The 57,671-nt window shown below is 38.9% G+C and carries 51 protein-coding genes (2 of these 51 cut by a window edge); 18 read left to right on the plus strand and 33 right to left on the minus strand.

Translation table 11 applies throughout. The annotated features are described in order from the left end of the window. On the minus strand, positions 1 to 896 hold the start of the coding sequence (locus tag MKY07_RS17530; protein ID WP_339263264.1) for a S9 family peptidase. The gene continues 1,363 nt to the left of window position 1, outside the view; only the first 896 of its 2,259 coding nucleotides appear in the window; the start codon lies at positions 894 to 896; its stop codon lies beyond the left edge, outside the window. Between the two features lie 348 nt (positions 897 to 1,244). Further along, positions 1,245 to 1,604, minus strand: a complete 360-nt coding sequence (locus tag MKY07_RS17535; RefSeq protein WP_014822627.1) for a MerR family transcriptional regulator — start codon at positions 1,602 to 1,604, stop codon at positions 1,245 to 1,247. Between the two features lie 74 nt (positions 1,605 to 1,678). On the opposite strand from MKY07_RS17535, the gene MKY07_RS17540 reads away from it, so the two are divergent. Next, positions 1,679 to 2,365, plus strand: a complete 687-nt coding sequence (locus MKY07_RS17540; protein WP_065217627.1) for a type 1 glutamine amidotransferase domain-containing protein — start codon at positions 1,679 to 1,681, stop codon at positions 2,363 to 2,365. Between the two features lie 97 nt (positions 2,366 to 2,462). Here MKY07_RS17540 and rlmD read toward each other — a convergent pair whose 3' ends face one another. Further along, the gene (gene rlmD / locus MKY07_RS17545) at positions 2,463 to 3,827 is read right to left on the minus strand and encodes a 23S rRNA (uracil(1939)-C(5))-methyltransferase RlmD (RefSeq protein WP_014822625.1); all 1,365 of its coding nucleotides are present in this window, start codon (positions 3,825 to 3,827) and stop codon (positions 2,463 to 2,465) included. Positions 3,828 to 4,014: 187 nt separating this feature from the next. On the opposite strand from rlmD, the gene MKY07_RS17550 reads away from it, so the two are divergent. Beyond that, the gene (locus MKY07_RS17550; protein ID WP_339263265.1) at positions 4,015 to 5,700 is read left to right on the plus strand and encodes a methyl-accepting chemotaxis protein; all 1,686 of its coding nucleotides are present in this window, start codon (positions 4,015 to 4,017) and stop codon (positions 5,698 to 5,700) included. A gap of 406 nt (positions 5,701 to 6,106) precedes the next feature. Here MKY07_RS17550 and MKY07_RS17555 read toward each other — a convergent pair whose 3' ends face one another. Together MKY07_RS17555 and MKY07_RS17560 are read right to left on the minus strand one after the other, a co-directional pair. Further along, positions 6,107 to 7,033, minus strand: coding sequence for a diacylglycerol kinase (locus MKY07_RS17555; RefSeq protein WP_014822623.1), 927 nt, complete (start codon positions 7,031 to 7,033; stop codon positions 6,107 to 6,109). Positions 7,034 to 7,208: 175 nt separating this feature from the next. Beyond that, positions 7,209 to 7,766, minus strand: coding sequence for a thioredoxin family protein (locus MKY07_RS17560; protein WP_339263266.1), 558 nt, complete (start codon positions 7,764 to 7,766; stop codon positions 7,209 to 7,211). A 354-nt stretch (positions 7,767 to 8,120) separates the two neighbouring features. On the opposite strand from MKY07_RS17560, the gene MKY07_RS17565 reads away from it, so the two are divergent. From MKY07_RS17565 to MKY07_RS17585, 5 genes are all read left to right on the plus strand, one after another. Further along, the gene (locus MKY07_RS17565) at positions 8,121 to 9,737 is read left to right on the plus strand and encodes a peptide ABC transporter substrate-binding protein (RefSeq protein ID WP_339263267.1); all 1,617 of its coding nucleotides are present in this window, start codon (positions 8,121 to 8,123) and stop codon (positions 9,735 to 9,737) included. Positions 9,738 to 9,883: 146 nt separating this feature from the next. After that, a complete protein-coding gene (locus MKY07_RS17570; protein ID WP_008405519.1) occupies positions 9,884 to 10,813 on the plus strand; it encodes an ABC transporter permease in 930 nt (309 codons plus the stop codon). Further along, positions 10,813 to 11,745, plus strand: a complete 933-nt coding sequence (locus MKY07_RS17575; RefSeq protein ID WP_008405516.1) for an ABC transporter permease — start codon at positions 10,813 to 10,815, stop codon at positions 11,743 to 11,745. The genes MKY07_RS17570 and MKY07_RS17575 overlap by 1 nt, the downstream gene beginning before the upstream one ends. Before the next feature lie 14 nt (positions 11,746 to 11,759). Continuing rightward, complete coding sequence (locus MKY07_RS17580) at positions 11,760 to 12,806, plus strand: ABC transporter ATP-binding protein (RefSeq protein WP_339263268.1); 1,047 nt, start codon at positions 11,760 to 11,762, stop codon at positions 12,804 to 12,806. A 2-nt stretch (positions 12,807 to 12,808) separates the two neighbouring features. Beyond that, a complete protein-coding gene (locus MKY07_RS17585) occupies positions 12,809 to 13,717 on the plus strand; it encodes an ATP-binding cassette domain-containing protein (protein ID WP_339263269.1) in 909 nt (302 codons plus the stop codon). 88 nt (positions 13,718 to 13,805) lie between these two features. Here the strand turns inward: MKY07_RS17585 and pruA are convergent, their stop codons facing one another. After that, the gene (gene pruA / locus MKY07_RS17590) at positions 13,806 to 15,350 is read right to left on the minus strand and encodes an L-glutamate gamma-semialdehyde dehydrogenase (protein ID WP_339263270.1); all 1,545 of its coding nucleotides are present in this window, start codon (positions 15,348 to 15,350) and stop codon (positions 13,806 to 13,808) included. Between the two features lie 168 nt (positions 15,351 to 15,518). Here pruA and MKY07_RS17595 point away from each other — a divergent pair, with 168 nt between their 5' ends. The 5 genes from MKY07_RS17595 to ugpC all read left to right on the plus strand — a co-directional run bounded on the left by MKY07_RS17595 (position 15,519) and on the right by ugpC (position 21,755). Then, on the plus strand, positions 15,519 to 16,814 hold the full coding sequence (locus tag MKY07_RS17595; RefSeq protein WP_339263271.1) for a sigma 54-interacting transcriptional regulator: 1,296 nt from the start codon (positions 15,519 to 15,521) through the stop codon (positions 16,812 to 16,814). Positions 16,815 to 17,115: 301 nt separating this feature from the next. Beyond that, positions 17,116 to 18,090 (plus strand): proline dehydrogenase family protein, encoded by a 975-nt coding sequence (locus MKY07_RS17600; RefSeq protein WP_339263272.1) that lies wholly within the window; start codon positions 17,116 to 17,118, stop codon positions 18,088 to 18,090. Positions 18,091 to 18,180: 90 nt separating this feature from the next. After that, complete coding sequence (gene putP / locus MKY07_RS17605) at positions 18,181 to 19,668, plus strand: sodium/proline symporter PutP (RefSeq protein ID WP_339263273.1); 1,488 nt, start codon at positions 18,181 to 18,183, stop codon at positions 19,666 to 19,668. 77 nt (positions 19,669 to 19,745) lie between these two features. Next, a complete protein-coding gene (locus MKY07_RS17610; RefSeq protein ID WP_339263274.1) occupies positions 19,746 to 20,597 on the plus strand; it encodes a helix-turn-helix domain-containing protein in 852 nt (283 codons plus the stop codon). A 75-nt stretch (positions 20,598 to 20,672) separates the two neighbouring features. Then, the gene (gene ugpC, locus MKY07_RS17615) at positions 20,673 to 21,755 is read left to right on the plus strand and encodes a sn-glycerol-3-phosphate ABC transporter ATP-binding protein UgpC (RefSeq protein ID WP_339263275.1); all 1,083 of its coding nucleotides are present in this window, start codon (positions 20,673 to 20,675) and stop codon (positions 21,753 to 21,755) included. A 57-nt stretch (positions 21,756 to 21,812) separates the two neighbouring features. Here ugpC and MKY07_RS17620 read toward each other — a convergent pair whose 3' ends face one another. The 10 genes from MKY07_RS17620 to MKY07_RS17665 all read right to left on the minus strand — a co-directional run bounded on the left by MKY07_RS17620 (position 21,813) and on the right by MKY07_RS17665 (position 32,532). Further along, positions 21,813 to 22,673: an ROK family protein gene (locus MKY07_RS17620; RefSeq protein WP_339263276.1), complete on the minus strand. Its 861-nt coding sequence runs from the start codon at positions 22,671 to 22,673 to the stop codon at positions 21,813 to 21,815. Next, a complete protein-coding gene (locus tag MKY07_RS17625; protein WP_008405502.1) occupies positions 22,674 to 23,612 on the minus strand; it encodes a GNAT family N-acetyltransferase in 939 nt (312 codons plus the stop codon). It lies immediately after the preceding gene. Between the two features lies 1 nt (position 23,613). Next, positions 23,614 to 25,188: an FAD-dependent oxidoreductase gene (locus MKY07_RS17630; RefSeq protein ID WP_008405501.1), complete on the minus strand. Its 1,575-nt coding sequence runs from the start codon at positions 25,186 to 25,188 to the stop codon at positions 23,614 to 23,616. Beyond that, positions 25,189 to 26,712, minus strand: coding sequence for a hypothetical protein (locus MKY07_RS17635; RefSeq protein ID WP_339263277.1), 1,524 nt, complete (start codon positions 26,710 to 26,712; stop codon positions 25,189 to 25,191). Positions 26,713 to 26,788: 76 nt separating this feature from the next. After that, positions 26,789 to 27,763: a Gfo/Idh/MocA family oxidoreductase gene (locus MKY07_RS17640; protein WP_339263278.1), complete on the minus strand. Its 975-nt coding sequence runs from the start codon at positions 27,761 to 27,763 to the stop codon at positions 26,789 to 26,791. Beyond that, positions 27,760 to 28,389 (minus strand): peptide ABC transporter substrate-binding protein, encoded by a 630-nt coding sequence (locus tag MKY07_RS17645; RefSeq protein ID WP_339263279.1) that lies wholly within the window; start codon positions 28,387 to 28,389, stop codon positions 27,760 to 27,762. Before MKY07_RS17645 ends, MKY07_RS17640 begins: the two co-directional genes overlap by 4 nt. Before the next feature lie 10 nt (positions 28,390 to 28,399). Then, entirely contained in the window at positions 28,400 to 29,452 is a 1,053-nt protein-coding gene (locus MKY07_RS17650; protein WP_014822606.1) for a Gfo/Idh/MocA family oxidoreductase, read from the minus strand. A gap of 1 nt (position 29,453) precedes the next feature. Further along, positions 29,454 to 30,458: a zinc-binding alcohol dehydrogenase gene (locus MKY07_RS17655; RefSeq protein ID WP_339263280.1), complete on the minus strand. Its 1,005-nt coding sequence runs from the start codon at positions 30,456 to 30,458 to the stop codon at positions 29,454 to 29,456. Then, entirely contained in the window at positions 30,436 to 31,515 is a 1,080-nt protein-coding gene (locus MKY07_RS17660) for a dihydrodipicolinate synthase family protein (RefSeq protein WP_014822604.1), read from the minus strand. The genes MKY07_RS17655 and MKY07_RS17660 overlap by 23 nt, the downstream gene beginning before the upstream one ends. Next, positions 31,516 to 32,532 carry an NAD-dependent epimerase/dehydratase family protein gene (locus MKY07_RS17665; RefSeq protein WP_339263281.1) on the minus strand — a complete coding sequence of 339 codons (1,017 nt, stop codon included), beginning with the start codon at positions 32,530 to 32,532 and terminating at the stop codon, positions 31,516 to 31,518. Between the two features lie 84 nt (positions 32,533 to 32,616). Here MKY07_RS17665 and MKY07_RS17670 point away from each other — a divergent pair, with 84 nt between their 5' ends. Next, positions 32,617 to 33,909, plus strand: coding sequence for a hypothetical protein (locus MKY07_RS17670; protein ID WP_014822602.1), 1,293 nt, complete (start codon positions 32,617 to 32,619; stop codon positions 33,907 to 33,909). Here MKY07_RS17670 and MKY07_RS17675 read toward each other — a convergent pair. From MKY07_RS17675 to MKY07_RS17690, 4 genes are all read right to left on the minus strand, one after another. Then, complete coding sequence (locus MKY07_RS17675) at positions 33,903 to 34,742, minus strand: Gfo/Idh/MocA family oxidoreductase (RefSeq protein ID WP_014822601.1); 840 nt, start codon at positions 34,740 to 34,742, stop codon at positions 33,903 to 33,905. The two genes, MKY07_RS17670 and MKY07_RS17675, sit on opposite strands and share 7 nt — an antisense overlap. Before the next feature lie 9 nt (positions 34,743 to 34,751). After that, positions 34,752 to 35,555, minus strand: coding sequence for a carbohydrate ABC transporter permease (locus tag MKY07_RS17680; protein WP_014822600.1), 804 nt, complete (start codon positions 35,553 to 35,555; stop codon positions 34,752 to 34,754). Positions 35,556 to 35,579: 24 nt separating this feature from the next. Continuing rightward, positions 35,580 to 36,497, minus strand: coding sequence for a sugar ABC transporter permease (locus MKY07_RS17685; protein ID WP_008409006.1), 918 nt, complete (start codon positions 36,495 to 36,497; stop codon positions 35,580 to 35,582). A 69-nt stretch (positions 36,498 to 36,566) separates the two neighbouring features. After that, positions 36,567 to 37,874 carry a sugar ABC transporter substrate-binding protein gene (locus MKY07_RS17690; RefSeq protein ID WP_008409008.1) on the minus strand — a complete coding sequence of 436 codons (1,308 nt, stop codon included), beginning with the start codon at positions 37,872 to 37,874 and terminating at the stop codon, positions 36,567 to 36,569. Between the two features lie 168 nt (positions 37,875 to 38,042). Between MKY07_RS17690 and MKY07_RS17695 the strand changes: the two genes are divergently transcribed. After that, positions 38,043 to 38,660 (plus strand): DUF624 domain-containing protein, encoded by a 618-nt coding sequence (locus tag MKY07_RS17695; protein ID WP_339263282.1) that lies wholly within the window; start codon positions 38,043 to 38,045, stop codon positions 38,658 to 38,660. Then, positions 38,657 to 39,553 (plus strand): alpha/beta hydrolase, encoded by an 897-nt coding sequence (locus MKY07_RS17700; protein WP_339263283.1) that lies wholly within the window; start codon positions 38,657 to 38,659, stop codon positions 39,551 to 39,553. Before MKY07_RS17695 ends, MKY07_RS17700 begins: the two co-directional genes overlap by 4 nt. 44 nt (positions 39,554 to 39,597) lie before the next feature. Here the strand turns inward: MKY07_RS17700 and MKY07_RS17705 are convergent, their stop codons facing one another. The 12 genes from MKY07_RS17705 to MKY07_RS17760 form a co-directional block, all read right to left on the minus strand. Continuing rightward, entirely contained in the window at positions 39,598 to 40,470 is an 873-nt protein-coding gene (locus tag MKY07_RS17705; RefSeq protein WP_339263284.1) for a GNAT family N-acetyltransferase, read from the minus strand. A 1-nt stretch (position 40,471) separates the two neighbouring features. Continuing rightward, positions 40,472 to 41,656, minus strand: coding sequence for an N-acetylglucosamine-6-phosphate deacetylase (nagA, locus tag MKY07_RS17710; RefSeq protein WP_339263285.1), 1,185 nt, complete (start codon positions 41,654 to 41,656; stop codon positions 40,472 to 40,474). Positions 41,657 to 41,886: 230 nt separating this feature from the next. Continuing rightward, positions 41,887 to 43,332, minus strand: coding sequence for an Asp-tRNA(Asn)/Glu-tRNA(Gln) amidotransferase subunit GatB (gene gatB, locus MKY07_RS17715; protein ID WP_008409014.1), 1,446 nt, complete (start codon positions 43,330 to 43,332; stop codon positions 41,887 to 41,889). Position 43,333: 1 nt separating this feature from the next. Further along, entirely contained in the window at positions 43,334 to 44,797 is a 1,464-nt protein-coding gene (gene gatA / locus MKY07_RS17720; protein WP_339263286.1) for an Asp-tRNA(Asn)/Glu-tRNA(Gln) amidotransferase subunit GatA, read from the minus strand. 17 nt (positions 44,798 to 44,814) lie between these two features. Then, on the minus strand, positions 44,815 to 45,105 hold the full coding sequence (gatC, locus tag MKY07_RS17725; RefSeq protein ID WP_008408705.1) for an Asp-tRNA(Asn)/Glu-tRNA(Gln) amidotransferase subunit GatC: 291 nt from the start codon (positions 45,103 to 45,105) through the stop codon (positions 44,815 to 44,817). 293 nt (positions 45,106 to 45,398) lie between these two features. Further along, entirely contained in the window at positions 45,399 to 46,574 is a 1,176-nt protein-coding gene (locus MKY07_RS17730) for a CamS family sex pheromone protein (RefSeq protein WP_008408707.1), read from the minus strand. An 18-nt stretch (positions 46,575 to 46,592) separates the two neighbouring features. Further along, positions 46,593 to 48,590 (minus strand): NAD-dependent DNA ligase LigA, encoded by a 1,998-nt coding sequence (ligA, locus tag MKY07_RS17735; protein ID WP_339263287.1) that lies wholly within the window; start codon positions 48,588 to 48,590, stop codon positions 46,593 to 46,595. 12 nt (positions 48,591 to 48,602) lie between these two features. Beyond that, a complete protein-coding gene (gene pcrA / locus MKY07_RS17740) occupies positions 48,603 to 50,861 on the minus strand; it encodes a DNA helicase PcrA (RefSeq protein ID WP_339263288.1) in 2,259 nt (752 codons plus the stop codon). 35 nt (positions 50,862 to 50,896) lie between these two features. After that, complete coding sequence (locus MKY07_RS17745) at positions 50,897 to 51,586, minus strand: heptaprenylglyceryl phosphate synthase (protein WP_087617509.1); 690 nt, start codon at positions 51,584 to 51,586, stop codon at positions 50,897 to 50,899. Between the two features lie 174 nt (positions 51,587 to 51,760). Then, complete coding sequence (locus tag MKY07_RS17750; RefSeq protein ID WP_008408714.1) at positions 51,761 to 52,075, minus strand: YerC/YecD family TrpR-related protein; 315 nt, start codon at positions 52,073 to 52,075, stop codon at positions 51,761 to 51,763. An 18-nt stretch (positions 52,076 to 52,093) separates the two neighbouring features. After that, the gene (locus MKY07_RS17755) at positions 52,094 to 53,152 is read right to left on the minus strand and encodes a DUF3048 domain-containing protein (RefSeq protein WP_014822590.1); all 1,059 of its coding nucleotides are present in this window, start codon (positions 53,150 to 53,152) and stop codon (positions 52,094 to 52,096) included. Positions 53,153 to 53,179: 27 nt separating this feature from the next. Beyond that, positions 53,180 to 54,913 carry an adenine deaminase C-terminal domain-containing protein gene (locus MKY07_RS17760; protein ID WP_339263289.1) on the minus strand — a complete coding sequence of 578 codons (1,734 nt, stop codon included), beginning with the start codon at positions 54,911 to 54,913 and terminating at the stop codon, positions 53,180 to 53,182. A 311-nt stretch (positions 54,914 to 55,224) separates the two neighbouring features. Here MKY07_RS17760 and MKY07_RS17765 point away from each other — a divergent pair, with 311 nt between their 5' ends. From MKY07_RS17765 to MKY07_RS17775, 3 genes are all read left to right on the plus strand, one after another. Beyond that, positions 55,225 to 55,455, plus strand: a complete 231-nt coding sequence (locus tag MKY07_RS17765) for a YgaP-like transmembrane domain (RefSeq protein ID WP_014822588.1) — start codon at positions 55,225 to 55,227, stop codon at positions 55,453 to 55,455. A 401-nt stretch (positions 55,456 to 55,856) separates the two neighbouring features. Further along, positions 55,857 to 56,213 (plus strand): hypothetical protein, encoded by a 357-nt coding sequence (locus tag MKY07_RS17770; RefSeq protein ID WP_065217649.1) that lies wholly within the window; start codon positions 55,857 to 55,859, stop codon positions 56,211 to 56,213. Positions 56,214 to 56,227: 14 nt separating this feature from the next. Next, positions 56,228 to 57,004 carry a multidrug ABC transporter ATPase gene (locus tag MKY07_RS17775; protein WP_014822586.1) on the plus strand — a complete coding sequence of 259 codons (777 nt, stop codon included), beginning with the start codon at positions 56,228 to 56,230 and terminating at the stop codon, positions 57,002 to 57,004. A gap of 53 nt (positions 57,005 to 57,057) precedes the next feature. Here the strand turns inward: MKY07_RS17775 and purD are convergent, their stop codons facing one another. Beyond that, a protein-coding gene (gene purD / locus MKY07_RS17780) for a phosphoribosylamine--glycine ligase (protein ID WP_339263290.1) crosses the window boundary here: on the minus strand, positions 57,058 to 57,671 show its end. It continues 637 nt past the right edge of the window; the window shows 614 of its 1,251 coding nt (coding positions 638-1,251); its start codon lies off the right edge, out of view; its stop codon occupies positions 57,058 to 57,060.

Below are 57,671 nucleotides of genomic sequence, written 5' to 3' on the forward strand. Positions count from 1 at the left end.
TTTTTTGCTACTAACTTCGTTGCACCCGTCTTTACGTTTAATTTATAAACATCAAATACCGTTGCATCTTCTTTATTCATCATGATTAAAATTTCATCTTCAACATCTTTCAAATAATCGATAGGAAGTACGACAACATTCGGGTACGGCGTTAAATCTTTTTCTTTTGCACCGTTAAATGAAGACGAGTAAATATGATAATTTTCATCTCCCCCATTATCCTTTAAATAATACATATTATTATCTTTCCAGAAAAGCCCCGCGATATCTCGATCAGTTGTACTTGTTACTCGCACAGGCTCGCTCTCATCATCCATATTCTTTATAAAAACATTTAGCCTGCTTTGCCATTCTGCAGCGTAAGCGATGTATTCGCCGTCTGGAGATAATTGATAACCTAAACTACCAGGATTTCGCATAAAATCTTCGACAGATATTTCCTGTACCCCTGTGTTATCAATATCTTTGTTTTGATAGTCTTTTACATTACTAAACATTTTGTAAACCTTTGCTTTTGTAATCGGCTGCAAATCGGAAACACCTTTAAAAAAGCCTAGCTTTTCTGCTGTTTTTCTATAATCATCCAGCGTTTCCTCATTTGTTTCTGCACCAAGGGCTTTTACTAAAATAAGTGCAGCCTGTTTTTCAGTAATATAGTTGCTTGTATTTTCGAACTCATAATCACCAAGCCAATTTTCAATGACTTCTGTTCTCATATAGTCCGAAGCATGTTGAAAAGTTAAAGCTGTGACAGCTTCTTCAAGAAAATCTTCAATAGTTACATTTGTTTCTTGACTGGCAGCTAACCCAGTTGTTGAATCGTTTGCAAAAGCAGAAAACGGTAACGAGACTAATAATGATATCGTTAACAAAACTGATAAAAAGATTTTTTTCACAATATTCCCTCCTTTATAATTACAAATTTAATAATAGCGCAAAAAAGTTGAATTATTAACATATATTACAAATTATTCATTATTTTTACATATATATAAAATTAAATTCCATTAATATGCATATTTATGAAACTCATTTATAGAACAAACGTATATATTAATTTACTTAAGTTAAGTAAATTAACAGGAGCATTCAAATATTTTCAAGAAGGTCACGCTCAAGGCAGCTTCTTTTCATCCCCATTTGTTATTATGCTTCCTGTGAATTAATGACAAGTTATATTTTCATTTTAAAACAACAAAAAAACCGAATGATGTAGTAGAATCACTCAGCTTAATATTTTAACGTTATTTTAAATCTGTATCTGATAATACAGGAATTATTTTCTGATCAATTTCACTAATAAAAGAATTTAAAATGCCAATTTGCTCTTCTAGTTTTTTCTTGTGCTGAATTAATATAGCTTGTGTATTAATCTCTTCCTGCTCTAAATTCAGCGTTGATATATTTTCTCTTATATCCTCAATTGACATGCCTAGACTTCGAAAACATTTAATTAATTTTAAAAGTTCAATGTCTTGTTCATCAAATATTCGATGCTTTTGTTCATTTCTTTTTATTGGTGGAATTAAATCTATTTTTTCATAGTATCGAATTGAACTTGCAGGTATTTCAATTAAGAGGCTCGCTTGTTGAATTGTATACACGAGGTGTCCTCCTTGACTTAAAGTATGGTTTAACCTATAAGCTTGATAGTATCAAACTTAAAGGAGATTGTATAATGAAAAAGATATTATTAGTAGTAACGAATACCTCTAAGTATCCCAATTTAGATCGTGCAACAGGATTATGGTTAGGAGAAGCTGTTCACTTTGCAGCTGAAATAGAAAAAGCAGGATATGAAATTGATTATGTGAGCCCTAAAGGTGGTTATACGCCACTCGACCCGCATAGTTTGCAACCGGATCAAATGACCGAATTAGATTGGAAGTATTACACAAATACTGATTTCTTAAATAAACTAAGCACTACTTTGCCCGCTGACTCTATTAACCCAAATGATTATGCTGCTATCTATTATGCAGGTGGCCATGGAGTTATGTGGGATTTCGCAGAAGATGAAAAGTTGCAAAACATTGCAAGTACTATTCACGCTAACGGTGGCGTTGTTTCTGCTGTTTGTCATGGAGTTGTAGGATTATTAAATATTAAAAATGGTGATGGTGAATATTTAATTAAAAATACTAAAGTGACCGGTTTTACTAACACAGAAGAAATTGCTGTTGGACTTGATAAAGTCGTTCCATTTTTAACTGAAGATGAACTTGTTCGTAAAGGTGCTAATTACGTAAAAGATGCTGATTGGTCAGTATTCACTGTAACTGATAATCGTATTGTTACAGGACAAAATCCTGCATCAGGTGGCGCAGTTGCCAAAGATGTAATTAAATTATTGAAATCACTTTAATACAAAATTAACTCAAAAAATTGTTTTTAACCTCAAAAAAGCTGTGCTAAAATCCCCATACAATGTGGATTTTTGACACAGCTTTTTTATTGTACTTCTATACTAACTCCAACCAAGCAACCGCTTCACAGTGTGTCGTGTGCGGGAACATATCGACCGGCTGTACTTCCTGCGTTTTATATCCGCCGTCTTCTAAAATACGGAGGTCGCGCGCAAGGGTTGCGGGATTGCACGATACGTAAACTACACGCTTCGGTTTTTGCTCGATGATTGTACTCAATAACGCTTCATCACAGCCTTTACGCGGCGGATCGACTACTAATACATCTGCTTCCTTACCTTCTTTGTACCAGCGGGGAATGACTTCCTCTGCCGGGCCAGCTTCGAAATATGTGTTTGTAAAACCGTTTAATGCGGCATTGCGTTTTGCGTCTTCGATTGCCTGCTCGACTATTTCAACACCCATTACATGACCCGCTTTTTGGGCTAAAAACAGTGAAATGGATCCGATACCGCAGTAGGCATCGATTACGCGTTCATTGCCTGTCAGTTGTGCATAATCGAGGGCCTGTTTATAAAGCACTTCTGTTTGAACCGGGTTGACTTGATAAAACGAGCGTGCCGAAATTTCAAAACGGACATTGCCGATTGTATCTTCAATTGTATCCTTGCCCCAAAGTGTGAATGTGTCATTGCCGAATATAACGTTTGTTTTCTCACCGTTTACATTTTGGACAATGGACGTGACATTCGGGATAAGTGCTCGGATTTTTTCGATTACCGCGCTCGCCTGCGGGAATTTCTTAGATTTTGTAACGAGTACGACCATTACTTCGCCTGTTGCGCGACCTTTACGAACGACAACATGACGCAGCATGCCTTGATGGGATTTTTCATCATACGGACGCAAACCTAAAATTTCCAACTCACGTTTCAAGTCTGCCATGACAACATCGGCTTCTCCTGTTTGAATTAAACAACGTTCCATATCAACAATTGAGTGTGACTTCGTTTTATAGAAGCCTGCCACCATCTGACCTGATTCGTTTTGCGCAAAAGGTATTTGTGATTTGTTGCGGTAATGCCAAGGCTCTTCCATCCCTTTTACCGGATGGACAGGTGCGTCGATTTTACCAAGACGCTTCATCACATTTGCGACCATATTTTGTTTCCATTTTAATTGTCCCTCATACGAAAGATGCTGTAATTGACATCCCCCACATTGCGAAAAATAGACACATGGCGCTTCTACACGATCAGGCGACTTTTCCAGTATATTCACTACTTTTGCAAACCCATAATTCTTTAATGTTTTCATTACATGAATCTCGGCAGTTTCTCCAGGAAGTGCCCCTTGTATGAATAATGGATAGCCATCGATCTTCGCGACGCCATTGCCATCATGTGTTAAATCTTCTATATAAACTGTTTGACGATCATTTTTTTTAATAGGTGCAGACATGTTCATTTCTTCCTCTCATTTCAATCACTTTATTGTACCATGCTCCATATAATTTGCACTTATTATACTTTCTACTAATGTTCTGACTAACCAATTATTACTTTTGTTCTAGTATTCAGTAAGTATTGCCTATATAATTTACCTTATAACTCTAATAATTCTATTAATTTCAAGGAGATTGAGGCATATGTCAGTTCGAAAAAAACTTAATATTGGCTTTATTTTAATCGGGATGGTGCTTTTATTTTCAATCGGATTTGCAACCGTTCAGTTTTCCCGGATTGGTGATGAAGTTTCCAAAGCAGTCGATGTACAAATGGCACAGGTTCAGCGGATTAATGCTATCCAGCAACATATACTGTCGCAAGGCATCTATGCTCGTGCCTATGCAGTAGATCCTTCTCAAAATAACTTGGATTCACTAAACAACCATACAACAAGCCTCGTCCAGCTCATCGAGGAAGTGCAGAGCAAAAATATATCAGCGGATGCTGCACCGATTATTAATAACTTAAAAGACCAATCAGAAATTATTGCCGAACAAATGGATAGAGTGATTTCATCTGTACAGACACGTGATATTTCAGCCGCGCTATCAGTGGTGAATGGTGACTATACATATACGAGCAATTTCACAAGCGAGCTTGCCGGGAAAGTGGAACAAATTGAAAACACCGAACTTGATAAAGTTGTGAATAATACGAAAAACATGATTTCACTATCGATGATTTTATCCGTTATATTCATTATTATTGCGCTCCTTGTTATAGCTTCCTACATGATTTATACGAAATACGGCATTACACTGCGCCTCCAGTCAATTACAAAAGATCTGGAACATATGGCTGGCGGGAATATTAAAGTTTCACACAAACCTGTTCGCACAAAAGATGAATTTGGTATGCTGTCGAATGCTTTTATTTCATTGCAGTGTAATTTCGAGGAATTGTTAGTAAGCATTCAGCATAACGCAAATCAGCTTAGCAATTCGGCGGATGCACTTATGAAAAACAGTGAGACGATTTCATCGGAAACAGCTCATATTAATGAACTGACTGAGCATACTGCACAGACCGCCACAACGATGACAATTGGGGCAAACGAAAGTGCCCTTGCTGTAGATGAGACGGCACAGGGAATTAATTCGATTGCCCGCTCAACACAAGAATTGCATAGTGGTGCTGTTACATTGACCCAGTTTGCTAATGACGGGGTAAAAATTATTGACGAAGCGATGCAGCAAATGGAAACAGTATATGCATCGACTCAATCGATTTCCAGCCTTTCAAACGTATTAATTGAACAGTCAGGACAAATTAGTACAATTACGAAAGCCATTACTGATATAGCGGATCAGACGAATCTGCTTGCCTTGAATGCTGCCATTGAAGCGGCTAGAGCTGGTGAACATGGGAAAGGCTTTGCTGTAGTCGCAGATGAAGTTCGCAAACTCGCAGAGCAATCCAAAAAGTCCGCAAATGAAATTGTCCATTTAACTGAAACTATTCAGTACAATTCCCAAAATGTTGGCGAAGCGGTGGAAAGCAGTCTCAAGTGTGCAAATGATGGTGTTGTTGTCATCGATCGTGCCGGTCAGTCATTTCACACGATTACCGAAAATATTTACAATATAACGGAGCGTGTAGAACATATTTCTGCTACATCACAGCAAATTTCAGCAAGCTCAGAAGAAGTTGCGGCTTCAGTCATCGAAATTTCGCAAGGTACAGAAAAAACGATGGCGGATGTAGCGCAAGTAGCAAATGCGACACAACTTCAAACTGAATTTGTCGATGAAATGGAAGAGCTTTCTAAACGTTTAGCGAATCAGGCAAAACAGCTGCAACAAAGTATGGATAAATTTACATTGTAAAAGGAATTGACTTAAAACGCCTTCACTTTAACGGTTTATAATTGTTGAAGTGGAGGTTTTTAGATTTTCATCGAGTATTTTGACCATATATATTAGAAAATTGGTATTGTATGCGCTGTTCTGGGTGTTCTTTCAAATGAAGCTAGCGGATATTAGAATATTGAGAGGCTTTATTAGAAAATGTTGAGAGGATATTAGTACATTCGGTGAGTTTATTTGAACATCTCGACCCGGTATTAGAAGATCAAAGCGCTATATTAGAACTTCCCGCTTTTATTAGAACTTAATTTATTTTATTAGAACACTTAAGCACTATATTAGAAAACCGCTCACTCCCCGTCCCCCGACTCTTCCCGATAAAAACAAAAAACTCACAAGGGCATTCCACTACCCTTGCAAGCTATAGTTAAATTACTTCTTCATCCGTTTCAATTTCACGAATTTTATCTTTCGGCACGAATACTTCAATATGCCTTTTTAAATTTTGGAAAACAGCTGGTGCATCGCCGCCATATTCACCGTCCAGATTTAAATGCACTTCCTGATCAGATGATACGACAACACGACTAGCTTTTCTGTAAATGAGACGTTCGTCGGATAAATGCTCGCCACGCAATGCCAATGAAGCAATACGTATGAAATCCGCAATATTGCATTCCTTTAAAATCATAACAGTGAACAGTCCGTCATTGATTGATGCATCGGGTGCGATTTTTTCGAAACCGCCTACGGAATTTGTTAAGCCACATAAAAACATCATCGCTTTACCATCAAACTCTTCTTCATCCATTTGGATTTTCATATGAGTTGCTTTAATAGAAGGAATCATTTCAATTGCCTTCAAATAATACGCCATTTGTCCAAGTACCGTTTTCATTCTGCTCGGTACTTCGTATGTCAGCTCGGTGATACGCCCGCCTGCAGCAATGTTAATGAAGTAGCGGTCTTCATTCAATATACCGACATCGACAGGTATTGTATCCCCTGCAAGAATGATGTTTAGTGCTTCTTCAACATTTCGGGGAATACGAACAGCCCGTGCAAAGTCATTTGTCGTCCCCATTGGAATTAAACCAAGCTTTGGCCGTTTTTCGCATTGGCTAACACCTGCCACTACTTCATTTAACGTACCGTCTCCACCTACCGCAATTACAACATCAAATTCTCGTCTTACAGCTTCAATTGCAGCTTTTGTTGCATCACCTTCACCAGTCGTTGCGTGACATGAAGTTTCATATCCTGCTATTTCGAGTTTCTCCAATACTTCCGGAAGATGTCTCTTAAATACTTCACGACCCGAAGTTGGGTTATATATAATTCTCGCTCTTTTCATATTGATCTCATCCTGATTAATTATATTTTTCATTCTGTCCAAAGTATACTGCTGTCTGTTTTAGAAAAGCAACAATAGTACCCGGGATATTCTCTTCAATAATACGCATAAAATAGAAAAAAGTTCCTACTATATTATATAGTAAGAACTCGTAAAAGTAACAGGTTAAGTTAAATTATATTGCTGCTGTTACCTTATTTTTAAAATCTTCATATACATAGCTCCACAGCTTTGAATCGTTTACATATTGTCCGCGCATATTTTCGTATACCGCTTTTTGTGCGTCTTCAAATGTTGGATCTTCTTTATCCGGTAATGTTGCACGTAAATCGGTTACTAGCTGCTGTAATTGCGGTGCACGTGGGCCCCATGTTGTAATTACTTCTCCTGCTTCATTTAAAATCAAGTACATTGGAATAGCACGTCCACCATTCGTTAAATAGCGATCAATCAAATCTGTATCCGCATCGCGTAATGCTGTACGAATTTCTACATCTGCTGCTTCTGCAACTTTGCGAATGATTGGATTGTTAATCATTGCATCCCCGCACCAGTCTTCAGTAATAGCTAAAATATGGACATTGGCATTTTTCAGCTTTTCAATAAAAGCTGTATCTTCCGGAAGCTCAAAGCTCTCATAAATAGCAAAGCTTTGTTCTTTTAATTGAGACATTGCATCCATATATTCATTCATGGATTTGCTCTCTTCAAAATATTGTTGTTCTGTTTTCATTTATATACCACCTTTCAAATGCTCTCTTCTATTTTGCATGTTTTCAAGAAAAAAAGAAAGTTTTATGTGTCAAAATTGTTACACAATAATACAATTCTAAATTTTCAAAACAAGGTACATAAAACAGCAGATTATTAATACTTTCGAGAATTTTATAACTATCTAATATTTTACCCAAATAATATTACCCTATAGTAAAATAATTAAAAATTTTCATAATTGTTTTACTTATTAGTATCTATAAAAAATTTCAAATGTAGTATATATTTCATACAAATATTCTGATATATTAAAATAACGCATCAAAAAATTATCAGAAAATTTAATTTACATGATTTTCTAGGAGGGGTATTTATGAAACGCAACAAAAAGGTCGCATTGACTGCTACAGCACTTTCATTATCTGCATTACTTGCAGCATGTGGAGGAGATGAAACTAAATCAACATCATCTGGAGATGGGGAAAAAGAATTAGATTTACTAATCACTTCTGAGCCACCTTCATTACATCCACAATTAGCTTCAGATACAACTTCTGGCGCAATTTTAGAAAATACTTTTGAAGGTTTAACAACATTGGTTGAAGGCGAGCCGGTTTTAGCTGCCGCTGAAGATTATAAAGTATCGGATGATCTTTTAACTTATACATTCACGTTACGTGACGCACAATGGTCAAATGGAGAAAAAGTTACAGCTGAAGATTTTGAATACGCATGGAAATGGGCATTAAACCCGGAAAATGCGTCTGAATATTCTACTATCCTTTACCCTATTAAAGGAGCAGAAGAATACAACAACGGTAAAGGTACTGCCGAAGATGTAGCGATTAAAGCTATCGATGAAAAAACATTGGAAGTAACGTTAAATGCTCCGACTCCATATTTCTTGGAATTAACAGCATTTAAAACGTTCTACCCAATCCATAAAGCAACAGCTGAAGCGGATCCAAAATGGTACACAGAAGCAGATACATATGTATCGAACGGTGCTTACAACTTATCTACTTGGAACCATTCAGGCGATATCGTTTTAGAGAAAAGCGATACTTACTGGGATACAGAAAATGTAGATATCGATACGGTAAACATTGCAATGGTTGAGTCTGAAACAACTCAAATGACAATGTTTGACGCTGGAGAAATTGATTTCTTAGGTGCTCCTTACGGGACAATTTCTCTTGATGCAATCGATCGCTTAAAATCTGAAGACAAATTAAACGTTTCTGATATGTCTTCTATTTACTGGTACAAGTTCAATACAGAAGATCCAGTAATGCAAAACGAAAACATTCGTAAAGCATTAGCATTGGCAATCGACCGTGAAGGCTTAATCAGTAATGTTGTAAAAGGCGAACAAGAACCTGCATTAGGTATCGTGCCAAACTCTGTAGAAGGCTTCGGCGAAGATGAAGGTTACTTCAAAGATGCTGATTTCGAAGAAGCGAAGAAATATTTAGAAGCTGGTCTGAAAGAATTAGGATTAGCAAATCCTGCTGATTTAGAAGTAAAAGTTTCATACAATACTTCTGAAGCACACTCTGCAATCGCACAATTCATCCAACAAGGATGGTCATCTAATTTAGGTATTACTGTTAAACTTGATAACTCAGAATGGCAAGTATACTTAGATAAAATTGGAAATGGCGATTACCAAATCGGTCGTCTTGGTTGGGGTGCTGACTACAATGATGCGTATACATTCCTAGAAATGTATAACTCTGCAGAGAACGGCAATAACCAAACTGGCTGGTCAAACGATGAATACACTGCATTATTAAATGAGTCGATCACTGAAACTGATCCGGACAAACGTACGGAAAAATTATTGGAAGCTGAAGCAGTAATTATGGAAGAAATGCCTGTAGCACCTATTTACTACAATACAAACTTAAATGTTGTATCTGACGAAGTAGAAAATATGGTTCCAGATGCTTTAGGTAACATTAATCTTAAATACGTTAAAATGAAGTAATTTTAACTATTTATTATTTACTCCAGCGATGGTCAAATTAATTGCAAAGTCATCGTAAACAGGGAGTGCCTCGAAATAAAATTTCGGGCACTCCCTTTCATAGTTTTATAGAATTTTCAAAATAGTATAAAAAGGAGGTACGGACATTGCTTAACTTTATCATTAAACGATTACTCTATATCGTACTTGCAATGTACTTAATTATTACAGCGACGTTCTTCCTAATGCAGCTTGCTCCAGGTAGCCCTTTCACGAGCGAACGTGAATTGCCGCCTGCCATCGAAGAACAGTTAAACGCGAAATATGGGTTGGATAATCCTTGGTATATCCAATATAAAGACTATTTAGTAGACACAATGACATTTGATTTTGGGGAGTCGATGAAATACAAAGGCCGTTCCACAAATGACATTATCGCAGAAAGCTTCCCTGTATCCCTTGCTTTAGGTCTTCAGGCGATGGTTTTAGCAATTGGTCTTGGTGTATTACTCGGCGTTGTATCGGCACTGTATCATAACCGCTTTGGAGATTATGCCGCGACAATTTTTGCAATTTTAGGGATTTCAGTTCCTTCCTTCATATTAGCCGGACTCTTGCAGTATTACCTGGCATTTGAAGCAGGCTGGTTCCCGGTAAGTGGCTGGAAAGGATTTGCCTATACAATATTACCTTCATTGGCAATTGCTGTTACCCATGCCGGATTTATTGCCAAACTTACTCGTTCTAGTATGTTGGAGCAAAACAATAGTGAGTATGTAAAGCTTGCTCGTGCAAAAGGTCTTGGAAAATGGACAATCGTGTTCAAGCACTCTTTACGTAATGCATTATTGCCGGTTGTAACGTATTTAGGTCCACTTTTTGCCGGTGTTATTACAGGTTCGTTCGTTATTGAACAGATTTTTGCGGTGCCAGGACTTGGCCGCCATTTCGTAACAAGTATTACAAATCGTGACTATACGGTAATTATGGGTACGACTGTGTTCTATTCATTAATTTTATTACTGGCTGTATTAATCGTAGACATTTTATACAGTGTCATCGATCCACGTATTAAATTGAAAGGAGCGAAAAAATAATGGCTCAAAACGAACAGCAAATACCAAAAGTATCAGCTGACATGTTCGATGTTGTCGGTCGTTCAGAAAATACAGATGCCCTTTCTAAAAAGCAAGTATCTTATTGGAAAGAAGTATTTTATCGCTTCTCTCATAACAAGTTAGCTGTACTCGGGTTAATCCTTCTTATTATAATTGCAGGATTTGCAATTTTTGCGCCGGTGTTCTCTTCTTATACATATGAACAGAATGTAGGTTTATATAATACCGCTCCTTCTGCAACACATTGGTTCGGTACGGATGACCTTGCGCGTGATATTTTCGTCCGTGCATGGGAAGGCGCTCGAATTTCATTATTCATCGGTATTACTGCCGCTGTAATTGATTTGATTATCGGTGTTTTATGGGGAAGTATCGCAGGTTTAGCAGGTGGTCGTGTCGATAATATTATGATGCGTATCGCAGACGTATTGACGGCAATCCCTTATCTATTAGTAGTAATTATTTTATTGGTAATTATGGAACCTGGTTTAATTCCTATGATTATCGCCCTTTCCATTACAGGTTGGGTAAACATGGCGCGTATTGTACGAAGTGAAGTACTGAAAATTAAAAATCAGGAATACGTACTTGCCGCTCGTACATTAGGCGCAAATCAATGGCACATCATTAAACGTCACTTAATCCCAAATGCAATGGGTGCTATTTTAGTAACAATGACAATGACTATTCCAAGTGCAATTTTCACAGAGAGTTTCTTAAGCTACTTAGGTTTAGGGGTTCAGGCTCCTTTAGCCAGCTGGGGTACGATGGCCTCTGAAGGTTTCAAAGCACTTCAATCTGCACCATGGCGATTATTGTTCCCTGCAGCTTTAATCTCAATTACAATATTCGCATTTAACGCAGTTGGGGACGGCTTACGTGACGCACTTGATCCGAAATTACGTAAATAAGGAGAGTGTACGCAATGAAGAAAAAAGTATTAGAAGTAAACGACTTACGTATTAATTTCAAAACGTACGCTGGTGTCGTACAAGCCGTACGCGGAGTAAGCTTTGAATTATACGAGGGCGAAACATTAGCAATCGTTGGGGAATCCGGTTCCGGAAAATCCGTAACGAGTAACGCACTGATGAAGTTAATTCCTCAGCCACCAGGTATTTATGCCGGTGGTGAGATTAACTTCAACGGTCGCAATATTATTCCTTTATCTGAGAAAGAAATGATGAAAGTTCGCGGAAATGATATTTCAATGATTTTCCAAGATCCAATGACTGCATTAAATCCAACAATGCGTATCGGCGCACAGATTACTGAAGTACTTCTAAAGCATAAAAAAGTTACAAATAAGGATGAAGCAAAAAAACGTGCGGTTGAGTTACTTGACCAAGTAGGGATCCCTTTCCCCGAAAAACGTTATAAAGCTTACCCTCACGAACTGTCGGGTGGGATGCGCCAACGTGTTGTTATTGCGATCGCTCTTGCAGCAGATCCAAAACTATTAATTGCCGACGAGCCGACAACAGCGCTTGATGTAACAATTCAGGCCCAAATTTTAGAGCTGATGAAAGAACTTCAAAAGAAATCAAATACGTCAATTATTTTCATTACACATGATCTAGGTGTTGTAGCAAATGTAGCAGACCGAGTTGCGGTCATGTATGCAGGTCAAATCGTTGAGTACGGTACAGTAGAAGATATTTTCTACAATCCACAGCACCCATATACTTGGGGTCTACTTGGCTCTATGCCGGACTTAAACAACTCTACAGATGAGCTGTTAATGGCGATTCCGGGTTCACCGCCAAACTTGATCGATCCACCTAAAGGCGATGCATTTGCCCCTCGTAATGAATTTGCAATGAAAATCGATTTTGAAATGGAACCGCCAATGTTTAAAGTATCGGATACACACTATGCAAAAACTTGGCTACTGCATCCTGATGCACCAAAAATGCCTGTTCCTGATGCGGTAGCACGCCGTATTAAAGGCTATCAACAGGAGGGCATGTAATTATGGCAAATAAAATATTAGAAGTACAAGGCTTAAAACAATATTTTGGCACTGCTAAACAGCCGATTAAAGCGATCGATGGCATCTCTTTTGATGTGTATGAAGGCGAAACATTAGGTTTAGTCGGGGAATCCGGCTGCGGTAAATCAACGACGGGCCGTTCAATTATCCGTCTTTACGATATTACAGAAGGTCAAATTACCTTTAAAGGCAAAAATATATCAGAAATGAAGTCTCGAAAAGAATTGATGCAATTCAACCGTGAAATGCAAATGATTTTCCAGGACCCTTATGCGAGTTTAAATCCTCGTATGACGGCCGGTGAATTAATTGCAGAAGGCTTTGATATCCATGGCCTGTATAAAAATAAAAAAGAACGCCAAGCTCGTATTGGTGAGTTGCTGGAAGCAGTTGGACTGACACGTGAGCATGCTAACCGTTATGCCCATGAGTTTTCTGGCGGGCAGCGTCAACGTATCGGCATTGCCCGTGCACTTAGTTTAGATCCAAGCTTCATCATTGCAGATGAGCCGATCTCTGCACTTGATGTATCAATTCAAGCACAGGTAGTAAACTTACTGAAGCAACTTCAAAAAGAACGTGGGCTAACTTATTTATTCATCGCCCATGATTTATCAATGGTAAAATATATATCAGACCGAATCGCGGTTATGTATCGCGGAAAAATATTAGAACTTGGTAGTGCGGATGAGATTTACAACAACCCAATCCATCCTTATACAAAGTCTCTATTATCTGCAGTTCCTCAGCCAGATCCGGCTTATGAACGTAACCGTACACGTATCCCGTACAAACATGTTGAACATGATCCGGCAGCTAAAGTAATCGAAGCCCGTCCTGGTCATTTCGTCTTTGGCACAGATGCACAAGTAAAAGAATGGGCTAAATAGAAGAACAAAATAAAAACTCCTTCACGAGGCAATGTGAAGGAGTTCTTTCTATTATATAAGGAAATTTCCAATGACTATTACTTAATAATTAAAATGCTTCTGATGTTGTTTTCGCTTGCATATGCAATGTTAAATAATCTGGTCCGCCTGCTTTAGAGTCAGTACCTGACATGTTGAAGCCGCCAAATGGTTGGTAACCAACGATTGCACCTGTACAGCCGCGGTTGAAATAAAGGTTTCCAACATGGAACTCTTCGCGAGCATACTCTAAGTTCATACGGTCGTTTGTAATAACAGCACCTGTTAATCCGTATTCAGTATTGTTTGCGATATCAATCGCTTCTTCAAATGAATCTGCTTTTGTAATCGCTACAACTGGACCGAAGATTTCTTCTTTCATAATACGCGCTTCCGGATCTACATCGGCAAATACTGTCGGGTGTACGAAGTAACCAACAGAATCATCTGCAGTACCACCAGCAACTAGACGGCCTTCTGTTTTACCGATTTCAATATACTCACTGATTTTTTTGAATGCTGCCGAATCGATTACTGTTGCCATAAAGTTGTTATTGTCTGAAGGGTCACCAATTGTTAATGATTTCGTTAACTCTTCCACACGGTTTACAACTTGATCATATACATCTTTTACGATTACTACACGTGAACATGCTGAACACTTTTGTCCTGAGAAACCGAAAGCTGATTTTACGATGGACTGTGCAGCTAACTCTAAATCTGCATCCTTATCAACAACGATTGTATCTTTACCGCCCATTTCAGCAATGACACGTTTAATCCAAATTTGACCTGGACTTAATTTTGATGCACGTTCGTTAATACGTAAGCCGACATCACGAGAACCTGTAAAACTGATGAAGCGTGTTTTCGGGTGGTCTACTAAGTAGTCCCCTACTTCTGCTCCACTACCAGGTACGAAGTTTACTACGCCTTTTGGTAAACCTGCTTCTTCAAGCACTTCAATAAATTTATAAGCGACAACCGGTGTAGTTGATGCTGGTTTTAATAATACTGTGTTACCAGTAACAACAGCTGCAACGGTTGTACCTGCCATAATGGCGAACGGGAAGTTCCAAGGAGAAATAACAATCCCTACCCCTAGTGGAATATAGTCATAACGGTTGTATTCATTCGGACGGCTTTCTACTTTACGACCATCTTTCATTTCCAGCATTTGACGGCCATAGTATTCTAAAAAGTCGATTGCTTCTGCAGTATCTGCATCCGCTTCATTCCATGGCTTACCTGCTTCTTTCGTCAACCATGCAGAAAACTCATGCTTGCGGCGGCGGATAATTGTCGCTGCTTTGAATAATACGTCTGCACGAATTTCAGGTTTAACTTTTTTCCATGACTTGAATGCTTTATCTGCTTCTTGCATCGCTTTTTCAGCCCAGTCTTTTGAAGCTTTTGAAACAGAGCCAATCACTTCTGTTTTCTTAGCCGGGTTATATGATACAATTTTTTCTTCTGTCGTAATACGTTCGCCACCGATAATTAGAGGATAATCGGCACCAAGCTGTGATTCTACTTTTTTAAGCGCTTCCAAATAAGCTTGCTTGTTTTCTTCTACCGAGAAATCTGTAAATGGTTCATGTTTATAGTTAATCATTTATCATTACCTCCGATATTAAGTGCAATATTATTTTGCATCATATTATGTTTCTTAATTTGAATTATGCAATATAATAATGCTTAAATCAATTATTTTTTCTAAATTACGCAAATTATCTCATTTTGATATTCCCATGCTAAAATAAAATGGAGGGGGTTACACCGTATGAATCAACTAGATCGCTCTAGTGTTTTTGAATTTATGATTGAAAAAATAGAAACCGGTCTTTGCGCTATTGACGAAAATGGACGAGTCATCGTATACAACAAAAAAATGCGCGAGCTTACCGGTGAATCACTTGAACAGATTACACAACGCTTTTTATCACAGTCACTCGACTTTAACTTGGAGCAAAATATGCTGCAAAAAGTTTTAGCTTCAGGTCAAAGCTTCAAACATATTAAGCAAACGTTCTGGAATGCCCGTGGTGAAGAAGTGACAATGATGAATGACTATTATCCATATACCCTAAATGACGGTACGAAAATCGCCATTCAATTTTCCCGCGATATTACTCAGCAGGAATTTTTGATGGACCGTCCTCTAAGTCGTTACGGTGCTCCATTAACTTTTGATATTATTACTGCTGTTTCAAAATCGATGAAGCAAGTAATTCAGCAAGCTAAAATTGCCGCACTCGGTCGAATTCCGGTTATGCTTGTCGGTGAATCCGGAACAGGGAAAGATATGATTGCAGAAGGTATTCATCATGAGCTTGCTGAAAAAAACGAACGCTTCATCACACTTATTTGCCGACGCAATGAAAAAACATTGCTCAATCAAATAGAAAAATATATTGCCGAGGAAAAAAACTATACGTTTTTTGCCGAGCGGATTGAATTTTTATCAGATGAAGCACAGAACCGCATCGTGGAGCTTCTGGAAAAACATACCGAACGTAACCATGTCTTCATTGCAAGTATTGGTGAAGATCCGATTGACTTAATCCAGAAAGGCCATCTGTCCAAAAACCTGTATTACTTATTTTCGAACTTAACAATACAAGTACCCGCACTCCGGGAGCGCCGTGAAGATATTAAGCCCTTCGTGGACGATTATTTTGCTCGCCGACGCATTGCTTATGGCAGCTCAGTTAAAGGATTAGCACCTGAAATCGAGGAAATTTTCCAGAACTACGACTGGCCTGGAAATTTAAAAGAACTTGAAGTTTTACTGGATGATATTAGTGCCTTACTAACAACAGAAGAATATGTGGAACTTATACATATCCCTGCATACTTCAAGTGGAAGCTCCAGCAAGCAGAGCCAACTGCCTCTGAACAGCAAAAATTATTCGATTTCTCCGAACAGACATTGCAGCCTCTTGATGAATATATGCGTAAAGTTGAGGACTATTATATTTCACACGCCTTACAGCTGAATGACGGAAATATTTCGCAGACAGCTAAAGCACTGGGCATTCATCGTCAAGGTTTGCAATATCGTCTAAAACGCAAATAAAATTGGTAATATTTTGTATTAATTACCATTTAAGAGACCCGCTACTAGTGGGTCTCTTTTCCATTTTTCTTAGTGCAATATTTTATTGCATGTTTTATAAATTATGTTTTTTAGAGCATGTAAACGTTTTAAGAAAGTATTTCAGCAAAATTTTTTTACAGCAAAAACCGTTGCCATTTCTCGCTTTTCCTTCTAGCAAACACTAAACTTTTCAAAATTTGTTTCCTTTTTTGAATTTTTTGTTTTATACTCACGTCAATAACAATAAAATACTTTTTTAATCGCAGGGGGATTGATTAAAATGTCATTAAAAGATTTTTTTATCGCACTTTCAGAGAATCAAACATTAAATTCTGCAGCCCAAAAATACGGATTTAAGCTAGGGGCGCAAAGTGTCGTTGCAGGTACAAATATTGATGAAGTTATAGAAAGCATCAAGCATTTAAATGCACAGGGTATTTCTTGTACTGTCGATAATCTAGGGGAATTTGTGTTTGAGAAGTCAGCTGCGCTTGCTGCAAAAGAGCAAATTTTGGCAGTAATCGAACGCATTCACAGTGAAAACCTTGATGCACATATTTCTTTAAAACCATCTCAGTTGGGGTTGGATATTGATTTCGAGTTTAGCTATGAAAATTTGAAAGAGATCGTTGCATTGGCAAATGAATATCAGATTTTTGTTAATTTTGATATGGAAAACTATGCTCGTCTACACCCTTCATTTGAGCTATTGGAAAAGATTCACGCAGATTACGATAATGTAGGTACAGTTATTCAAGCATACTTTTTCGAGTCAGATGAAAATGTAGAACGTTTTAAAGATTACCGTTTACGTATTGTAAAAGGCGCTTACAAAGAAGATGAGTCTGTCGCTTACCAAAATAAAGCCGATATCGACCGCAAGTTTATCGAGCAGATTGAATATCATTTACTACATGGCAAATTCACTTCGATTGCGACACATGATCACAATGTAATTAATCATGTAAAACAATTTGTCGATAAGCATAATATTCCTAATGATAAATTTGAGTTCCAAATGCTTTATGGCTTCCGGAAAGAAATGCAGTTGGGCCTCGCAAAGGAAGGGTATAACTTCTGTACGTATGTACCATTTGGTAATGATTGGTACGGCTATTTTATGCGTCGTTTGGCAGAACGTCCGCAAAATCTGACACTAGTTACAAAACAAGTATTTACGAAAAAGACAAATACAATTTTAGCTGTTGCAGCAGGTGCATTTTTAGCCGGACGTATGTCTAAAAAGTATAGATAAGTACAGAAGCGCTATATTTTATTGCGTTGACGACCATCTATTGCAACATGGTAAACTAGTCAAAAATTTATTATTAAGGGAGATGTATTTATGTCAGATTACAGTTATCAGTTGTTGGCCATTATTATTTATATGATTGTGATGCTCGGCATTGGCTGGTATGCGTTCCGGAAAACTAGCAACCTGACAGACTATATGTTGGGCGGACGTGGTCTCGGTGCTGCAGTAACAGCATTAAGTGCCGGTGCAGCGGATATGTCGGGCTGGCTATTAATGGGGCTTCCAGGTGCAATCTATTTATCGGGTCTCGTGGAAGCTTGGATTGCAATCGGTTTAACAGTCGGTGCATATTTAAACTGGTTACTTGTAGCACCTCGTTTACGTGTTTATACACAAGTAACAAAGGATTCCATCACGATTCCAAGTTATTTGGATAACCGTTTGCGTGACAACACGAAACTATTACGTATCGCATCGGGGATTATCATTTTAGTATTCTTTACATTCTATGTATCTTCTGGAATGGTATCAGGCGGTAAGTTTTTTGAGAGCTCATTCGGAATGGATTACCATACAGGTCTTTTATTCGTATCGGCAGTAGTTGTTGCCTACACATTATTCGGCGGGTTTTTAGCTGTTAGTTATACGGATGTAATTCAAGGTCTTATAATGCTTGTTACATTAATTGCAGTTCCTGTTTTTGGAATCTTCTTAACTGGCGGTATTGGAGAAACGGTTGATTCTATTAAAGCAGTCGATCCGGAAATGTTCAGCCTTCTTCCTTCTACTGTAACAGCAACAGCTATTATTTCTTCTCTTGCATGGGGGCTTGGCTACTTTGGTCAGCCACATATAATCGTACGCTTTATGGCGATTACATCAGTAAAAGAAACGAAAAATGCTCGTCGTATCGGTATTGGCTGGATGATTTTCAGTTTACTAGGTGCGCTCGCAACAGCATTAGTCGGTGTGGCTTACTTCCAGCAGCAAGGTACGGAATTGAAGGATGCGGAAACAGTATTTATCGTGTTAGGGCAGATTTTATTCCACCCGTTCATTGCAGGAATCGTACTTGCAGCAATTTTAGCAGCAGTTATGAGTACCATTTCATCACAATTAATCGTAACTTCTTCAGCACTGATTGAAGACATTTATAAAGCTTTATTCAACAAAACTGCGACAGATAAACATTACGTATTTTTAGGTCGTGTCGCTGTACTTTTCGTATCTATTTTTGCGGCAATTGTTGCATGGAATCCGGAAAGCACAATTTTAGGATTGGTCGCATTCGCATGGGCCGGTTTTGGTGCAGCATTCGGTCCAATCATTTTACTTTCTCTGTTCTGGCGTAAGCTTACAAACTACGGAGCACTTGCCGGAATGGTTGCCGGTGCCGCAGTTGCATTCGTTTGGGGACGTACGGAAAGTTTAACGAGCATGCTTTATGAGATTGTACCAGGCTTTATCGCATGTTTAGTCGTTGCAGTCGTAGTGAGTATGTTGACGTATAAACCAAATGCGGAAATCGAAGAAGAGTTCAATGAAACACAACGTATTTTAAAAGAAGAGCAAAAGTAATAATAAAAACGGTATGATCTTTTATAAGATATACCGTTTTTTCAATATCCAGAAAAACTTTTGATGGAGGTTATTTTATGCAACTTGCACAACTATTCCCTTCCCTTAAGCAACATAGTACATACCCGACAGCCCATAATTCTGCAACTACAATTTTTTATGATTCACCTAATGCATGCTGGTATGAAATCGCCAAAAGTGAAATAACCGAACGAGATGCTCTATTGTTAAAGCATTTTTATCATGAATGTAGTGAGCAAACGGATCCGTGGTTACTATTATTGACACAAGGAGTTGTACCAAAGCCAGCTACTTACTCTTCTATTCGAATTTTACAATATTATATTAATAATGATGCCGCGCAATTAAAGTACGCTATCGAACTTTTCTTTATGAATGATGCTCATCTACTGGAAGCTGCTCCTCATACTTTCTGGATTATTTTGTTTAAAGATTATACTCGAGAAGAGCTTGAAGGCTTTATGGCAATATTGGAAAATGACTTTTATTTGCATGGACAGCTTTTCATAGGTCAATTGCTTCCGGTTTCTGAAATGCTGCATTATTCTTTCTTAACGGAGCAAAAAATATTTCAGTCCATTTTTGAACGGCAGCACCAAACGATTTATACATTTTCTGAAAGCTTCTTAACTTTATTGCCATTACACTTGACTATGCCGTTGCAACAATATTTGCAGCATACGCTGTTCAATAATTTAAATGATGAAATGATTACTACCATTACAACGCTATTTTCCCATAATGGAAACATGTCCTCAGCCGCTAAAGAATTACATATACACCGCAACACGTTGTTGTATCGAACACAACGTTATTTTGAAGAAACATCATTGGACTTAAAGCGCAGTGACGATCTGCTAATAGCTTATTTAGCAGCTCAATTGAATAAACTGACAAAATATCCCTGAAAATTTTAAGCACATTGCACAAAGGCATTCCCCTCTTAATCTTTTATAATATGAAAAAAGGGGGACTGGTTTTTTATGTTAGATTTTGATCATCTTGTAAAACGTTATCCCGATGGCTATGTAGCTGTTGAAAATTTTCATTTAAAGGTTGAACCTGGTGAATTTCTTGTACTTGTTGGTCCGTCAGGCTGCGGAAAATCTACGACATTGCGTATGGTCGCAGGACTTGAAACGATTTCTGAAGGCGAATTGCGCATCGAGGGTAAACGAGTGAATGAAGTTGAACCAAAAGACCGCGATATTGCAATGGTTTTCCAAAACTATGCTCTATACCCGCATATGAATGTGTACGATAATATGGCTTTTGGCTTGAAGCTGCGGAAATTCTCGAAAGATCAAATTGATAAAAAAGTACGTGAGGCTGCTGCAATTTTAGGGTTATCGGATCTATTGGACAAGAAGCCAAAATCACTTTCCGGTGGCCAACGTCAGCGTGTTGCACTTGGCCGTGCCATTGTTCGTGACGCGAAGCTGTTTTTAATGGATGAACCGTTATCGAACTTGGATGCAAAACTTCGGGTACAAATGCGCTCTGAAATTACAAAGCTCCATTATCGTTTAAATACAACGACTATATATGTTACGCACGATCAAACGGAAGCGATGACGATGGCTACACGAATTGTTGTAATGAAGGATGGTGTCATTCAGCAAATCGGAACGCCGCGTGAAGTATACGATACACCTGAAAATGTATTTGTTGGCGGGTTTATCGGTTCTCCAGCTATGAACTTCCTTCGCGGGAATGTTGTAGGCGAATATTTTGAAATCGCCAATGAAAAAGTCCGCATCCCGGAAGAAAAATTAAAAATATTAAAAGAACAAAACTATATTAACCGTGAAATTATTTTAGGTATCCGTCCGGAAGATATTCATGATGGCCATAAACAAGATTCAAGCAGTCTCGTTAAAACGAAAGTCCAAGTAAGTGAATTAACCGGTGCAGAAATGATTGTTTATGCGTCAATTGATGACCAGCAATTTGTAGGTAAAATACATGCAGATGCAGATGTAGCTATGGGGCAGGAGCTTTCACTTAACTTCAATCTGGCAAAAGCTCACTTCTTTGATCCGGCAACAGAAATGCGGATTCGCTGATTAGTAAATAATTAGAAAAAGCAGTCAGAGAAAATTCTGACTGCTTCTTTTTATATTTTATAGCAACGCTGCACCTATCAGTCCGGCATTGCCTTTATTTAAGCTTGCTTGCACTCTGCCTTTTTTATGTTCAAAGAATGGCAGGCTGAAATACTGATCAACTAAACGGGAAATTTCATCCACAATTAGCGGATGATGATTCATAACTCCTCCGCCTAGTACGACAACATGCGGATCTGCTAATAAAATGAAGCTGTGAATCTTCTGTGCGATTTCTTGCTGCCATTCATGTATGAGCGGCACGATGCGTTCATCCTTTTCATAGTAGCGTTCAAAAAATTGCTGTAATTTGCCTTCTTCATTTGTTTGCTGCTGTAATGTGTTTAATAAACCGGGTCCAGCACATACTTCTTCAAAATAGGCACCGGAGCCTGTTATTGAAAAACCGATTTCTCCGGGAATTCCGGCCCCTCTTAAAAATTTCCCCTCATGTATGATACAGCAGGCAATTCCTGTGCTAATCGTGACATATATGAATGTTTCTTTCTCAAAGTGACGTACTTTGTATTCTCCATTTGCTGCAGTCATCATATCCGTTTCCATAAAAACCTCAGCTTTTGGAAATGTCGTTTGAAGTCTTTGGACGAGCGGAAAATTACGCCACGGCAAGTTTTGCTGAAAAACTACAAGCCCCTGCTTTAAATCTAAAATTCCCGGTAAACCAACCGCTACTTTTATAACATCCCCTTCTTCACCTTCCAGAAGCTTATGAAAACCTGAAATAATCGCCTCAAATAATGATTCAGACTGCTGGGGACTCTTAACTTCCATTTGCTTTATTAATATTTCCGGCTGTTCTTGCTTCGATAAAGCAAGTGCTAATTTTGTCCCTCCGATATCAGCACTTAAAATCCACATCTACTCCACCTGCTTTATAAAAATTCCGTAGTCTTTCCAAATTGTATAGCCTAGCTTCTCATAAAAGACGATTAAATCCGTCCAATCAATAAAGAACGTCTCTTTACCACGTTGCTGCAAATAATATTCTGCAGCTTCGATAACAGCTCTCCCTAAGCCATACTTTCTATAATCTTCATTTACCCCCAGTGGACCAATGCCACCTAATCGCTCAAACTGCTCTGCCCAATTATAGTTTGGCCCCTTCAAAGCACTATGTTCATCATTTATACGACAGAAGCCCACTATCTTGCCTTCCCATTTCACAACGACATAATCTCTCCCTGTACCTCCATGAGCGAAATAATCATGCGCTTCAAAAGTCCACCGCCCAGGGAATGACTGAGTCATAAAATCAATGAGTTGCTGTTGTTCTTCTTTTTCTAGTAAAACAAATTGAACATTCTTTTTTTCAGGCAGTGATAATGGTTCTGTTACGGTTTTTGTGAAGTCTACACTTTCGACAATTCGTTTATAGCCAAACTTCTCTGCAAACGTAATACCCTCCTGCTGATCAAGTGGGACTCCGCATAATAAGTGTCCTAAATCCCCGCCAAGCTGAATTTTCTTTATGCCGTTATTGAGAAGGGCCTGTTCTGCATAACGGTATAATTCGGTTCCAATTTTTTGCTGACGGTAATCCGGGTGCACAAGCAGCATTTGAATCCAGCCATGCTCCTTATTTAAAGAAACGCCATGTGTTTCATGCCATACTTTTGCAATGACGACACCGGCAATTTCCCCGTCTATTTCCTTTATCGCACTTCCTTCATGTAAAACATAAGGTGATTGCCAACTATTTTGCTCAAGCAAGCGATCTGATAACTTAAAGTCAGGTAGACAAATATTCCATAAGTCTACTACGTCCTTGTGAGATTCTTTTGTTACTGGCTTTAGCATCCTATTTCCCCCCAAATGTTTCTTCCATTCGACGTAATGGATCGTCAATGAAGGCTTCATCCCATTCAACAACCAGACCTTGCTCTATTAACTGCGGTCTTATTTGCTCATATAATATATCCTGAACGGCCTTCCTTTCCTGTAGCGCAATTGCCGCTACAGTACCTGCCCCTTGCCCAAGCATCATAAATACAGGTTCCATCCGAATTGAACCATATGCAATGTGAGACGCACTTAGGCATACAGGAACAATTAAGTTCGTACAATGCTCTTTTTTCGGTAAAAGCGAGCGCAAATCAATCATAAATGGTTTTACCGGTACTTGGATATCCCCTTCATTCATAACTCGCCCATTGATGACGATACGACGGCAATGATGTGAATCCATATGAAAAGATGCGATTGCAATAGGCTGTTCGCAAATTATACGTTGCAAGGCATTGTGTTCTGTCATGACATACTCGCCTCTCATTCGCCTTGCTTCCCTTATATACAGCTGGCGCGGCCAATTGCCTGTTTCGATAAACTCATCTGAAGCAAATCCCCACTGTCTTACTTCTTCCCGAATAACAAGCGGTACTTCTTCATCATTGGCTAAAAAGTACAGTAACCCTGCAACATATGTTACGTGCTGCTGATACATTTTTTCTCTTACTTCATAATTCGCATCAGGGAAAGTATAATTCATCCCGATGAAATCCGTAGAAAATGCTCCATGATTATTTAAATCGGTCTTTCCGTTCATCAAAGGTGTATGTAACTTCATCGCATCCCAATGCCCTGCCTTAATATAACGTAGGAGCAGTGCATAGTGATTGCGCTCATACCCGTTCGGTTTTGGGAACGGCACTTTTAGCTCCTTCGTTAAACACATCCGGAAATTATATGCTTGAATACGATGATCACCCGCACCATTTTGCTCTGTCACAACCTCATCTGAAATACCATATAATAGCCCGCTTGCCGGATTGCCTTCTTCAATATACGGATCTATAAAACTTTCAAATTTATGATGCTGTGTACCAAATTGAACACCATTATAAATTTCCTTATAAACAGTGCTCGCTTCTCTTCCTACAATGTATTCGACCCCTGCATGCCCCAGCAGATCACCTTCGTAGCTTGCATCAATAAATTGCTTCGCTTCATAGGTTGTGCCGTCTGTCATAACGATTTGCTGAATTTGCTGGTCTTCACAAAGAACAGTTTCAATAAATTGCTCTGTTTGAACATCAATCTCATGTTCTTGTAACCAAGTTTTAAAAATATGTTCTGCTACATGTGGTTCGAACCGTACACATTTTTCAATTCCATAGTGTTGTGCGATTTCTTCATAAAATTGCATTGCTAAACCACCAATCGCCTGTTCAGCACCTAAATCGGTCGCCCCTAATCCACTTGTCGTCATCCCGCCGACAAAGCGGCTGCATTCAGCAATACGAACATCATGTCCCTTCTTTTTTAATGTAATGGCTGCTGTAATGCCTGCAGGTGTCGCCCCGTATATTAATACTTCCTGCTTATAATGCTGTTGTCTCTTTTCTTTTTTACGGTAATAATAAACCGATTCCCACATTTATAAAGCCTCCCAACGTAACTTCGTAGCCTGAACAACTCGCTGTAATGACTCAACATAATGTTGAAGCGGCTCTTCCAATTGCGCCTGTTGCAGTAAATGTTCCATCTTCTTCAATAATTCCAGTACATCAAGCTTCACTTCCGGATTTTTTGCCTCTACGACACGGCTAGGGAAAAATATGGCGTTATACTGACTATTTTGGGCAAAAACTTGTTCAATTTTCTCAGCTAGCTGCTGCATTGCCGGTGACAGTAAATGAGGAACGGTTTCAACGTCTTCCCAAAGCGACCGCGCAAATACGATATTGTTAAATTGCTGGTACTGCTGATAATCATATTGATCCATATGTGGCTGTGCCTTTGCGACTTTATGCAGTGGAACGACTAAATTGACCATACCGTCACAGCCGGCCTCTTTATAATTCTCTATGTCTGTCGCTATCCTTTTAAATAAAAGCGGGAAAAGTTCACTTAGCATAAAGTGGTCACTGTAATATTCAAATACCGTAAATTGTTTGTCTGTCGAACTGCGCCAGTCCATCAGGCTTTCCCATGCACGCTGATCTCGCTGTGAGGCATAACTCTGTGAATAATTACGTCCCCAATATGCATATAAAACATTTGCAGAACTCACCTGCTGCTCTTTGCGTTCAAGCATTTCCCAGCTTAGGCCAGCATTATAGACAATATGCTCTACTTCAACCTGTAGCCCAGCTCCGGCTAATGCTTGCTGGAGTTTTTCAGTGAAGGTCATATATTGAGTTAAAAAGAGCTTTGCTTCTTCACCTTTTGCTCCTACATCTTCCGGCCATAGGGAGATCCGGCGAATAACAGGTTCTGCTTCACAATAAGATACGATTACGTCAATGACATATTGTTGCGCTTTTTCATCCTGTAAAAAGTCCTGATTTTTTAGCGCATTGGCCGACGTAAATTCTGTTTCCTCACCTACTAAATCATTTACCGCCCCATCAGCAGCAGCCTTTCCTGAAACGGTCACGCCTTTTGCCTTTGCCAATAAATAACGTAAACTATGCCCGCCTAACGTAACATCAATTCCACGCTTTTTAATTTCCGGTAAAAGTGCATCCTTTACTTCATCCCAGAGGAAAAATGTAAAGAACACTTCATTTAGTCCGTTTTTTGTACCAACATCGAGCATGCTCTTTAAAAAAGGAATGTCATCGATTGTTTCAAATACATTGCCTCGACGACTGAACTTCGGTTTTCCTTCATAGGTACTTGTTAGCCCCTGGATTGCGATTTTTCTTTCTTTCTCTAATTCCAGAAATATAAGCCCTTCTACTTTTTCAATCAATTTATATACCCCGTACAACAAGGCGCGGCTTGTATTCCCTCGAATCACATAATGATTTTCTGTTTGAACAATTTCAAATTCATCCCCATTCCGTGATGGATTGAATCGTTCCAACATGACTCGTTTATCTCCCGTATAAAAGCGTTCTAGTTCCTCAAATGCAAATTGTTCAATTTCATTTTTATAATCCGGTTGTATATTCATCTGCATCGATCCCTTTCATTAATTGCTCTCTGATTGAACGAAAAGGATACCCGTTATGAGTATCCTTTGAATTGTCTTATAGTTTTACTGCTTGCTTTCTGCTATTTGATTCATATGCTGCCAGTGCAATTTCTAAAGATTTCAAACCATCATGACCCGAAATAAGCGGTTGTTTTTTTTGTTGAATAGAATTAAGAAAGTCGACAATTAAATCAAAGTCGGTATCATTTCCGCTATATAAATGTGTGAGCGATTTATTACCCTTCCCATATAATTGGAGCTTCTCGTTAAACACATCTACTTTTCGTGTTGCTTTCGTTCCGATTACTTCAATCATCACGTCACCCCATGTCGGAAATTCCGGGAACCGTGACCAGCTTGCATCATGTGAAGCAATCACTCCATTATCAAATACAATTGTCATAATTCCTGCGTCATCCGTATCAAGTTCGGTAAAATAGTTATTCGCAAATGCAGTAATTTCCTTTGCTTCACTGTTCATATACCAGCGCATAATATCAACCATGTGGACGGTATGATCCAATACCGCACCCCCACCTGCCAACTCCTCATCGACAAACCAGCCGCCCGGATTTTGCCCGCGATTGGTAGAGCGTATTGCAACGATCTCACCAAGTTCCCCAGCATCAATGGCTGCTTTCAAATCTCGGATCGGTGCGCTGTAGCGAACCGGATAAGCAATGGACAGCTGCACTCCGTTTTCTTTACAAACTTCTATCATCTCGTTTGCATCGTTAATATTCGTCGCAATCGGTTTCTCACACAAAATATGTTTTTTTGCCTTTGCTGCAGCATTCACCATTTCTTTATGAAACACATTTTCACTACATATCAGCACAACATCAATATCCTCTGCCAAAAATTCATTCATATGTGCAAAAAACGGTACATCATACTGCTTACTCGCCTGTTCGCCCCGAGTCGTATCGGTATCATAAATAGCGGTTAATTTCGTGCCCGGTATCCGCTCGATTGCCGTTGCATAGCTTGTGGCATGAATGTGCGCAAAGCTCATAATCCCAATGTTCATTGCAGTTCACCTCGTTGCAGGAGCAGCCGTACAGCAGCAAGTTTTTCATCATAGGCATCATTCCATTGAATCGCATACTGAAGAACTGCATCAATATTTTTGAATAGGTTTCGATTGTTGTCACTGTCACTCGTCATTTGTAAACTATCAAACTCTGCGATATGCAGATGACTGCTCCATTCAAATTCAATACGGTCCTGACCCGTCCGATATTCTAAATGGGCCATGATCGATTCACCAAATTCACAAAGAACGATTGTATAATGATTTTCACCAATCTCATTCGAACGCACCGATACATTTCGAACATTTCCAAACCATTCCGATATGGCAAGGATATCCTCCTCAATATACGAGAAGTTATTCGTTGTTCTGCGCAGACGAAGAACGCCTTTTACCATATCATGTGCTTTCAACACTTGTTGTAATTGAATGGCAAATGAATAGGACCATAAATCAAAATAAACGAAACCTTGTTTTTCTGAAGTTGAAAATGGCTTATATGCGTCTACTTCAGGGTGGTGCAATATTGTTACGGTATTAGGCTCTTCACTGTTTTCGTTTGTAAAGCGGTACAGCGGAGAATGCATGAGCAGCTGCCGGTCTTTTTCCAATACGATTTTCATTAGTAATCACCTACAATTTTATTTCTTGTTTTGTTGCAGCTGATTCATAAATCGCCGCCAACATTTTCGTCACTTCAACCCCGTCTTCCACCGTAGAAATGGGCTGTACATTATTCAGGCAACACTCAACAAAGTGGTTAATCTCATTAATGAATGAACCAGTAAAATCAAAGCTCAACATATCGATTTGCGGGGTAATATTTATAATTGTTTCATGCTGCTCTTTTATAATGGCCAACTCCGGTTCTACTTCGGCTCCGCCATTTTCACCATAAAGTTTTACTGATACTTCATCTTGTTTTGCATGTAATGTAAAACTTACATCCACAAATAGGGAAGCACCATTTTCAAAGCGAATGAGCGCATTCGCAAGATCTTCCACATCATTGTGCTCGGCGTTATAATCAGCCGCTTTATAGAAAGATAAGTTTTCTATATGTGAGCGATTTCCCAATTTTTTATACGTATTCCCCGAAACTGAAACCGGTTTTGGTTTCCCCATTAAATACCAGCAAAGGTCGATCATATGCGTTCCTAAATCAATCAATGGCCCGCCGCCGGATTTTTTGATATCACTGAACCAGCCGCCCGGGTTCCCCAATCTGCGGATGCATGAAGCCTTCGCATAATAAATTTCCCCCAGGTCCCCTGCATCAATAAACTTTTTAAGAACGCCTACATTTGTCGCAAATCGACGTACGTAGCCAACTTGTAAAATCTTTTTCGATTCTTTTACCGCTGCTTCCACTGCATAGGCTTCATCAAGTGTTAAACTTAATGGTTTTTCAAGTAGAACATGCTTGTTTTGTTGGAGTGCCTGTATTGCAATTTCGGCATGGGAATTATTCCATGTGCAAATACTGATTGCATCAATTTCCTCGTTCGCAAGGAACTCACTCACTTTTAAATATAAATTGTTTACAAAGTATTTTTTTCCTAACGCATGTAGTCTTCGTTCATTACTATCACAAATTGCAACAATCTCTACATTGGGATGATCGAAATAAGGTTTTAAATGGAACTCGGAAATAGATCCTCCTCCAATTACACCAACCTTTAACATGTTAATTCCCTCCCGAATATTCAATGATGGCGGTCAATGCCTCACTGCTCTCTAATATGTCATACACACCGGCTGAATCTTCAAAAGGAATTTCAAGTTGGACAAAGTCAGAAACATCGATCGCCTTTCGTTCCAATAAACGTATATAGGCTGCCAGATTTCGTCCTTCCGTCCAGCGAACATAATGATACGGGTAGTCAATTGCCTCTTTTTCATAGCGAACATCATAACGACCTGGTCCCCCAGCTCTTGAAATCGTAATGACCGCTTCCTTAACGAACAACTGCTCTCGATTAAATTGCGGTTCTACATCACCGACAATAACAATTCTCCCTTGCTTACGAACCCATTCAAGGCTACGGGAAGTTGTTTCTGAATGTTTGCCGCCAGCACATAAGAGAACAGCATCTACACCATACCCGTTTGTAAAATCCATAATATGCTGTTCCATTTTTGTTAAATCCGAAAACACCTCGAGGCCCGGTGTATCTTTCAGCATTACAGCTCTTTTTGCATTGGGCTCATAGCAGATGACCTCATAGCTAGCAGCAGCACAAATCTTTGCAATCATTTGTCCAAGTACACCTAACCCGATAACTACTACCGACTCACCAAACTGTAACTGTCCTTGGCGTATAGCATGAATGGCAATCGTACCGTGTGCTGCGAATGAGGCGTGCTTTGGCAAAACTTCTGCGGAACATTTAGCTACTAATGGTTCAGGTACAACAAGCTGCTCCATATGCCCAACATAAGGTGCACCATAGCAAGCAACCATATCACCTACTCGAACAGATTTAACACTTTGACCAACTTTCTTTACTTTACCAACGGCGCTATAGCCAAGCTGACGTACACCTTGTTTGCTTCCTTCAATTAATAACCGTTCAGTTCCTGGTGAAACAGCAGTATAATGCGTCTCTACCAATACTCCTGCCTCAAAAAGTTCAGGTTGTTCGATTTCAGCTATTTTCACGACTCCATCATGTGCTTGTAAAGCTTTCACTTTTCTCACCTGATTTCCATTTTGCTAAATTCTGTCTAACAAATGCATCATCTTGTAAATGCGGATACATTTTGTAAACACGCGTTATTTCTTCCGCTTGCCCTTCACTTAATATTTCATGGTCTGCCAGACACCAGTTTCCTTTTAACAACCCTTGTCTCGTCAATACTTCATTGATACCTGCAATGCTCCCTTTAAAGGCATGTGCCGGGTCAAAGAAAGCCGCATTCGCATCCGTCACTTCAATGGCTCTTGTTAACCAGCTTGCATCAATTTGCGCTTTATCCCGAATTGCCTTGATCTCATCAAAATATTGAACTGCTGTTTTTGCCCATACTGACCAGTGCCCTAACAGGCCGCCAACTATTTTCTTTTTAACGGTTTTGCCATTGATAGTAAATGCATATTCAGTTAATAAATCAATAATGATATTATCGTCATTTCCTGTATAAAGAGCGATTTCATCATAGCGTTCGCTATTGCATACTGCCCGAACAACATCTAATGTTTGATAGCGATTAAAAGGCGCCATTTTGATCGCTAATACATTTTCTATATTGGCAAGTTCATGCCAAAACTGATAGGTGAATACACGCCCGCCAACTGATGGCTGTAAATAGAAACCAACTACAGGAATGATTTTGGCAACTTCTCTCGTACGTTCTAATAACTGCGCTTCTGATAAATGCTGCAGTCCTCCCATACTTAGTAATGCTAAATCATAGCCCAGCGTTTTTAAAACTGTCGCTTCATTTTTTGCCTGTTCTACCGGACCACAAACACCTCCTATTTTTATGAAGGATTCAGGTACATTTGCTTTTTTCATCTCATCTATGGCAATTGATAGAACACGCTCATACAAGTTGTATTGCGGATCGCGAATTTCAAATTGTGTCGTATGAACACCAACAGCTAACCCCCCGACTCCCGCATCAATATAATATTTCGTCAAGGCACGCTGACTTATCTCATCCAATGTTTTGTCTTCGTTTAACGCCAATGGATGTGCCGGAATAAATGCACCGTCAAACAATGCCTTTTTTACCGCTTCATTCATTTAAAACGCCCCTTTTCTCTCTTGGAAATGCGTTGGTTTATTTAATGTTGCACCATCTAATTCCACCCAATTTGCAACCATATCAAGCATTTGCTCAACGGATACACGGGGATAGCCGAATAATTTATGGGCATGAGCCGCTGTATTTAATAATGCTGTTTCCTGTTCGACCCCTATAATAATTGCTTCCTTATTAAAGCGTTTTGCAAACTCCTTCGCCAGCCAGCGAACAGATAAGGTTTCCGGTCCCGTTACATTCAGTATTTTTACGGGCGAGTCACAATGTAATAGCGAGCGAATCGCGTATTCGTTTGCATCCCCTTGCCAGATTACATTGACACTGCCCATCGTGACATCAACCGGCTCATTATTGTAGACAGATTTTGCAATTTCCAATAACACACCATATCGTAAATCAATTGCATAATTCAAACGGAACATGAGCATTTTTGTTTGAAAACGATTGGAGAAATTGGTGAAAATACGTTCTCTTCCTAATGTGGACATTGCATATTCTCCAACCGGAATAGGAGTCACATCTTCTCCGCAATTTCCTGCCGTTACAGGAGTAAATGGATAAATGTTACCAGAAGAAAATACAACAATATTTGAGTTTTTAAATTTATCCGCCACACGGCCAGGTACGTATGTATTCATCGCCCATGTGAAATGTTCGTTATTAACTGTACCGAATTTATTGCCCGCCATGAAAATGATATTCGGAATATTCGGCAACTGAGCAAGTTGCTCTTCATCCAGTAAGTCACAAGTAATTGTTTCAATTCCAGCCAACTCCAGTTGTTCTTTCATGTCTTTATTTGAAAATCTGGCGACACCGATGATTCGTTTCTCAATCCCTGCTTCTTCAGCAGCGCGCTTCGCCATTTTTGCTAAAGTAGGACCCATTTTACCTGCAATCCCTAAAATTAAAATGTCACCATCTATTTTCTTTATATCCTCTACTAATGCGGCGGACGGTTTTGTCATAAATTCTTCTAATTGTAATACCGTTTCCATAGCGGTCACCCCTTTGTAATTTGAATATTCTAAAATTTTCCTGTAAAATTATATTAATATGGATTTTTGGGAGGCACAGTCATTATGAATCAAGCAATTCCGTATACCTCACAAAGTATGATAGGGATTATTGTTCCTGGTATTTTGCAGGATACAATTAAAGACGCATTACGTGGATTCCCTAATATCCAGCCACACTATTTTTTAACACAAGACTTTATAATGACGGATGAGTTACAGCGATTTATATACGAATATGAAATGCTTGTCGCTGCAGATCCTTATATTTTTCAGCAATTAAAGTTATATGATTCTTCTTTGCAACTTTATCAAATTAATAGTAGAGCGCTTCAGCTTTACGAATTACTGTTAACCCATAAATTACAAAATGAACAGAAAGATTACTGTTTTGACTTGCTGCAACAAAGTACCATTTTGTCGATTACACATCAATTACAGCATAAAATTGATTTTGTATTTTCTGTTGGCGAAACAGTTGAAGCCATATTAGATAATCATATGAGACATGCTAAACTTGGCTACTACCCTGTAACTACGATTGCATCTGTCTATGAATTATTATGTGAGCACAATATCGAATGTCGCTATTTAATTCCGACAAAACAAGAATTGATTGTTGCTTTCGAAAGGGTCCTATTGGCTTCTAAAGGGCGACAAAACAAAGAAAGCCAGATTGTATATGGTTTAATTCAATTTGAATCAATCGTTAAACAAGAACAGTCTAAAGTGGAGCAAATACTGCAGCAGTTTACACAACAAATGGATGGTCATTTAATCATGTTGAATCCATTACAATATAGTTTTATTACGACACGTGGACAATTTGAGCGTGAAACTTTAGGATACAAACATTTGCCGCTGCTTTCCCGCTTTACGGAAGAGCTGCATATCAACTGCACAATCGGTGTCGGTTTTGGGATCAATGCAAATGATTCCGGACGTCATGCAAAACAAGCTCTCTACCAGGCAAATGAAAACGGACCAAACCTTTGTTATATCGTGCGTGAAGACAATAGTGTAATCGGTCCGATCGATACGACGGTTTTTATTAACTATGAACAGTACCCGCTGGTCATAACGGATTTAAGATTATTGGAGCGGGCCGAAAAAGCCGGTATGTCTGCTTCCTATATATCCAAATTAATGGGTCGTATTATGAAGCACCAAAAATTTATTTATACGGCTGAAGAACTTGCTCAAACACTGAACATTACGTTACGTAGTGCAAATCGGATCCTACTAAAATGGCTAGATGCAGGACTTGTTGATATTATCGGCGAGGAAAAGGTAGCCCACCGCGGTCGTCCTAAACGCATCTACTATATCCAGTTTTTAGAAGATATTAAAAATCAGTGATTTTTGCTTGCAACATACTTTATTTGTTCTAATAGTTTAATTGTTTGTAATGTGTCTGTTTGATTAATGGCACTTTTTCTCTCTATAAAAAATTGCACTATCGCATCAATCAGATGATCATAAAATCGGATATCTCCTTCAGCAATTTCAAACCATTCACTTTGCTGCTGTGTATGTGCTACAAACTGAAAACTTTGATGATGCTGTAAGTAACCGCGAATTGTAGATACTGTTCCGTCTTGAAATGTTAACGTAATAAAGTGTTGCTGATTATTAAAGGTAACAGCTATGTCTTTGACAGAAGTTCCTTTTAACGCACTGATCATTTCCACAGCATGTATTCCATAGTAGGAATAGTCGAATTCCTGCAGCATCGGCAGAGGGGTTATAATGTCCACTGCCTCGATGCTTTTATGAGATTTTGCCAGTTGAATTTCTTCAGCAAAGCGTAATGCTGAGCAGCTCATCAAAGGTATTCCCTTTTCATTGGCAAGCTCTATAATAGAACTCGCCTGCTCATAATTTTGTGCCAATGGTTTATCGATAAATATAGGTTTATCAGATGCAGACAAATCTGCAAATTGCTCCAAATGCTGTGAGGCATCAACCGATGTAATGATAAACGCATCACAAATGTTTTCTAGTTCCTGTAGTGTAGTAATAAAAGGAATTCCATTTTTACGTAACTCCCATGAAATTCGGTCAACTCGGTTTCTGCTTAATTCAATCGAAGATCCTCCGCGATAGGCGAATAGCTCATGACCTTTTTTCTTCAGCCTTTCACTAAACGCTAATGCATGAGTTGAATCTGTTCCGATCATACCTATTTTCATAGAATCCCCCTATTTAATACCTGACATTGTAATCCCTTCTGTAAAATAACGTTGGAAGAAAATAAATATTAAAAATGTCGGTATAAATGAAATTGTTGCTCCTGCCATTTCGACACCGAAGTTCCCTTCTTTTCCAAGCATCGAGGCAAGACCAACTGTAACAGGGAACATCTTTTCATTTGTTAAATAAATTAATGGCTGGAATAAGTCATTCCAATTTGAAATAAAAGCAAAAGTTCCTACTGTCGCAATTACCGGAAATGACAGCGGCAAGATAATCTTGAAGAAGATTTGCCAGTCATTTGCACCGTCAATATAAGCGGCCTCTTCCAAATCTTTCGGTATCCCCTGTAAAAATTGTCGTACTAAAAATACCCCCATAATTGCCCATAATTCCGGTACAATCAATGCCCAATATGTATTAATCCATCCAAAATCGGCGAACATAATATATTTGGGAATAATAAATAACTGTTGTGGAATCATGATGACTGCCATGAAAATCCAAAAAATTGCTTCTTTACCCCAAAATTGCTTTTTCGCAAATATATAACCGAGTAGTGCCGCAAACAGCATTTGTGTAATAACAGGAATGACAGTAATAACGATAGAGTTCCAAATCCACCGTATAAAAATCCCATTTGTAAAAATTGTTATATAGTTTTGGATTGATGGATTGGTCGGCAGCCAAAACAGCGGATCAATCTGTGCCTGTTTCACTTCTTTTAATGACCCGAACACCATAATGATGAATGGCATTATAAAAATGACCGCTAATATTGCTAATGCTGTATAAGAGATTACTTTTTTCATTTATCTGCTCCTTCCCGCACCAGCTTAATAATAATTTGGATCTTTCCCAATATATTTACGTTGTATTAACGAGATAATTAGAATGATAAAGAACAACACATATGATAAAACTGCTGCATAGCTTAAATTCAAGCTTGTAAATCCTTGATGGTACAAGTAATACACGATTGTTGTTGTTGAGTAGTTCGGTCCCCCATTCGTTAACAAGAACGCCGAGTCGAAAATTTGGAATGAACCAATCGTTGTTGTAATCGCCACGTAAAAGTGAATAGGCTTTAACATCGGAAATGTAACTTTCCAGAAGATTTTCCATGGACTAGCACCATCGATACGTGCTGCTTCATACAATTGACGGTCGATGGATTGTAAACCCGCATAATAGTAAATCATTGTTGTACCCGCTACTTTAAAAATACTTAATCCTGCCAAGACTAGAAGTGCCTGTGATGAACTAGATAAAAACAGCTGCGGGTTAAATCCGACAAAACCGATTAAATAGTTGATAAAGCCATCTTCTGTCCCACGGAACAGCCATCCCCAAATTCCTGCGATAATTACGAATGATGTAACAACAGGCAAGAAAAACAACCCTTTGAAAAACCCTGAAAATTTAACCCCTGAATTAATGATTACTGCCAAAATTAGGCCAAGTGCCATTGTCGGAACTATATAATAGATGGAAAACTTAACAGTATTCCATATTGCTTTCCAAGCGATTTCATCATCAAGTAGACTTTTCCAATGTTTTAACCCAACGAACTCTGGGTCCCCGATAATTTTCCAGTCATGAAATGTTAAATAAAAACTTAAAACAAATGGGTATACTTGAAAAATGATAAAATGAATAATTACTGGAATGAGCACGACATAGACTAACAAATTTTTATTTAGCTCTCTTTTTATCCGTGCACTAAGTGATTGTTTAGAAGTTGTAGAGGTCACATGCCTCACCCTTTCTGTACTTGAAGTAATGAGAGAGTTTGATCTTCTAGACCAAACTCTCCTTTTAAATTATTTGTTAATTAACTTATCAATTGCGTCTGCCGATTTATCCGCAGCTTCCTGAGGAGATTGTTTTCCTTCTAACATTGCTTGAATTTCCGCTTGAACTAAAGGCATAATATTACGGCCTTCTGGATGAATAATACCTGGCTTCGCATATTGTGTGTACTCCGCTAACTGAGCCATGTATTGTTGTGAATCGAAAATATCCTTCGCTTCATCACGTGTCGGGATATATTGTGTAATATTATTGAATGTACGTTGGTTATCTGTGTTTGTAACATACTTCATGAACTCTGCCGCAGCTTCCGGATTTTTAGAAATCGCCGAACCTACAAACATCCCAACAGTACCGTAAGTTAACTGCTCTGCATCTTTTAATGGAGGAGCAATAACAAAGTCAAATGGCTTCTCAGCTAATAAACGGTTTACCGAAATCCCAGAACCATTTACAGCTAATAATTTTCCGCCGAAGTATAGTGAGTCATGATCAAGCGCCGTAATTGAATCTTGAGGAATCCATCCCTTTGTATACATTTCGTTAATTAATTCAAATGACTTAACTGCTTCAGGCTTGTTAATTAAGATGTTATTATCTTCATCAATTACGTTACCGCCAGCTTGCCATAAAAATGGATAAAGCGTGTTATTTAAAGAACCTCCACCTGCATATGAGAAAGCATAATAACCTGCTGCTTTTGCCTTTTCAGCTAAAGCTTTAAATTCATCCCATGTTGTCGGAAGGCTGTTTTCATCTACGCCTAATTCCGTCAAAATATTTTTGTTATAAATTAAAGACTCTGCCGTTTGTAAAATTGGCATCCCATACTGTTTGCCTTTCCAGCTTGTTGCTTCGATGGCAGTCGGTACGAAGCCGCTTAACTCTTCATCTGTAACATATTGCGATATATCTAAAATTAATTGTTGCTCTGCATATTGTGGCATCTGGTCGGGAATTACATAGAATACGTCCGGACCTTGACCAGCCGCTAAAGCTGTTAAGATTTTTTGGTCACGATTTGCCCAAGGAATTTGTTCGAAGTTTACTTTAACCCCTGTTTCTGCTTCAAAGTCCGATGCAAATGTTTTCCACATATCCCCTTCACCTGTTGAGCCGTCTGTATAAGGGTGTGCCCAAACTGTGATTTCACCTGATAATCCTGAAGACTCTTCTGTATCTGTGTTAGCGCTTCCATTATCCGAATTGGTATTCGCATCTGTCGTTGTCGTTTCATCTTCGCTACATGCAGCCATAACAACAGAAAGCACTAATACTAAAAATAGCAGTCCCAACTTTTTAAAAATTGTATTACTCATAACCCATCCCCCTTTTCATTTTCCCTCTGTATAAAAATAGCAAAATAGCTATTTTTTCCAGACTACAAAAAAACGAGGAGGAACTCAAGTCCATTAAAAGTCCTTAATTTAAATTGTACAATTTTTCAGACTTATTTAATTTATAATAATAGCAAGGGGGGGATCATTATGACATTTTGGGACGGCTTTTACAGTTTTGGTGTTAAGCTATTAAAAATAATTTACTTGAACTTTCTATGGCTGTTTTTTTCTGCGATCGGACTTTTCGCTTTCGGTCTGTTTCCAGCGACGATTGCATTATTTACGATTACAAGACAATTTCTGCTCGATATTGATAAGCCGATTACTCGAACATTTTGGGAAGTGTATAAAAATGAGTGGGTTAGAGGAAATGGGTATGCGGTGATTAGCTATATTATCGTGCTCATTTTAGCAATCGACTTTTATGCTATTTATATGTTTGACTCTTTATCGATTCTTCTTATTCCAACTTTCATCATTGCCTTTATCATTTTTGGTACGTTGTTTTTCTTCTTTCCTGTATACGTCCATTTTGATCTAGCATTTTTGCCAATGATAAAACAAGCATTTTTATTTACGATTACTTCGCCTTTCACAGTCATTTTAAATGCGTTAAGTATCGTATTGATCTATGGCATTTTCAACATTATGCCAGGTGCAATCCCTTTATTTGCCGGAAGTGTGGTTAGTTTGTTCGTGATGAAATTCTCGCTTCGTTCCTTTAAGAAAATTGAACAAGGGAAAGTATCGGAGGCTGTAACATGATGAACGGACTGCACCCTGAACTATTTGAAAGTATTAATCGTAAATTAAAAAATTCTCGTACATTCGAGCAGCTGATCATGAACAGATCATTTGTCCATTTTTCAGAGCAAAATTACCAACTTGAAAATTGCTCAATCGAAGAAATGATGATAGGAAATATACGAATCATCCGTATACAGCCGAAGAATGCAGTACAAAATATGCCAGGCTTTATTTGGTTTCATGGCGGGGGTATGGTGTTCGGCAGTCCGGATGACAGCTTACCTTATGTAACAGATTTTGTACAACACTTCCAAGCGGTAGTGTTCATCCCGCAATATCGTCTCGCTCCGGAAAATCCTTATCCTGCTGCTTTAGAAGACGGGTATGAGCTGTTAAAGTGGATTAGTGAACATGCAAGTAGTCTGAATATAGATCCAATGAAAATAATTATAAGTGGTGGCAGTGCCGGGGGAAATTTGGCATTGGCCATTGCTTTAAAATCACGAGATGAAATAGGCCCAAAAATAGCAGCGGTTTTACCGTTGTACCCGATGCTGGATGCAAAAGAAAGGCCATTTCATAAAAAGTTTACTTCACCTGCTATATGGAATGCAGAAAAAAACAAAAAAAGTTGGCGTGCTTATTTACCGGGTACCGACAATATTTCTCCATACGCATCGCCTTTTTATGCGAATGTTGAAGGACTTCCGCCTGTTTATACATTTATCGGAACTCACGATTTATTTTACGAGGAAGTATGTGAGTTTGTGGATAAGCTACAGCAAGCCCGTGTACAAGTCCAATTTGATATTTATCAAGGGTGTACACACGGATTTGATTTAGAAGAAATACCTATTGCCCGTGAAGCGAAAAATCGGCTTTTAAATATTATTTCGAAATTATTAAAGTAACCGCAATGTGGAGGCCCGTAGTATTTATCACGGACCTCCATTTTTTATGCCAATCCACTATATGGATAAAGCAAATTATTAGGATACACAATTTCTTTTTGATTTTTTACAAACATTGCCCCATCATCTATAAACACATCTTGCGCGACAGGAAGCTTTATATCATCCGGGGTAAAGCACAGCCTGATCTGTTCAGATTGAATTGGTAAACAACCGAGTATTCCCTGTATATTAACCGGCTCTTTAGAAATCACATCAATTAACTCCGCATGTTGGGCTGTTTCATTTAAAATGACAAATGCCTGAAAGTTTGGCACATAGTAAATACAATCTTGGTATTGGGTCAATGCATGGAACATCACAATATTTTCATTTTGAACCATACTCATTTTCTGACTAACAGGTTTTCTAAACACAGTTGTTTCATAAAATATGTTTCTTGTCGGTTTATCTTCCAAGTTAACTTTCTTTACTTCTGTATAAACCGGTTCAATGTCTTTTTTATCCACAGTAAATATAGATTGCGTCCGAGTTTCAAAACCAAACTTCGGATAAAAGTCCAATACTGTTTTGTTTGCAAACAAGTATATGATATTTGCATCCACATGATCTTCCATAACCTTTTCCATAAGCTGACGCGATAATCCTTTTCCTTGGAATGTTGGATTTGTCATAACAGTTCCAATTTGAACTGCTTTATACTGCCTACCATCCAAAATCATCGTTCCATGACTGGTAGAAACATTGGCTACTATCTCACCTTCTGCTTCCAATACATAAGGACAATATGAATCGTTCCAATACCCTAGCTCATCCCATTGTCTAAAATCCAAACCAAAAGTATCATTTGCCAGTTTAAAGAAACTCCCTTTCAGCTGCGGATTAAGGCGCACAGCGTCCCCTTTTAGGAAATTCACTTCAATCCCTCCTTTTAAAATTGCTATTTTCGTAAATTATATTTCCTTCTGAAACAGTTAATACAACTTCTTCGTTTTCGTTAACTATATAAAAGTCAGCATCTTTACCAATTTCAATTGACCCTTTATTTTCAAACAACCCTAACAGCTTTGCACTGTTAGTTGCAGTCAGCTTAGCTAGTGTCACATCTGATAATCCGATCCAGTCTTTCATATTTTTTCTGGCCTTGTTTAAATTCAGCGTACTTCCAGCAAGCGCGTCACTCCCGACTAATTTACATAAGCCATCTTCTACCCGGACTTGTTGTCCACCTAAATCATAAATACCGTCTGTTAATCCGGTTGCGCGCATACTGTCTGATATTAATATCATTCGGTCTTCACCAATCGTGTCGTAAATAAAGCGAATCATGTCCGGATGAATATGAAATCCGTCAGCAATAATTTCCAGCATACACTCACTTTGCATTAATGCAACCTGCAAGCCGGGCTCCCGGTGATGGATCGGCCTCATTCCATTACAAAAATGAGTGGCATTCTGAATAAGCTGTTGTCCCAATAATGCCTTTGTCTCAGCATAGGTCGCATCTGAGTGACCAATGGATACTACAATGTCGTTATGTTTTAAGTACGTTGCAAGCTTATGGCCTTTATCTTGCTCTGCCGCTAGTGTAACAAGCTTAATTTCGTATTGGGCAGACCTGTTTAGATGGTCAAATTTGTCTACAGAAGGTTTTATAATAAACTGATCGGACTGTGCCCCTTTTTGAATCGGGTTAATGAAAGGACCTTCTAAATGTATGCCAGCAATTTTTGCACCTTTTACATTGTTTTTCATATTCGCAATCGCTTGTACAACACGCTTGATTTGATTTTCTTCCGCAGTCATCGTTGTCGCTAAAAAGGTTGTCACCCCGTGTTTTGCAAGTGCCGTACTGATCGTATTTAGACTGCTTTCCTCTCCGTCCATTACATCAGCACCGGATATTCCGTGAATATGCTGATCAATCATCCCCGGCATCATTTTATAAGCTGTCTTTGTTTCTACCAGTTCGACCTGTTCAGGTAATTCACCACTTTTGCAAAACTGAACTATTTTTCCACCTTCAATTACAGCGTAACAGTCATCCTCTATCCGCTGTTCCCGGACAATTTGAAGTGGTCCAATACACCATGTTTTTTCCATGAACATTTCCCCCCTCTACCGCATCTTATACATTTCCCATTATTAGCCTACCCTTATCATTTTTCAAGAAAATTCCTTTTAGAACAAAATAAAGAGGTTGGGAAAGAAGTAGAATAATAATTGGTTAAGGAGAAACGGAAATTTTTTAACGATCAATAATAAAATGCTATTTTTCTCTAAGAGAAAAATAGCATTTTTGGGTTATGTCCTACCCTCTTCTTAGAAAAAAATTAACGTTTATTAATTTCTTCCATTAAGATTTGGTTTGTTAATTGTGGGTTTGCCTGACCTTTAGAAGCTTTCATAATTTGGCCAAGAAGTGCTTTAATCGCACGGTCTTTACCAGCTTTGAAGTCTTCTACTGATTTTGCATCATTATCAAGAACAGTTGTTACGAAACCACGGATTACTTCCGGATCAGAAATTTGAACTAAGCCTTTTTCCTTCACAATTTTCGCAGCGTCTCCACCATTCGTTACTAACTCAGTGAATACTTTTTTCGCGATTTTAGAAGAAATTGTACCGTCCGAAATTAATTTCACCATACCAGCCAAGTTTTCCGGTGTTAGAGCTGTATTTTTCAGCTCTTTTTGTTCTGCATTTAAGTATGCAGAAATATCACCCATTAACCAGTTAGCTGATAATTTCGCATCAGCACCTGCGTTTACAGTTGCATCAAAGAAATCTGAAATCTCTTTGTTTACTACAAGTACGTTTGCATCATAATCATTTAAGCCTAATTCAGAAACATAACGTGCTTTACGAGCATCCGGTAATTCTGGAATCTCGTTACGTACGCGCTCTACCCATTCATCAGAAATTGAAAGACGCACTAAGTCCGGCTCTGGGAAGTAACGGTAATCATCTGTGCCTTCTTTAACACGCATAAGAATTGTTTTACCTGTTTTCTCATCAAAACGGCGTGTTTCCTGCTCAATAACGCCACCAGCCATTAATACTTCTGCTTGGCGGATTTCTTCGTGCTCTAAACCACGACGTACAAAGTTGAATGAGTTTAAGTTTTTAAGCTCCGTTTTCGTACCGAACTCTTCTTGACCGTATGGACGGATTGAAATGTTCGCATCACAACGCAGAGAACCTTCCTCCATACGTACGTCAGAAACGCCTGTATATTGGATGATTGATTTTACTTTTTCAAGATAAGCATACGCTTCGTCTGGCGTGCGGATATCCGGCTCAGAAACGATTTCTACTAATGGCGTACCTTGACGGTTTAAGTCCACTAAAGAATAGCCATCAGCATGCGTTAATTTACCTGCATCTTCTTCCATGTGAAGACGTGTAATACCGATTTTCTTTTTGTAGCCTGGAGTATCACCTTTAGCTGGAATTTCGATTTCTACCCAACCGTTTTTACCGATTGGCTTATCAAATTGTGAAATTTGGTAAGCTTTCGGATTGTCCGGATAGAAGTAGTTTTTACGGTCGAACTTAGTTTCCTGTTCGATTTCCATGTTTAATGCTAAAGAAGCACGCATAGCGTAATCTACTACTTGTTTATTTAATACTGGTAAAACACCTGGATAACCAAGGTCGATTACTGTTGTATTTGTGTTTGGTTCCGCACCAAAGTGGTTTGGACTGCTAGAGAAGATTTTTGAGTTTGTTTTTAACTCAACGTGAATCTCTAAGCCAATGACTGTTTCAAAGTTCATTTTATTTTACCTCCCATAATGCTGGAGTTTGTTTAGCGAAATCTGTTTGTTGCTCATAAGCATATGCCACACGGTAAAGTGTTTCTTCATCGAAATGCTTACCGATAATTTGTAAACCTAATGGTAATCCGTTTTCAAAACCGCATGGAACTGAAATTGCCGGTACACCTGCTAAGTTGATTGGAATTGTTAAAATATCGTTTGCGTACATTGTCATTGGGTCGTCAATGTTTGCACCAATAGCGAATGCTGGTGTTGGTGCAGTTGGCCCGATGATTACATCATAGTTTTCGAACACTTTGTCATAATCAGCTTTGATTAAAGTACGTGCTTGTTGTGCTTTTTTATAGTAAGCATCATACGTACCAGCTGATAATGAATATGTTCCAAGCATAATACGACGTTTTACCTCATCGCCGAAACCTTCAGCACGAGATTGTTTGTACAGCTCTAATAAGTTTTTCGCGTTTTCTGAACGGTAGCCGTAACGAATACCATCGAAACGTGAAAGGTTTGAAGATGCTTCTGATGAAGAAAGGATGTAATAAGCTGCTAACGCGTATTTAGAGTGTGGTAATGATACCTCTTCTACTGTAGCACCTAACCCTTTTAATACTTCCAATGCATCAAGAACCGACTGTTTTGCTGCTTCGCCAACGCCTTCACCTAGGAATTCTTTTGGTACAGCAATTTTTAAGCCTTTAATATTACCGTCTAAAGCGGCTGCATAGTTTGGTACAGGCACATCCGCAGAAGTAGAATCCATTTCGTCTACACCTGAGATTGCTTCAAGTAATAATGCATTGTCTTTTACATTGCGTGTAATTGGTCCGATTTGGTCTAAAGAAGATGCGAATGCAACTAAACCAAAACGTGATACACGACCATATGTAGGTTTCATTCCTACAACACCACAGTAGGCTGCTGGTTGACGGATTGATCCACCCGTATCAGAACCTAGTGAAAATGGTACTTCACCCGCTGCAACTGCAGCTGCAGATGCACCTGAAGAACCACCTGGCACATGCGAAAGGTTCCATGGGTTTTTAGTTGTTTTATAAGCCGAGTTTTCATTTGAAGAACCCATTGCGAATTCATCCATATTCAATTTACCGACTGTGATCATGCCTGCATCACGTAATTTTTTTACGATTGTTGCATCGTAAATTGGCATAAAACCTTCCAGAATTTTAGAAGCACAAGTTGTTTCCAATCCTTCTGTTACGATATTATCCTTTACACCAATCGGCATACCGAATAATGGACCGCGCTCCTCAAAAGGAACTTGATCTAATTCAGCTGCTTTTGCAGTTGCTTGTTCTTTATTTAATGCTAAGAAAGCTTGTACATCGCCGTCCAACTTTTCAATGCGGTCAAACGCTTCGTTTGTTAAATCCGCAATTGTTAGTTCACCCGACTTTAAGCTCTCTTGCAATTGTGCTGATGTGCGCTCAAATACTGTCATGCGAGTGGTTCCTCCTATTACTCCATAATTGATGGTACTTTAATTTGACCTGCTTCTTGTTCTTTTACGTTCAGCATTACTTTTTCAAGAGGTAAGCCTTCTTTTGCTACGTCCTCACGAAGTACGTTCACTAAAGGTAAAACATGTGAAGTCGGTTCTACATTTGTTGTATCTAATTCATTTAACTGCTCTGCGAAATCAGTAATTTTCCCTAGTTGTTCAGCAAATTTCTCTGCTTCCTCTTCTGTAATAGCAAGGCGAGCTAAGTGTGCTACGTGTTTTACTTCTTCTTTCGAAATTTTTGCCATTTGTTACACCTCCAAGTTATCGAATCAAATATACCTCGGCAAAATCCGGATCATCCGCCGGGTCTATATGTGGAGTCAGTGATTGTTTTGGATACCCGCTGATTCTACATAAACCATGCCCATAATGATAACATTTTTCCATGTAAAAATCTCCGCTTTAGGAAAAAATCCAGCAAACAATCCCCCACTTATGACGTTTTTTCGCCAAATTAACGCATTAACGTAATGAAGTAGATTTCTTTTACAAAAAGAAAATACCACACTCGTAAAAGTATGGTATTTTTCGAAAGATTTTACTCATAAATATGAATAAAAGGTTCATCTTCATTTGGTTCTTTAATAATCAGTACTTCGGGTCCGTTAACAGAGGTAATGCTCACCGAAATATACAGGTCAAGTGGTAAATGATTAAGCATTAAACCGGTCAAATACTGGGTAAATCCTGTAATTTCAGCTGTTCCGTAAAACTGGATCGGAATTTCGATATCAAGCTTCTGGACCTTTTTGTTCTGGTAAAAGCCAGTCGCAAACACGCTCGTGAAGTTTGAGAAATACTTGTCGACATCTTGTTTGAAGTTTTGGAAATTCGTATTCAGGTCACGATATACATCATCCGGTGAACTCATCGGGAAAGTAACGTATTTTTCATCGATTACCTTCCATTCACCCAATTCTGTCTTTCCTTTATCCGCAAAATTATAATCCGTATACGTTCCCGGCACAATTGCATTTCTTTCAGCTTGTTTAAATAGAGCAATGACGATTGGAACATCTGCCAGTTCCGGACGGGCACGCAATCGATTGATCACTTCCTGCGCTATTTTTTTACCTTCTGCATCTATTTTTGCATCCGGAATTTTCTCTTCAAAAAATTCTCCATACTGCTCTTTTTGATAATAGTAAACTGAATTTAATGCTAAACCGATTGAAACACCAGCCAGCTTTACTTTGTTCTCATCGGTTTTTGTTAAATAATTTTGTTCCACAATATGTGCCAAATAAACTGGCGCTTCTGTCGCTTTTACAGTCGGATCCATTTCCTTGCCTGTCGCCTCATCCACACTTGATGGGTTTAGACCTTGGTACTCCGGTCCTTTATCTTCAGTTTGATTTGGACGGGCCAGCCAGTATTTCAATGTTTCTTCATCTAAATACTGACCTTCCTGGAAGTAATAGTTTTCCGTATCAAAATGATTTTGCGAAATACGCATTAAGCCTGTTTCGACTTCCTTCATATCGTACTTCGTATAAATATTGGAAACAACTAAACCACGGCTTGCACTTTCCTTATATGGAATCAATGTACGATAAAATTTATCGTTTATTTGCATATTCGGGATAATTGTTGTTTCCACAGCTTGTTCTGTATCTGATTCTTGCGTCAGTTCAGTATCAGGTGTGAGGTTTGGCGCACACGCTGACAACATCGCCGCTACAATTATCGCAGGTATCCAGCGATAACGTTTCATGAGAGCAAGTCCCCTTTACTATATTAATTGTTCGATTAGGCGCACTTCATCCCAAATTTCAATGCCTAAGCTTTGTGCCTTTTCTAGCTTCGAGCCTGCATCTTCTCCGACAATTACAAGGTCTGTTTTTTTACTGACACTCCCTGCAACCGTACCACCTAACTGTTCTATTTTCGCCTTTGCTTCGTTACGTGTCAATTGCTGTAATTTGCCTGTCAGTACAATTGTTTTACCAGCAAAAGGATTTGCCCCTGCTTCCACGACAATTTTCTTGCCTTTATAGCTCATATTTAAGCCAAATCCTTTTAGGCGTTCGATTAATTGTTGTACTTGCTCGTTTGCAAAATACGCGACAATCGATTCGGCCATTTTATCGCCAATTTCATGAATATCTTTCAAATCTTCTTCAGTGGCAACCATTAATGCATCGATTGTTTCAAAATGTGCTGCCAAAATCTTAGCTGCTTTTTCACCAACATGGCGAATGCCAAGACCGAATAATAGTCGTTCCAGCGAATTGCCCTTTGACTGAATAAGTGCTTCAACTAAATTTGTCGCCGATTTTTGCCCCATTCGCTCCAGGTTGATCAGTTGTTCTACTGTCAGTTCATATAGTCCTGCTACATCTTGAATATAGCCTTCTCTCAGCAGCTGTTCTACTACCTTCTCGCCAAGACCGTCGATATTCATCGCATTGCGGGAAACGAAATGCTTCACACCTTCCGCAATTTGTGCAGGACATTGTGGATTCACGCAGCGCAATGCTACATCAGTATCAATGCGTACAACTTCTTCATCACATGCGGGACAATGTGTCGGCATTTTATATGGTACTGCGTCATCCGGGCGCTGTTCCAGAACAACCCCCACAATTTGCGGAATAATATCCCCCGCTTTCCGCACAATGACCGTATCATCGATTCGAATGTCCTTTTCACGAATCAGGTCTTCATTGTGCAATGATGCACGGCTCACAGTAGTTCCCGCTACAAGTACCGGTGTTAAAATCGCTGTCGGAGTAATAACGCCCGTACGACCTACCGTCAGTTCGATATCCAGTAATTTTGTTATCACTTCTTCAGCCGGGAATTTGTAGGCAATTGCCCAACGCGGCGATTTTGCCGTAAAGCCAAGCTCATCTTGGTGGGCATAGCGATTCACTTTAATGACGATACCATCAATTTCATACGATAAATTTGGGCGCGCTTCTGTCCACTTTTCTATAAACGCCAAAACGTCCTCAATAGTTTCGCAATACTCACGCTCTTTATTTGATGGAAAACCTAGCTCCTCCAAATACTTGAGCATTTCCCAATGACCGTCGATTCCATAGCTTTCTCCATCCCCGCCAACTGCATATATAAAAGTCGATAAATTTCGGCTTGCCGCAATTTTTGGGTCTAATTGACGCAACGATCCTGCTGCCGCATTTCGAGGGTTTGCAAATAGCTCTTCGCCATTTTCAGCTCGACGTTCGTTCAGTTTCTCGAAAGATTTTTTCGGCATATAGGCTTCGCCGCGCACTTCTAATGTTACTGGTTCATTTAAACGTAAAGGAATGGCACGGATTGTCTTCAGATTGGCTGTAATATCTTCACCAACCGTTCCGTCACCACGCGTAGCGCCTTGTACAAAAACCCCGTTTTCATAGCGTAAAGATATGGCCAAACCATCAATTTTCAGTTCACATACATAGGAGTAATTTTTACCGATTGCCTGCTCGATTTTCCGGTCAAAATCACGCAAATCTTCTTCATTGAAGGCATTCGATAAACTAAGCATTGCTGTTTCATGCGTTACCTTTTTAAAGCCTTCCAATACCATGCCACCGACACGCTGAGTAGGAGAATCAGGATAAATAAATTCCGGATTTGCTTCTTCTAATGCGATAAGTTCATGTAAAAGCTGATCATATACACTATCTTCTACTACCGGTTTATCCAGTACATAATACGCATAGCCATACTCATGAAGAAGCTTGTTTAATTCCGCAATTCTTTGTTCTATTTCATTCATCAAATGTTCCTCCTAAGCTTTCGTAATCGGTGCAAATTTCGCTAGCAGACGTTTTATTCCAGTCGGTGATGGGAAAGCGATATCCAGTTCCATGCCGTCCCCTTCACCTTTTACACTTACGACCATACCGACGCCCCATTTACCATGGGCTGCTTTGTCGCCTACTTTCCAGTCAAACTTATCCCCGCCTGTAGAATTAAGTCGTGATGTTTGGGAAGCAGGTGCCTGCACGCTTCCTAATGAACGCTTCGGCATACGGTCATAACGGTTCGATTTAAATGGCAGTGAATCATCACGATATGATGTAGTATTTGCTTTTGAAACTTGCTCTAACACATTTTCATCAATTTCGCGTAAAAAACGTGATGGGGCATTGTATCCTGTACGACCAAAAATTGTACGAGAACCCGCACAAGACAAGTATAGACGCTGCTCTGCCCGAGTTGCGCCGACATACATCAAGCGCCGTTCTTCGGCCATTTCATCTTCACTTTCCAAGGAACGTGAATGCGGGAATATATTTTCCTCCATCCCGATAATGAACACAACAGGGAACTCCAGCCCTTTTGCGGCATGCATCGTCATTAAAATAATCGTACCTTTCGCTTTTTCTTCTTCATCTAAAGAATCAATATCTGCAATAAGTGCCAGGTCCGTTAAAAACGCTACTAATGACTGGTCTTCACTGCGCGCTTCAAAAGCCTGGGTTACTGTTAAAAATTCTTCGATATTTTCCAAGCGGCTTTCTGCTTCAATCGACTTTTCCGCTTTCAGCATTTGGCGGTATCCTGATTTTTCAAGCACTTCTTCCACAATCTCTGTAACCGATAATTCCTGCTGTCGATCACTCAATGAACGAATCATATTGTAGAAATTTTCAGCTGAAGTGGCTGCTTTGCCTGAAAGCCCCATAAATACAAGCTCACCCATCGCATCAAAGATTGATCGGTCGCGCTCCATTGCATAGACAAGCATTTTATCAAATGAAGTCGCACCAATCGCACGTTTTGGTTCATTGATAATTCTCGCCAATGACAGGTCATCATCATTGTTTGCAATTAAACGTAAGTAAGCGAGTAAATCTTTAATTTCTTTTCGATCATAGAACTTTGTACCGCCAACAATCTGGTAGTTCATATTCGATTTTACGAGCACATCCTCCATCACACGTGACTGTGCGTTTGTACGGTATAAAATCGCAAAATCATCCAGCTTGTAATCTTCATCCTTCATGAGTTTTTGAATCGTACGTACAACATATTGTGCTTCATCCTGCTCATTTCCCGCTTTGTAAAGCTGGATCATTTCGCCTTCCGGATTTTCTGTTCTCAGTACTTTTTTATAGCGGTCTTTATTCTTTTCAATTACGCTGTTTGCCGCTTGTAAAATACGTTTTGTGGAACGGTAGTTTTGCTCAAGCATAATCACCTTTGCTTCTTTGTAATCTTTTTCGAATGATAATATATTCGAAATATCAGCACCTCGCCAACGATAGATCGATTGGTCCGAATCCCCGACAACACAAATATTACGGAATTTCTTCGCCAATAATTGCACGAGCAAATATTGAGATTTGTTCGTATCTTGATACTCATCAACATGAATGTACTGGAATTTGTTTTGATAAAACTCAAGCACATCCGGCGCTTCTTTAAATAGACGGATTGTCAGCATAATTAAATCGTCAAAATCGAGACTTTGATTTTGTCTTAATCGTTTCTGATAGCCTTTATATACCTCTGCGACAATCTTTTCAAAAGGATTATGCGGATTCATATTCTCTTCAAACCCATCCACAGTAATGCACTCGTTTTTTGCAGAACTGATCGTGTTTAAGATTGCACGCGGGTCATATTTTTTAGGATCTATATTATCCTGCTTCAATATATTTTTTATAACCGTCAGCTGATCTGAACTATCTAAAATTGAGAAGCTTTTCGAATAGCCTATCCGGTCAATATTGCGTCGCAAAATGCGTACACACATTGAGTGGAATGTGGATACCCACATGCTTTCCGTTGTCCCGTTCCCTAATATCCCGTCAATTCTCTCACGCATTTCACGGGCAGCTTTATTTGTAAATGTAATGGCCAAAATTTTTGAAGGGTATACTTCACGCTCAACGACTAAATAGGCGATACGGTGAGTCAGTACCCTTGTTTTCCCAGAGCCGGCCCCTGCCATAATTAGGAGCGGGCCTTCTGTTGTTTTCACCGCTTCAGCTTGCTGTGGATTCATTCCCGCTACTAAATTTTTTGCTATATGCTCCATATTGCACCTTCCTATCTAAAGAACATTTGTTCCTATTATATAACACTTTTCACTGCTTGTACGGTTTTTAATGCCGCTTTTAAATCATCATAAATAATATTTCCGACAACTACGGTATTGGCATATGCAGCCATTTCTTTCGCCTGTTCTACGGACGTAATGCCGCCTCCATAAAAGAGCTTTGTTTCATTTAAAACTTCGGCTGTTGCTTTGACCATTTCGATATCACCATATGCACCGCTGTACTCCAAATAAAAAATCGGCAATTTAAAGTAGTTTTCCGCCATTCGTGCATAGGCCACTACATCTTCCACCGTCAAATCCGTTTTCGCATTTGTTACTTGCGCTACTTTACAATCCGGATTCAGTACACAATAGCCCTCCGCTACGAGCTCTTCCCAAATTAGTACATCGCCATATTCTTTAATCGCTTCATGATGCAAATCTTTCACCCATTTTGTATCACGGCTATTCAACACCGACGGAATGAAGTAATAATCATATCCTGGTGTAATGCTATCAACGTTTGAAATTTCCAGCGCAATCGGTACTGAAAAACGACGTACACGGACGAGCAGATCCAGAACGCCATCCAACGTCACATCATCTGTCCCACCTACTAAAATAACATCCGTTCCCGATTCACAAATCTGCTCTAGTGCCTCATCCGTAATTTCCTTAGCAGGGTCCAGTTTAAATACATGTCTCCAGTTTAAATATTCCATGAATATATCCACCTATTCTCAAAATTTTTATATTGAACTTTCCATTATCTTTGTTTTTATTGACCATCTCTTAGTATAACGAAATTCGTTGAAATATTAAAAGACTGAGCGGATAAATCTGCTCAGTCTTTTAAGCTTGCTCATGTATTTATGATTGGGCGCATTGGCGCTTCATTACTTTGACGTAAATGGCTTTTCGTCTGGATAAAGACGGCCCAGCATTTCATCATAAGTGTCATTCCCGTAATCAAAGCAACGGCGTACACGGGAAATTGTTGCTGTTGAAGCACCCGTTTCTTTTTTAATTGTTTCATACGTTTTTTTCAAACGTAATAAATGTGCAACTTCAAATCGCTGTGCCAATGATTGAATTTCACTAATTGTGCACAAATCATCGAAAAATTTATAGCATTCCTCAATATCCTTTAACTCTAGGACTGCTTTAAACAACTGATCTGTTTGATGACCGCGAATTTTTTCAATTTGCATGTGCCCACCATTTCCTCTCTACTCTGAATATATAACAGAAGCCGCTAGACCTGGAGATGTTGGTACGAAATGTATCCATGTCTTTCCTTGAACTAATTTTACTTCCGTTCCATCTTCTTCGACTGCCACCAGCAGGCCATCTGCATTTTTCCATTTCACTTCACGTATCGTCCCTGCTTGAGCTACATACGCATTGCCGCCACCAGTAATTGTAATCTCGCGTCGACCGGCATTATCTACAATTTGATGAGGCATTTCAAAAAATAAAATATTAGCTAATTCGATGGATTCATTTGTCTCGTAATCGACTGTTTCTACATTTGCAGAATAACGCTTGTACTGATTCGTTTCGGCATTGTATACATACTGACTATTAAATGAACCGCTATTATTGTATTTCATCGATATTTCATTAGCTGTTGTTCCTATTTTAACATTATCTTCGGCTTCATAAAATGGGTAGGACACTTTTTTCTGATAAAGTAGTGAAGTCCCTACTTTTTCAGCACCAGCCTTTACATTTTCGCCCGAAATATAAGAATTGTGAGGAGCAACCCGTGTCGATGAACGTTTAAAGAAAGTACCATCATAGTGCATTCCATTAATATTATCGACTACTCTTTGTGAAAGCATCGATTTTGCTTCTGGACTATAGCCATGCGCAATATAAAATGCGTCCAGCCCTTTTGCAATATCAATAAAGTATGAACGTGCACTGCGGATCGGTCCGATAGATTCAGGAAGTTCTGACTGATAAAGAGCTAAAAAGCGTGTTACATCACCTTCCGCCAGCATTTCATACACGACATCCGCCTGTGCAAGTCCGGATTGCGGGCGTGCTTGCGGATGGTTATTGATTGTGGCCAGTATTGGGCGCATCGTCACTTCCTCTGCCACTCGTTCCCCTGTAAACGGCGTTACAAAGGGCAGTACTTCTTCAGCCTCCGCTACAATAATATCTTTCTCTACTTCGTTTTCTTCTATCTCTACAGCAGGCTCCTCTGTTTGTTCTTTATCTGAACAACCTGTCGCTAAGGTTATGCCTAATAGTGTTAACATGAATATACTGCGTTTCATCGTGCTACTCCTCTCGTTTTTTCTGGTTTATCGCATTACAGCAGGTAGCATAACCTTATTTTTCATGACATCAAAAATCCCACGTGTCGTAATTCGAATATACGGTAAATGTGTCGATTGTAAAAACAGCAATGTGTAAATTGCATCTGTATGGTGATATCCACGTTTTTTCAAAGCACTCTTCAATGCTAGCTCAAGCGGAATTACTTCATCAACGGTTCCATCATAAATAGAGCCGGCCAAAGTTAAAGGAATACTTGTCACAATTTGATCATCCTCTACAAGTACAATCCCGCCATTCATTTTCTTCAATTCTTGAAAAGCGTACTGCATATCCTGCACCGATTTTCCTATTAAAATAATATCTCCAGTATTGGAATACGATGAGGCAAAGCCTTTTACATGTGTCGCAAATCCTTTAATCATCGTATTAATACGCCATTTTCCATTGCGGTCGACAAGCATTAAATAGCTTTCATCATGGTCTGTAGATAATGTATGTTGATAATGACCGAAATTTTTTATACTATACGGCTTCGTAATAACATCATTCACCATTTCAACGCCAATCGGCATCGAAAATTGAAAATCTCCTTCGTGCAAATCAAAATCGATTTTCAGATCACCGAATAGGGATAAGTCAACTTCCGGAAATGCTTTCAAATCTGTATTGTCGCGTTTTAGCCATACTCCTTTTGAAATTACTGCTTCAGGTGTCGGCGAATGTTCGTCCGCCAAAATATTAATATTTGCATAACGACCTGTAGCAAGTAACCCATGCAAATTGGTCATATTATAATATCTCGCAACATTAAAGCTTGCCATATTATAAGCATCAACTGGGCGCACACCTGCTTCAAGGGCTGCCCGAATACATTTATCCATCACACCATCTTCATGGAAACTCGGTGTGGAGCCATCTGTTGTCATCATTAAATGATCGAATATTTCATAGCCTTTATCGACAACCGCTTTTAATAAATGAGGCAAATCCGGGCGAATCGATGAATAGCGAAGTGTAACAGCATAGCCATGCAGTATACGCGCTTCAATATCTTCAATTGTCATAGATTCATGGTCACCATCGACTCCTAGTAAACGCATTTTAGCCAACGTTTTTTCGGATGCTCCCGGTAAATGTCCTTCGATTTTTTTCCCCTTATGCTTAGCTGCCTGAATCCAGTAAAGCATCTGATCATCCCCGCGCATCAGACGAGGCCATCCTGTCAGTTCTCCGCCAAGCAATACGTCATGACGGTCAAGCCACTCCAAGACCGAGGCATTTGAGTAAAGTTCCCTCTCATTTTCAAGTTCAGTTTGGGAATCGAAACGACTCCACCAGTAAAATGAAAATGGCAATTTAGCAAGCTCATCCATAAAAGAAAACGCTTTCTTATTTTTCATCAATGAAACAAGTGTCATATTGTCTGAAATAAATGTAGTCGTGCCGGTCTGTGCACTAAACTCTGCGAAACTGTGGGGATTGTACAATTGGAAAGGATGTACGTGCGGCTCAATATAACCTGGTACTACTACTTTCCTTGCCAAATCAACAACCTCTGTCCCTTCTATATTTGCAGGCATTTCCTTACCAACATATACGATGCGATCATTGGATATCCAGATGTTACCTGTTGCCCAACTTTTCATCATACTATGTAAGTATTTAGCATTTTTTAAAACTATATTCGGAGCAGCATGCCCGTCAATGATACTAACTTGCTCTCTTATATTACTTAACTTCCAACTAATTTTCGGCATTTTCTGCACTCCTTTCAATTTTTACACCTAATATAAAGACGCTTATAACTTTTCCAAGATGCTAAACCAGCTCTAAAAAATATCCTGCTGCGATTCAAGTAGCTTCAGCAATTGTCTTTAACAGCTGCTGAAGCTAGATTAAATGCGTATCGATTTAAAAGAAAAACACATACTTAGTTCAATATATTTTGCTTTATGTAGGCAATTGCTACAATATTCCTTTTGGTGAATTAATCGTAACATAGCACTTTCATAAAGCAAAGTGTTTCCAAAATAATTTTTAAATTTTCTAAAAAAAGGAGGAAACATAATTGCTGACCCCAAATATTTCTGAAACAAACGCTTTTATCCGTATGATGTGCGGTGTTGCTATGACCGCATTCGGTGTCGGGAGAATTGCTCATAAACCTCAATGTACAGTTGGTCGTATGATGATTCTTGCCGGTTCAATGAAAGTGGCGGAAGGGTATTATCAATATTGTCCAGTAGTCGCAATGGCCAAATCAGAGCAGATGACCGAAATGATGCCCGTCAATGATTAAGAGGTGGATCTAGGGGCTTGTTCTATAATGCTCACATTACAAAGCGCTATATTTTAAATTTAAATATAGCGTTTTTACATATCGCAGTATTACCAATAACTTAATCATCATACAGTGAAGAAAGGGTAAAATGCCCTTTCTTTATTTTGCTTACATAAGCAAATAAAAATCATTTGTAAGACGGCAGCATTTCCAGTGCCTAAAAGCTCCAATCCTTTTGAAATACAATTAATTGCGCTGGAAAATCAAACCCAAAATTATATCCACGAATAAAAGAATTCAACGAATAACTTCCACTTTTAATATATTCCATCAATTAGATCAAGAGAGTTTATGTCTAGGCTCTTACCATATTTCCAAGATCAGTTACCTGAATGTTGTTATTAAGCGGATGTATGTAAATGTACAGCTTTAAATGTTATTTATTTGGAACAGGAGGAAACATTATAAACGAATTTGAAGATAAACGAGAAGAATCGGAAGTACTAACATTTGATAAAATCCTAAAGCATTTTATGAAAGAGAATTTTTCACCGGTAAAAGATGAAGTACAGGAAAATACTAACAGCTTTAAATTTCCGGAAAAAAGTTCACTCAATTTATTAATGGCTTACTTATTATCAAACAATAAATATGAAACATCATATCCTGCCAATGAAGAAGAAGAGAGAAAAGCTGCAGAAAAAATAAATCAGCTCGTACATGAAAAGGAAAAAGATTTCCAAGAGATTATAAGCTTACTGAAAAATATGACTTGATAGGAGGGATCCATTTGGAGATTGATAGCGTGAAAAGTAAAGACCCACTTCAATTACAGCAAACCATCAACTTTTTGAAATCTGAAATCGCCAAATATCAAAACGAAATATCCACCCTACAAAGCGTGGACCATTATTCAATGGTAAATAGTCTTGAGCAGGAACTGAATCAGTTAATTAATGAGAAAAAAGAACTTTCTGTGGAATTAATGATGCTAAGGAAAAGCTTTGAAAAAGAGCTGAGTGAACTGCACGAAAATATTCAGTTACGTGAAGAGCAAAGAATAAAACTCATTTCTTCCATAGAATCACTAGTGGAAAAAAAAGAAAACTTACAGAAAGAAAACAAACAGTTAAAAGAAACAATCGAGAAAACAGCTAAAATTGAATCTCCTGCTGCCCGTTCAGAAAATTATATACAGGCCGTCGAAGAGCTGGATCATTTGCTTCGTTCGTTCCTGAGCAGTAACAATGAACAATTAATTTCTCTGCACGAAACGATCAATCAACAGCACAATCTGTTAAAGGAAATTAAAGATAAAAACGATGAAATTCATTCTACCTTAGAAGAAATGGTCCAAGTAAAAGAGCCTGAACATAAATATTCCCCAACGACAGATGTACAATCCATTACCCGGATTAACCTGGAAAACCAGCTCAAAAATCTTTTTATCCAAGCAACCAGTTTCGAGACGGAGCTTGAAGAAAAATTACGTATTCTCGATGAGTTTGATGACAAGTTACTTTTACTTGCCATTGAAATTGAGAAACATAAAAAGAGCGATATATGATAGACAGCTATATTGAGTAAAAAGGCGACACGTCTGTACGTATCGCCTTTCCTTTATTTAAATGTTCTCCAGCCAATATCTTTACGGAAAAAGAAATTCGTCCATTCTTTTTTTGCAAGTTCAACATATACTTTTTCCTGCGCTTCTTTTAATGTAGTTGCTTCTGCCGCTACTAATAATACACGGCCACCGTTACCTACGAACCGATCACCCGCAAACTTTGTCCCCGCATGGAATACCGGCAGTTCAACATCCGAAAGCTCCGGCAGAGCATTTCCTTTTTCCACATCGCCTGGGTAGCCTTCCGCCGCAACAACAACACCTAGCATAGCTGCTTCTTTCCACTGTAAATCGAATGGCTGCTCGTTCATTACGCTCATCATAAATTCACCGAAGTCTGAAGCCATACGTGGTAATACGACTTGTGTTTCCGGGTCACCAAAACGTGCGTTGAACTCAATTACTTTCGGGCCTTTTGCCGTTAAAATTAAGCCTGCATACAGGATACCGGTGAATGATACACCTTCTGCTTCCATTGCATTTACAGTCGGCTCTACGATTGTGTCATATGCAACTTTTACAATGTCTTCAGAAATTTGCGGTACTGGTGAATAAGCACCCATTCCCCCTGTATTTGGTCCTTTATCGCCGTCATAAGCACGTTTAT

Source organism: Solibacillus sp. FSL W7-1472 (genome assembly GCF_037969775.1).
Classification (GTDB): Bacteria; Bacillota; Bacilli; order Bacillales_A; family Planococcaceae; genus Solibacillus; species Solibacillus silvestris.

Coding starts and splice junctions, on each gene's coding strand:
- pruA (WP_339263270.1), bottom strand. CDS start 15,350: ATGATTAACTATAAACATGAACCATTTACAGATTTCTCGGTAGAAGAA.
- MKY07_RS17690 (WP_008409008.1), bottom strand. CDS start 37,874: ATGAGTAATACAATTTTTAAAAAGTTGGGACTGCTATTTTTAGTATTA.
- MKY07_RS17770 (WP_065217649.1), top strand. CDS start 55,857: ATGTACAGCTTTAAATGTTATTTATTTGGAACAGGAGGAAACATTATA.
- gatB (WP_008409014.1), bottom strand. CDS start 43,332: ATGAACTTTGAAACAGTCATTGGCTTAGAGATTCACGTTGAGTTAAAA.
- pcrA (WP_339263288.1), bottom strand. CDS start 50,861: ATGGAGCATATAGCAAAAAATTTAGTAGCGGGAATGAATCCACAGCAA.
- MKY07_RS17695 (WP_339263282.1), top strand. CDS start 38,043: ATGACATTTTGGGACGGCTTTTACAGTTTTGGTGTTAAGCTATTAAAA.
- MKY07_RS17745 (WP_087617509.1), bottom strand. CDS start 51,586: ATGGAATATTTAAACTGGAGACATGTATTTAAACTGGACCCTGCTAAG.
- MKY07_RS17600 (WP_339263272.1), top strand. CDS start 17,116: ATGTCATTAAAAGATTTTTTTATCGCACTTTCAGAGAATCAAACATTA.
- gatC (WP_008408705.1), bottom strand. CDS start 45,105: ATGGCAAAAATTTCGAAAGAAGAAGTAAAACACGTAGCACACTTAGCT.
- MKY07_RS17540 (WP_065217627.1), top strand. CDS start 1,679: ATGAAAAAGATATTATTAGTAGTAACGAATACCTCTAAGTATCCCAAT.
- MKY07_RS17580 (WP_339263268.1), top strand. CDS start 11,760: ATGAAGAAAAAAGTATTAGAAGTAAACGACTTACGTATTAATTTCAAA.
- MKY07_RS17670 (WP_014822602.1), top strand. CDS start 32,617: ATGAATCAAGCAATTCCGTATACCTCACAAAGTATGATAGGGATTATT.
- MKY07_RS17635 (WP_339263277.1), bottom strand. CDS start 26,712: ATGAATATACAACCGGATTATAAAAATGAAATTGAACAATTTGCATTT.
- MKY07_RS17565 (WP_339263267.1), top strand. CDS start 8,121: ATGAAACGCAACAAAAAGGTCGCATTGACTGCTACAGCACTTTCATTA.
- MKY07_RS17620 (WP_339263276.1), bottom strand. CDS start 22,673: ATGTGGATTTTAAGTGCTGATATCGGAGGGACAAAATTAGCACTTGCT.
- MKY07_RS17680 (WP_014822600.1), bottom strand. CDS start 35,555: ATGAAAAAAGTAATCTCTTATACAGCATTAGCAATATTAGCGGTCATT.
- MKY07_RS17585 (WP_339263269.1), top strand. CDS start 12,809: ATGGCAAATAAAATATTAGAAGTACAAGGCTTAAAACAATATTTTGGC.
- MKY07_RS17550 (WP_339263265.1), top strand. CDS start 4,015: ATGTCAGTTCGAAAAAAACTTAATATTGGCTTTATTTTAATCGGGATG.
- MKY07_RS17645 (WP_339263279.1), bottom strand. CDS start 28,389: ATGAAAATCGTATTGGAAAAAGACCGGCAGCTGCTCATGCATTCTCCG.
- MKY07_RS17750 (WP_008408714.1), bottom strand. CDS start 52,075: ATGCAAATTGAAAAAATTCGCGGTCATCAAACAGATCAGTTGTTTAAA.
- MKY07_RS17640 (WP_339263278.1), bottom strand. CDS start 27,763: ATGAACATTGGGATTATGAGCTTTGCGCACATTCATGCCACAAGCTAT.
- MKY07_RS17625 (WP_008405502.1), bottom strand. CDS start 23,612: ATGCTAAAGCCAGTAACAAAAGAATCTCACAAGGACGTAGTAGACTTA.
- nagA (WP_339263285.1), bottom strand. CDS start 41,656: ATGGAAAAAACATGGTGTATTGGACCACTTCAAATTGTCCGGGAACAG.
- ugpC (WP_339263275.1), top strand. CDS start 20,673: ATGTTAGATTTTGATCATCTTGTAAAACGTTATCCCGATGGCTATGTA.
- MKY07_RS17610 (WP_339263274.1), top strand. CDS start 19,746: ATGCAACTTGCACAACTATTCCCTTCCCTTAAGCAACATAGTACATAC.
- ligA (WP_339263287.1), bottom strand. CDS start 48,590: ATGAATGAAATAGAACAAAGAATTGCGGAATTAAACAAGCTTCTTCAT.
- putP (WP_339263273.1), top strand. CDS start 18,181: ATGTCAGATTACAGTTATCAGTTGTTGGCCATTATTATTTATATGATT.
- MKY07_RS17665 (WP_339263281.1), bottom strand. CDS start 32,532: ATGGAAACGGTATTACAATTAGAAGAATTTATGACAAAACCGTCCGCC.
- MKY07_RS17630 (WP_008405501.1), bottom strand. CDS start 25,188: ATGTGGGAATCGGTTTATTATTACCGTAAAAAAGAAAAGAGACAACAG.
- MKY07_RS17675 (WP_014822601.1), bottom strand. CDS start 34,742: ATGAAAATAGGTATGATCGGAACAGATTCAACTCATGCATTAGCGTTT.
- MKY07_RS17760 (WP_339263289.1), bottom strand. CDS start 54,913: ATGCCGAAAATTAGTTGGAAGTTAAGTAATATAAGAGAGCAAGTTAGT.
- MKY07_RS17555 (WP_014822623.1), bottom strand. CDS start 7,033: ATGAAAAGAGCGAGAATTATATATAACCCAACTTCGGGTCGTGAAGTA.
- MKY07_RS17560 (WP_339263266.1), bottom strand. CDS start 7,766: ATGAAAACAGAACAACAATATTTTGAAGAGAGCAAATCCATGAATGAA.
- MKY07_RS17730 (WP_008408707.1), bottom strand. CDS start 46,574: ATGAAACGTTATCGCTGGATACCTGCGATAATTGTAGCGGCGATGTTG.
- MKY07_RS17755 (WP_014822590.1), bottom strand. CDS start 53,152: ATGAAACGCAGTATATTCATGTTAACACTATTAGGCATAACCTTAGCG.
- MKY07_RS17575 (WP_008405516.1), top strand. CDS start 10,813: ATGGCTCAAAACGAACAGCAAATACCAAAAGTATCAGCTGACATGTTC.
- MKY07_RS17595 (WP_339263271.1), top strand. CDS start 15,519: ATGAATCAACTAGATCGCTCTAGTGTTTTTGAATTTATGATTGAAAAA.
- MKY07_RS17660 (WP_014822604.1), bottom strand. CDS start 31,515: ATGAATGAAGCGGTAAAAAAGGCATTGTTTGACGGTGCATTTATTCCG.
- rlmD (WP_014822625.1), bottom strand. CDS start 3,827: ATGTCTGCACCTATTAAAAAAAATGATCGTCAAACAGTTTATATAGAA.
- MKY07_RS17700 (WP_339263283.1), top strand. CDS start 38,657: ATGATGAACGGACTGCACCCTGAACTATTTGAAAGTATTAATCGTAAA.
- MKY07_RS17650 (WP_014822606.1), bottom strand. CDS start 29,452: ATGTTAAAGGTTGGTGTAATTGGAGGAGGATCTATTTCCGAGTTCCAT.
- gatA (WP_339263286.1), bottom strand. CDS start 44,797: ATGACAGTATTTGAGCGCACATCAGCACAATTGCAAGAGAGCTTAAAG.